At 70.2% G+C, this 54,456-nt stretch carries 48 protein-coding genes and 1 rRNA gene; 26 read left to right on the top strand and 23 right to left on the bottom strand.

The features are described from left to right. Positions 1-107, top strand: a 5S ribosomal RNA gene (gene rrf / locus ACTWQA_RS48430); the annotation flags it as partial. 145 nt (positions 108-252) lie between these two features. Here the strand turns inward: rrf and iscB are convergent. Continuing rightward, a complete protein-coding gene (gene iscB, locus ACTWQA_RS48425) occupies positions 253-1,602 on the bottom strand; it encodes an RNA-guided endonuclease IscB (protein ID WP_443165606.1) in 1,350 nt (449 codons plus the stop codon). 306 nt (positions 1,603-1,908) lie between these two features. Between iscB and ACTWQA_RS48420 the strand changes: the two genes are divergently transcribed. Continuing rightward, complete coding sequence (locus tag ACTWQA_RS48420; protein WP_443165609.1) at positions 1,909-2,130, top strand: Lrp/AsnC ligand binding domain-containing protein; 222 nt, start codon at positions 1,909-1,911, stop codon at positions 2,128-2,130. Positions 2,131-2,254: 124 nt separating this feature from the next. Here the strand turns inward: ACTWQA_RS48420 and ACTWQA_RS48415 are convergent, their stop codons facing one another. Beyond that, positions 2,255-3,733, bottom strand: a complete 1,479-nt coding sequence (locus ACTWQA_RS48415) for a phosphodiester glycosidase family protein (protein WP_443165605.1) — start codon at positions 3,731-3,733, stop codon at positions 2,255-2,257. A gap of 263 nt (positions 3,734-3,996) precedes the next feature. Here ACTWQA_RS48415 and trpS point away from each other — a divergent pair, with 263 nt between their 5' ends. After that, a complete protein-coding gene (trpS, locus tag ACTWQA_RS48410) occupies positions 3,997-4,959 on the top strand; it encodes a tryptophan--tRNA ligase (protein ID WP_443165604.1) in 963 nt (320 codons plus the stop codon). Between the two features lie 65 nt (positions 4,960-5,024). Here the strand turns inward: trpS and ACTWQA_RS48405 are convergent, their stop codons facing one another. The 4 genes from ACTWQA_RS48405 to ACTWQA_RS48390 are packed head-to-tail and all read right to left on the bottom strand — an operon-like array spanning position 5,025 to position 9,444. Continuing rightward, positions 5,025-5,399 (bottom strand): cupin domain-containing protein, encoded by a 375-nt coding sequence (locus ACTWQA_RS48405; RefSeq protein WP_327584715.1) that lies wholly within the window; start codon positions 5,397-5,399, stop codon positions 5,025-5,027. A 27-nt stretch (positions 5,400-5,426) separates the two neighbouring features. Further along, the gene (locus tag ACTWQA_RS48400) at positions 5,427-7,043 is read right to left on the bottom strand and encodes a PucR family transcriptional regulator (protein WP_443165603.1); all 1,617 of its coding nucleotides are present in this window, start codon (positions 7,041-7,043) and stop codon (positions 5,427-5,429) included. 57 nt (positions 7,044-7,100) lie between these two features. Further along, positions 7,101-8,729: an AMP-binding protein gene (locus tag ACTWQA_RS48395; protein ID WP_443165602.1), complete on the bottom strand. Its 1,629-nt coding sequence runs from the start codon at positions 8,727-8,729 to the stop codon at positions 7,101-7,103. 13 nt (positions 8,730-8,742) lie between these two features. Next, positions 8,743-9,444 carry a TetR/AcrR family transcriptional regulator gene (locus ACTWQA_RS48390; protein ID WP_443165601.1) on the bottom strand — a complete coding sequence of 234 codons (702 nt, stop codon included), beginning with the start codon at positions 9,442-9,444 and terminating at the stop codon, positions 8,743-8,745. A gap of 55 nt (positions 9,445-9,499) precedes the next feature. Between ACTWQA_RS48390 and ACTWQA_RS48385 the strand changes: the two genes are divergently transcribed. Beyond that, complete coding sequence (locus tag ACTWQA_RS48385) at positions 9,500-10,948, top strand: MFS transporter (protein ID WP_443165600.1); 1,449 nt, start codon at positions 9,500-9,502, stop codon at positions 10,946-10,948. Here the strand turns inward: ACTWQA_RS48385 and ACTWQA_RS48380 are convergent. Beyond that, positions 10,945-11,643 carry an alternative oxidase gene (locus ACTWQA_RS48380; protein WP_443165599.1) on the bottom strand — a complete coding sequence of 233 codons (699 nt, stop codon included), beginning with the start codon at positions 11,641-11,643 and terminating at the stop codon, positions 10,945-10,947. The two genes, ACTWQA_RS48385 and ACTWQA_RS48380, sit on opposite strands and share 4 nt — an antisense overlap. Positions 11,644-11,879: 236 nt before the next feature. On the opposite strand from ACTWQA_RS48380, the gene ACTWQA_RS48375 reads away from it, so the two are divergent. The 3 genes from ACTWQA_RS48375 to ACTWQA_RS48365 all read left to right on the top strand — a co-directional run bounded on the left by ACTWQA_RS48375 (position 11,880) and on the right by ACTWQA_RS48365 (position 15,896). Beyond that, on the top strand, positions 11,880-13,160 hold the full coding sequence (locus ACTWQA_RS48375) for an aspartate aminotransferase family protein (RefSeq protein ID WP_327584709.1): 1,281 nt from the start codon (positions 11,880-11,882) through the stop codon (positions 13,158-13,160). Then, entirely contained in the window at positions 13,157-14,665 is a 1,509-nt protein-coding gene (locus ACTWQA_RS48370; RefSeq protein ID WP_443165598.1) for a CoA-acylating methylmalonate-semialdehyde dehydrogenase, read from the top strand. Before ACTWQA_RS48375 ends, ACTWQA_RS48370 begins: the two co-directional genes overlap by 4 nt. Positions 14,666-14,738: 73 nt before the next feature. Next, positions 14,739-15,896 carry an extracellular solute-binding protein gene (locus tag ACTWQA_RS48365; protein ID WP_443165597.1) on the top strand — a complete coding sequence of 386 codons (1,158 nt, stop codon included), beginning with the start codon at positions 14,739-14,741 and terminating at the stop codon, positions 15,894-15,896. 118 nt (positions 15,897-16,014) lie between these two features. Here ACTWQA_RS48365 and ACTWQA_RS48360 read toward each other — a convergent pair whose 3' ends face one another. After that, entirely contained in the window at positions 16,015-16,215 is a 201-nt protein-coding gene (locus tag ACTWQA_RS48360) for a hypothetical protein (RefSeq protein ID WP_305925133.1), read from the bottom strand. A gap of 208 nt (positions 16,216-16,423) precedes the next feature. Continuing rightward, complete coding sequence (gabT, locus tag ACTWQA_RS48355; RefSeq protein ID WP_443165596.1) at positions 16,424-17,752, bottom strand: 4-aminobutyrate--2-oxoglutarate transaminase; 1,329 nt, start codon at positions 17,750-17,752, stop codon at positions 16,424-16,426. A gap of 113 nt (positions 17,753-17,865) precedes the next feature. Here gabT and ACTWQA_RS48350 point away from each other — a divergent pair, with 113 nt between their 5' ends. Continuing rightward, positions 17,866-19,500: a PucR family transcriptional regulator gene (locus ACTWQA_RS48350; RefSeq protein WP_443165595.1), complete on the top strand. Its 1,635-nt coding sequence runs from the start codon at positions 17,866-17,868 to the stop codon at positions 19,498-19,500. On the opposite strand, the gene ACTWQA_RS48345 is transcribed toward ACTWQA_RS48350, so the two are convergent. Then, entirely contained in the window at positions 19,457-20,080 is a 624-nt protein-coding gene (locus ACTWQA_RS48345; protein WP_327584704.1) for a TetR/AcrR family transcriptional regulator, read from the bottom strand. The genes ACTWQA_RS48350 and ACTWQA_RS48345 overlap by 44 nt on opposite strands. 291 nt (positions 20,081-20,371) lie before the next feature. Between ACTWQA_RS48345 and ACTWQA_RS48340 the strand changes: the two genes are divergently transcribed. Beyond that, the gene (locus ACTWQA_RS48340) at positions 20,372-21,799 is read left to right on the top strand and encodes an aldehyde dehydrogenase family protein (protein WP_443165594.1); all 1,428 of its coding nucleotides are present in this window, start codon (positions 20,372-20,374) and stop codon (positions 21,797-21,799) included. Between the two features lie 19 nt (positions 21,800-21,818). On the opposite strand, the gene ACTWQA_RS48335 is transcribed toward ACTWQA_RS48340, so the two are convergent. After that, positions 21,819-22,943, bottom strand: a complete 1,125-nt coding sequence (locus tag ACTWQA_RS48335; RefSeq protein WP_443165593.1) for a trypsin-like serine peptidase — start codon at positions 22,941-22,943, stop codon at positions 21,819-21,821. 55 nt (positions 22,944-22,998) lie between these two features. After that, a complete protein-coding gene (locus ACTWQA_RS48330) occupies positions 22,999-23,994 on the bottom strand; it encodes a trypsin-like serine peptidase (RefSeq protein ID WP_443165592.1) in 996 nt (331 codons plus the stop codon). A gap of 271 nt (positions 23,995-24,265) precedes the next feature. Between ACTWQA_RS48330 and dxr the strand changes: the two genes are divergently transcribed. The 4 genes from dxr (at position 24,266) to ACTWQA_RS48310 (ending at position 29,257) form a co-directional block, all read left to right on the top strand. Then, positions 24,266-25,381 carry a 1-deoxy-D-xylulose-5-phosphate reductoisomerase gene (gene dxr, locus ACTWQA_RS48325; protein ID WP_443165608.1) on the top strand — a complete coding sequence of 372 codons (1,116 nt, stop codon included), beginning with the start codon at positions 24,266-24,268 and terminating at the stop codon, positions 25,379-25,381. A 39-nt stretch (positions 25,382-25,420) separates the two neighbouring features. Further along, complete coding sequence (gene ispG, locus ACTWQA_RS48320) at positions 25,421-26,584, top strand: flavodoxin-dependent (E)-4-hydroxy-3-methylbut-2-enyl-diphosphate synthase (protein ID WP_443165591.1); 1,164 nt, start codon at positions 25,421-25,423, stop codon at positions 26,582-26,584. 195 nt (positions 26,585-26,779) lie between these two features. Further along, positions 26,780-28,342 carry an alpha/beta hydrolase gene (locus ACTWQA_RS48315; RefSeq protein WP_443165590.1) on the top strand — a complete coding sequence of 521 codons (1,563 nt, stop codon included), beginning with the start codon at positions 26,780-26,782 and terminating at the stop codon, positions 28,340-28,342. Positions 28,343-28,414: 72 nt separating this feature from the next. Beyond that, positions 28,415-29,257: a GNAT family N-acetyltransferase gene (locus ACTWQA_RS48310; protein WP_443165607.1), complete on the top strand. Its 843-nt coding sequence runs from the start codon at positions 28,415-28,417 to the stop codon at positions 29,255-29,257. On the opposite strand, the gene ACTWQA_RS48305 is transcribed toward ACTWQA_RS48310, so the two are convergent. From ACTWQA_RS48305 to ACTWQA_RS48295, 3 genes are read right to left on the bottom strand one after another with little or no spacing between them, the layout of a single operon-like run. Beyond that, positions 29,254-29,631 (bottom strand): DUF3037 domain-containing protein, encoded by a 378-nt coding sequence (locus ACTWQA_RS48305; RefSeq protein WP_327584697.1) that lies wholly within the window; start codon positions 29,629-29,631, stop codon positions 29,254-29,256. The genes ACTWQA_RS48310 and ACTWQA_RS48305 overlap by 4 nt on opposite strands. Further along, positions 29,628-30,440, bottom strand: coding sequence for a HipA family kinase (locus ACTWQA_RS48300; RefSeq protein ID WP_443165589.1), 813 nt, complete (start codon positions 30,438-30,440; stop codon positions 29,628-29,630). Before ACTWQA_RS48300 ends, ACTWQA_RS48305 begins: the two co-directional genes overlap by 4 nt. A gap of 21 nt (positions 30,441-30,461) precedes the next feature. Next, positions 30,462-31,127, bottom strand: a complete 666-nt coding sequence (locus ACTWQA_RS48295; RefSeq protein WP_443165588.1) for a hypothetical protein — start codon at positions 31,125-31,127, stop codon at positions 30,462-30,464. 97 nt (positions 31,128-31,224) lie between these two features. Here ACTWQA_RS48295 and ACTWQA_RS48290 point away from each other — a divergent pair, with 97 nt between their 5' ends. Beyond that, complete coding sequence (locus ACTWQA_RS48290; RefSeq protein ID WP_443165587.1) at positions 31,225-31,359, top strand: hypothetical protein; 135 nt, start codon at positions 31,225-31,227, stop codon at positions 31,357-31,359. Here ACTWQA_RS48290 and ACTWQA_RS48285 read toward each other — a convergent pair. Continuing rightward, a complete protein-coding gene (locus tag ACTWQA_RS48285) occupies positions 31,356-31,913 on the bottom strand; it encodes a hypothetical protein (RefSeq protein WP_443165586.1) in 558 nt (185 codons plus the stop codon). The genes ACTWQA_RS48290 and ACTWQA_RS48285 overlap by 4 nt on opposite strands. Positions 31,914-31,963: 50 nt before the next feature. Between ACTWQA_RS48285 and ACTWQA_RS48280 the strand changes: the two genes are divergently transcribed. Then, entirely contained in the window at positions 31,964-32,509 is a 546-nt protein-coding gene (locus ACTWQA_RS48280) for a TetR/AcrR family transcriptional regulator (RefSeq protein WP_443165585.1), read from the top strand. 10 nt (positions 32,510-32,519) lie between these two features. Here ACTWQA_RS48280 and ACTWQA_RS48275 read toward each other — a convergent pair whose 3' ends face one another. Both ACTWQA_RS48275 and ACTWQA_RS48270 read right to left on the bottom strand, forming a co-directional pair. Beyond that, the gene (locus tag ACTWQA_RS48275) at positions 32,520-33,389 is read right to left on the bottom strand and encodes a TIGR03619 family F420-dependent LLM class oxidoreductase (protein WP_443165584.1); all 870 of its coding nucleotides are present in this window, start codon (positions 33,387-33,389) and stop codon (positions 32,520-32,522) included. After that, the gene (locus tag ACTWQA_RS48270; protein WP_443165583.1) at positions 33,386-34,633 is read right to left on the bottom strand and encodes an LLM class flavin-dependent oxidoreductase; all 1,248 of its coding nucleotides are present in this window, start codon (positions 34,631-34,633) and stop codon (positions 33,386-33,388) included. The genes ACTWQA_RS48275 and ACTWQA_RS48270 overlap by 4 nt, the downstream gene beginning before the upstream one ends. An 88-nt stretch (positions 34,634-34,721) precedes the next feature. On the opposite strand from ACTWQA_RS48270, the gene ACTWQA_RS48265 reads away from it, so the two are divergent. The 3 genes from ACTWQA_RS48265 to ACTWQA_RS48255 all read left to right on the top strand — a co-directional run bounded on the left by ACTWQA_RS48265 (position 34,722) and on the right by ACTWQA_RS48255 (position 39,186). Beyond that, the gene (locus tag ACTWQA_RS48265; RefSeq protein WP_443165582.1) at positions 34,722-35,531 is read left to right on the top strand and encodes an LLM class F420-dependent oxidoreductase; all 810 of its coding nucleotides are present in this window, start codon (positions 34,722-34,724) and stop codon (positions 35,529-35,531) included. Between the two features lie 21 nt (positions 35,532-35,552). Next, on the top strand, positions 35,553-37,127 hold the full coding sequence (locus ACTWQA_RS48260) for a protein kinase domain-containing protein (protein ID WP_443165581.1): 1,575 nt from the start codon (positions 35,553-35,555) through the stop codon (positions 37,125-37,127). A 109-nt stretch (positions 37,128-37,236) separates the two neighbouring features. Then, the gene (locus tag ACTWQA_RS48255; RefSeq protein WP_443165580.1) at positions 37,237-39,186 is read left to right on the top strand and encodes a protein kinase domain-containing protein; all 1,950 of its coding nucleotides are present in this window, start codon (positions 37,237-37,239) and stop codon (positions 39,184-39,186) included. Positions 39,187-39,219: 33 nt separating this feature from the next. Here the strand turns inward: ACTWQA_RS48255 and ACTWQA_RS48250 are convergent, their stop codons facing one another. Beyond that, complete coding sequence (locus ACTWQA_RS48250; RefSeq protein WP_443165579.1) at positions 39,220-40,449, bottom strand: Gfo/Idh/MocA family protein; 1,230 nt, start codon at positions 40,447-40,449, stop codon at positions 39,220-39,222. Between the two features lie 109 nt (positions 40,450-40,558). Here ACTWQA_RS48250 and ACTWQA_RS48245 point away from each other — a divergent pair, with 109 nt between their 5' ends. Beyond that, positions 40,559-41,656 (top strand): ROK family transcriptional regulator, encoded by a 1,098-nt coding sequence (locus ACTWQA_RS48245; protein ID WP_443165578.1) that lies wholly within the window; start codon positions 40,559-40,561, stop codon positions 41,654-41,656. On the opposite strand, the gene ACTWQA_RS48240 is transcribed toward ACTWQA_RS48245, so the two are convergent. After that, positions 41,653-42,174 carry a TetR/AcrR family transcriptional regulator gene (locus ACTWQA_RS48240; protein WP_443165577.1) on the bottom strand — a complete coding sequence of 174 codons (522 nt, stop codon included), beginning with the start codon at positions 42,172-42,174 and terminating at the stop codon, positions 41,653-41,655. The genes ACTWQA_RS48245 and ACTWQA_RS48240 overlap by 4 nt on opposite strands. A 98-nt stretch (positions 42,175-42,272) precedes the next feature. Here ACTWQA_RS48240 and ACTWQA_RS48235 point away from each other — a divergent pair, with 98 nt between their 5' ends. Beyond that, on the top strand, positions 42,273-44,489 hold the full coding sequence (locus tag ACTWQA_RS48235; RefSeq protein ID WP_443165576.1) for an MMPL family transporter: 2,217 nt from the start codon (positions 42,273-42,275) through the stop codon (positions 44,487-44,489). 374 nt (positions 44,490-44,863) lie between these two features. Continuing rightward, entirely contained in the window at positions 44,864-45,466 is a 603-nt protein-coding gene (locus ACTWQA_RS48230) for a TetR/AcrR family transcriptional regulator (RefSeq protein WP_443165575.1), read from the top strand. Positions 45,467-45,782: 316 nt separating this feature from the next. Here ACTWQA_RS48230 and ACTWQA_RS48225 read toward each other — a convergent pair whose 3' ends face one another. Next, positions 45,783-46,274, bottom strand: a complete 492-nt coding sequence (locus ACTWQA_RS48225; RefSeq protein ID WP_443165574.1) for a cupin domain-containing protein — start codon at positions 46,272-46,274, stop codon at positions 45,783-45,785. Positions 46,275-46,289: 15 nt separating this feature from the next. Beyond that, positions 46,290-47,378, bottom strand: a complete 1,089-nt coding sequence (locus ACTWQA_RS48220) for an alcohol dehydrogenase catalytic domain-containing protein (protein WP_443165573.1) — start codon at positions 47,376-47,378, stop codon at positions 46,290-46,292. A 129-nt stretch (positions 47,379-47,507) separates the two neighbouring features. Between ACTWQA_RS48220 and ACTWQA_RS48215 the strand changes: the two genes are divergently transcribed. From ACTWQA_RS48215 to ACTWQA_RS48205, 3 genes are read left to right on the top strand one after another with little or no spacing between them, the layout of a single operon-like run. Next, positions 47,508-48,758, top strand: a complete 1,251-nt coding sequence (locus tag ACTWQA_RS48215; RefSeq protein WP_443165572.1) for an ABC transporter substrate-binding protein — start codon at positions 47,508-47,510, stop codon at positions 48,756-48,758. Then, on the top strand, positions 48,755-51,505 hold the full coding sequence (locus ACTWQA_RS48210; RefSeq protein ID WP_443165571.1) for an ABC transporter permease subunit: 2,751 nt from the start codon (positions 48,755-48,757) through the stop codon (positions 51,503-51,505). The genes ACTWQA_RS48215 and ACTWQA_RS48210 overlap by 4 nt, the downstream gene beginning before the upstream one ends. Before the next feature lie 2 nt (positions 51,506-51,507). Then, a complete protein-coding gene (locus ACTWQA_RS48205; protein ID WP_443165570.1) occupies positions 51,508-52,248 on the top strand; it encodes an ABC transporter ATP-binding protein in 741 nt (246 codons plus the stop codon). Here ACTWQA_RS48205 and ACTWQA_RS48200 read toward each other — a convergent pair. Next, a complete protein-coding gene (locus tag ACTWQA_RS48200) occupies positions 52,236-52,976 on the bottom strand; it encodes a dienelactone hydrolase family protein (protein WP_443165569.1) in 741 nt (246 codons plus the stop codon). The two genes, ACTWQA_RS48205 and ACTWQA_RS48200, sit on opposite strands and share 13 nt — an antisense overlap. 229 nt (positions 52,977-53,205) lie before the next feature. Here ACTWQA_RS48200 and ACTWQA_RS48195 point away from each other — a divergent pair, with 229 nt between their 5' ends. Together ACTWQA_RS48195 and ACTWQA_RS48190 are read left to right on the top strand one after the other, a co-directional pair. Next, on the top strand, positions 53,206-53,367 hold the full coding sequence (locus tag ACTWQA_RS48195) for a hypothetical protein (RefSeq protein ID WP_443165568.1): 162 nt from the start codon (positions 53,206-53,208) through the stop codon (positions 53,365-53,367). A gap of 88 nt (positions 53,368-53,455) precedes the next feature. Next, complete coding sequence (locus tag ACTWQA_RS48190) at positions 53,456-54,205, top strand: helix-turn-helix domain-containing protein (RefSeq protein WP_443165567.1); 750 nt, start codon at positions 53,456-53,458, stop codon at positions 54,203-54,205. The last annotated feature ends 251 nt before the right edge of the window (positions 54,206-54,456 follow it).

Raw genomic sequence — 54,456 nt, 5'->3', positions numbered from 1 at the left:
ATGGCGGGAAGGAAACACCCGGTTACATTCCGAACCCGGAAGTTAAGCTTCCCCGCGCCGATGGTACTGCACTCGGGAGGGTGTGGGAGAGTAGGTCACCGCCGGACAATCTTTATAGGAAGGGCCCCGACACGTCAGGTGTCGGGGCCCTTCGTCGTTCACTCATGAGCGTAGATATTTCGGTCTTCCAGGTGGAGATGGAGCGGGCTTCCGCAGGGCCAAGGCAGGAGGAGCGATTCGCTGTCAGGGTGCTCACCGGTATTCTTCGTTCTTGGTCGTGTAAGCGTAGCCGTCGGCTCGCTGGAGCAAATGCAGATGCTTGTGTGAGGTCTTCACGAGACCACCGGCTGTCTGCACAGTGTGGCTGCCGGAGGTTCGAACGGCGACCCGGCCGGTATGCGATCCAGCGTGCTTGCCCTTCGGCACGGTCGCGCGCACGAGATCCCCGGTCTGGAACCCGTGGATCAGCTTGGTGCGGGGTAGACGCAGCCGGGGAAAGCCGAAGGCGTCGGTGCGGGTCCGACGATACGAGCCGCGCCCCGTGGCCGCAACGATGAGGACCTGGCTTGGCCACGAGACCACGTGATCGAGTTCACCCACGTGGAGGGCGTCCAGAGTGTGGGATTTGGGAGCTCCAGTACGATCGCGGTTCCATTTGGTGCGGCCACCGCTCCCATGGTGCACGGGCAGGCCGGTCGCCGCCAACGCGGTGTGGAGTGCCCAGCGTGTGGCGTTGACGGCGGCGGCGTCCCGCAGCGACGCTTTGGCTTGGGCCAATAGCCGAGCCAGCACTGCTGGGCGGTCGGCGAGGAAGTCGGTGACGGGCCTGCTGTTCTTGGCCTGGTTGCACGGCACACATGCCAGGCACAGGTTGCTGATCCGATCCGAGCCGCCCTTGGAGCGGGGCTGGATGTGGTCGATGTTCAACGGGGTGTTGCTCGCCGCGCAGTAGGCGCAGGCTCGCCCCCATTTCTCGAGCAGATACTCGCGAACCTCATAGCTGTACAGGGTCCCATGCTGGTACTCAGTACCCTGCAGCATCTTTCCCGCGGCCAGGGCGTGGGTGTCGAAGCGTACGGTCTCCACGTGGATTGCCCGCACGGGGGCAAGGTGGCGCAGCCGCTGCACCCAGCTCATCACGGTGTGCACGCGATGCCGCAAGCTCGGCGGCACCCACCCCTGCGGGCGGGTGCGGTTGGCGAACCGGGGAGCGCGGTAGCGCAGGTTGCGCGACCGCCTGCCGCGCCGGTAGGCGGCCCGAGCCGTGAGCCTGTCGCGGATCTTGCCGCCGCGGTGGTCGAGTTGGATGCCGAACAGTCCATGGCGGGTGCCGTCGTGGGTGCGAAACAGGCTGATGCCGGTGTGCCTACTGCCCTGATCGACGGCGACCTCCACGCCCTCGACCTCGGACTGTTCGGCGGTGCGGTCTTTCAGACGGATGACGAAGGGGGTGTGGCGGGCAACCACCGCGCGCCCCGACTCCAGGAGCTTGCGGGCGCGGGCGGGGTGGCACGGATCCAGCGGCGTGCCGTCCGTTGCCAGGACGAACACGCGGGGTGCGGTCTCACGACCGGCTTCTCCCCTTGTGGGGGTGACGCCCACGCCGCCAGGTGAGGCGGAGCGGGTCTCCCCTCGACCATGTTGGGCACTCCGCTGCCCGAAGGCGTCCGCGCCCCGTTTCGTCCCTGCTCCAGGGTTGTCTGCCGACGCGGATTCCAGGGTCCGCCGCTGAGGAAGCACGGCGGAGTGGATCTGCTGACGTGTGCCCAACGTAGCCACCAAGGTCACCTCCTTGTGCGTGGTGGCTGGGTCTGGTCACTCCGGCCCGTCCCCAATCAGGGGGACAGGGCCCCGGCCTTCAGACTGGGGAGCGAGTGACGAGGTACGAGGATCACTTGACAACTATGCCTGAGTTTCGAGCGTCAGGTGGCCGGCATGCCGGAGGTAGTGGAGGCGCATCGGCTGTTCGGCGACCCCGACTTCCTGCTGCGCGTGGCCGTGGCTGACCTGGCCGCCTATGAGCGGTTCTACTCCGAGACCCTCTCCGGGCTGCCGGGCGTGGCGCAGGTGACCTCACATGTGGCGATGAAGGCGATAAAGCCGGACATAGGGCTGCCGGTAGCCCCGTGAGCGAGGCCGCAAGGGGTGCGCTCCGCACGTGGGACTGCCGATAACTCCGTGAGCGGGGTACGGGGCCCGCGGACGTTCACACGGGCCCCGTACCAACGTGCTCCGGCGAGCTAGTGGATCAGGATTATTGCGGCAGGACCAGCAGCGCGTCGCCCACGGCGCGCTCCGCCCCGTCCGACGGCCGGTTGACCAGCTTGTTGCCGACGACCATCGCCGTCGACCCGCCGCCGTCCAGGTTGATGGCCTGCCGCGCGCCCAGCCACCGCATGAACTGAGCCGCCTCGTGGAAGTTCGCCCCCACGGTGACCCCAGGCTGCCGGCCGTCGATGGTGGCCAGGATCAGGCTGCCGTTCCTGGTGACCCCGAGCAGGGTACGCGGGTGGCGGCGCAGGATCATGTTCATGGAGTCGTGGCCGTCGAGCTTGGCGGTGATCTTCACCTGGCCGTTCCTGACGAGGCCGACGCCGCCCGCGACCACGTGCAGGTCCGGGGTCAGCTCGAGGGCCTTCTTGGTACGCAGGTCCACGACCTTGGTGTCGACCTTGACCGTCCAGTCCTGCCAGGCGTGCTGGTTGAGCCATTCGCCGGCCACGCCGTTGCCGTGCAGCACCCGTGTGCCCTTGGCCACCGCCGCGCCCGAGACCCGCACGCCGATGACCTTGCCGTTGGCGTCCATGACGACGTCGGTGCCGCCGGCGGGCGTGTTGGCTCCGTACTCCTCCGTGTACAGCACCAGCTCGTCCACCGCGGCGGCCCGGTTGATGCCGCCGATGACCGACCGCTCGCCGTCCTGCGAGATCGCCGTGACCCTCGTCTCCAGCTCAGTGATCTTGGCGGTGCGGCCCTTGAGCACCACGGCCGAACGACCGGGCACGGCCTCGCTCAGCAGCCGGCCGCCCACCACAGAGGCACCGAGGGGCTCGCCGCGCAGTTCCTTGGCGGTGTGGATGTTGAAGAAGCCGCCGTTGACCCCGACCACGGCCTTGGCGGCCTTGGTCATGGACGAGACGGTCTCCCGCTTGGCGACGCTGGTGCCGAGCGAGGCGGCGTACGAGCCGCGGAAGGTCGCGGCGTCGATCATGACGACCTTGACGTTCCACGGGCCGGTGGTCTTGAACCCGTCGTCGCCGAGGTAGTCGACCTTGACCTTCAGCCCCGCGTCCGCGAACTTCTTGGCCGCCTTATCGGCCTTCTTCTTGTCCTTGAGCGGCCAGAGGCCGACCCGGACCATGTACTCGGTCTTGGCGGGCGAGTCGGCCACGGCGGGCCGGACGATCTCCTGCAGGCTGGGGGTCTCCCCGATGGCCTCCACCTCGGCGACCTTGGTCTCGGCGTTCGGGAGCGTGCCCGAGTCGCGGCCGTTCGGCATCAGCACGGTCAGGGTGTAGCCGTCGGTCGAGGTGCCCGCCTTCACGTCGTAGAGGTCGATCCCCTGTGTCACGGCGGTCATGGTCTTGGTCGGCACGGGCCTTGCGCCCAGCGGGAACCTGGCCGACGGGAACTTCACCGACACCTGCTCCGCCGCGACCGAGGCGGCGGGCAGGGTGGTGACAGTGATCGCCGCGGCTATGGCCAGGCCGCCGGCGATGGTGCGTCGAGACATGAACTCTCCAGAGGGCAGTAAAGGGACCGCACCATAGTGGCGAGATCATGGTCGCCGGGGCAGGCGAACACGCTAAACAAATGCAGGGGTTACGGAATTGACATCACTTGTGGATACAATTTGTGTATGACACGCATCTGCATGTGGTGGCGGCCGACAGACGGCCGCTGATTTCGCATGCGTGGGCCGTCTCCGGGACGGCCCTTCGGATATGTGTGCGGGTCCTCTCCGAGACGGCATCGACCTCAAAGGAGAAGACCCTCATGAATGACGTGGTGCTCACGGGCGATCGCCCGACCGGCCGGCTGCATCTGGGCCACTACTTCGGCTCGCTGGCCAACCGCGTGAAACTGCAGCACGCCTACCCGATGTACGTCCTGGTCGCCGACTACCAGGTGATCACCGATCGTGACCTGCCCGGCCAGATCCAGCGCAACATCACCGATCTACTGCTCGACTACCTGGCCGTCGGGCTGGACCCGGCCAAGGTGACGGTCTTCCAGCACAGCGCGATCCCGGAGCTCAACCAGCTGCTGCTGCCGTTCCTGAGCCTGGTGTCGGTGGCCGAGTTGCGCCGCAACCCGACGGTGAAGGACGAGATCGCGCACAGCTCGCAACAGGCGGTCAGCGGCCTGATGTTCACCTATCCGGTGCATCAGGCGGCCGACATTCTGTTCTGCAAGGGCACGCTCGTGCCCGTCGGCAAGGACCAGCTGCCGCACGTCGAGGTGACGCGGCTGGTGGCGCGCCGCTTCAACGAGCGCTACGCCGAGGTGTTCCCGCTACCGGAGGCGATGCTGGGCGAGCGGCCGCTGCTCAAAGGGCTCGACGGGGGCAAGATGAGCAAGAGCCGCGGCAACGCGATCGACCTGGCGGCCACCGAGGACGAGACGGCCGCGCTGATCCGTAAGGCGCGCACCGACTCCGACCGGCTGATCACCTACGACGAGACGCACCGCCCCGAGGTGGCGAACCTGCTCACGCTGGCGGGCCTCTGCCTGGACCGTCCGCCGCAGGACATCGCCGACGATATCGGGTACGGCGGCGCCGCCGCGCTCAAGCGCCTTGTCACCGAGGCGGTCAACGAGTTCCTGCGGCCGATCAGGCGACGCCGCGGCGAGCACACTGAGGCCGACGTCAGGCAGATCCTGGCCGTGGGCAACGAGCGTGCTCGCGAACGCGCGGTCCGTAGCCTCGACGAGGTCAGGGAGGCTATGGGCTTTTGACGGCGGCGGCACCCTGCCGCCGGCCGCGACCCGGTAGTTGAGGTCCAGGAGGTCGAGCACGGAGCCTAACGGGTCTGATAGACCTTGCGCAGCGTCTCGTGCACGATCCACGTGGTCCTGGCGCCCTCGGCCAGCAAGCACACGTCTCCAGGGCTGACCTCGATCGTGGTGCCGCCTTCGACGGCGATCGTGGCACGGCCCGACAGCACCACGAAGATCTCGTCCCGCTCCACGTCCGTGACGACGCCCGGGGTGATCTCCCAGATGCCCCGGCCGCCACCGAGCTCCAGAGACGACGTGGCGGGATCGCCCGCGACGATCTGCTCGGGATCGAGCTCATCCGGGGTCAGCCGCACGTCATGGACAGGCACGGAGAACGCACCCGCGGTGGCGAGCATGCGGCCGAGGTCGGCCAGGTCCGGCATCAACACGTCAGACATATCGCCCATTCCAACACATCTGCGCGGTCAACGGCTCTCCCGGCGGAAGGACTCGAGCGCCAGCAGGGCCACATGGAGCGACAGGCACGACTCGACGTCGTCGAGGTCGGTGTCGAGAATGCGCTCGAGGCGGCGCAGGCGATCGTAGAAGGCGGGCCTGGACAAATGAGCCTTCTGCGCGGCCACGGCCTTGTTGCGGCCCGCGTCCAGATAGGTGCGGAGGATCCGGGTGAGGTCGCCGCCCCGCTGCGCGTCGTGGGCCAGCAGCGGTCCCAGCTCCCGCTCGGCGAACGTCTGCAGCCGCGCGTCGTCGCGCAGCAGGTGCAGCAGGCCGCGCAGGCGCAGGTCGGGCAGCCGGTAGAAGGCGCGGCCGTCCGGCTGGCGGACCGCCACGTCGGCCACCTGCTCGGCCTCGAGGAAGCTGCGGCGCACGTCCCTGATCGACTCCACCACCGAGCCGGCCGCGAGCACGAACGCCGATCCTGGCCGCCACAACATGCGCAGCCGCTCGGCCAGCGCCGTCAGGGCGGCCTCGGCCTGCGTTCGCGGCGGCAGCGGCAGTAATACGCCCACACGTTCCTGGTCGAGCGCCCCCACCAGGGCGGGCAGGCGGGCGTCACGACAGGCGCCGGCGGTGGCCTCGGCCAGCTCGCCCAGCTGTGCCTGGCCGTCCAGGGCCTGGTCGGCGAGGTCGGTCGGCCTGATGACCACGCTGACCAGCTTGCGTCCCGTCAGTGGCACGCCGACCGCGCGGGCGCGCGCGGCGGCCTCGTCGGGGTCGGAGTAGGCGTGGGTCAGGATGCCGGTGATGATCGTGCCGTGGGCCTGGCGCTCCAGCGACTCCTGATGGCGTTCCAGCAGCCGGCCCAGGGCGAGCGTAGTGGCGGCCCGCTCGGCCAGCACCAGGTCGCGCGGTGACGGCGCCGCGTCGCAGATCAGGATCAGCCTGCCCCAGTCCTGCCCCCGGGCCCCGACCGTGGTGACCAGCCAGCCGGAGGCCGGGTCGTACGCGGTGCGCTCGACCGGGGCCACCGCCCGCGACCTGGTCTCCCACCCGGCCAGCAGCGTGCCCGTGTCGCGCCCCGCGGACTCGCAGGCCAGCACCTGGTGCGCGAGGTTCTCCAGCAGCACCGGACGGTTCGACAGCCGGGCCACCTGGGCGAGCACCTCGGTCGGCGAGGCGCCCTCGACCGACAGCTCGGTGAAGACCTCGTGGAGCTGCTCGGAGGCTCGCAGCTCCTCCAGCTGGATGTCGATGATCCGGGCGTGCACGGACTCGGTGATCTGCACGAACGGGGTTTCCCTGGTCAGCACGATGACGGGCAGCCCGTGTTCCTCGGCCGACTTGACCACCGCGCGCGGCAGCTCCCGTACGAACCTGCGGCCCAGCTCCACGACCAGGCCCGACGCGCCCACCGCGGACAGCGCGCCGATGTAGTCGGCGAGCTTCTCCGGGTCCTCGGGAAGCGCGACACCCGTGGTGAGCACCAGCTCGCCGCCGCGCAGCAGGCTGGCGATGTCGGCGATCTCGCCGACGTGCACCCATCGCACCTTCGTGTCCAGCCGGTCCCCGCCCGCGACCACTCGCGGGCCGCCCCGGCGAACGGTCTCCAGGGCAAGGACGTCGGCAATGGTGGGCAGCACGGGCCAGAGCCTAGCCGATCAATCTGTAAGAACGGCTATACAGACATTTACGCTGTGTCAGGAATTAAGATCTTCTTCGCGGTACTCCAGCCGGGGCTCCCGCACCCGAAGCTCGACCCGGCGGATCTTGCCGGAGATCGTCTTGGGCAGCTCGCCGAACTCCAGCCGCCGCACCCGTTTGTACGGCGCCAGCTCCCGCCGGCAGTGCTCGAAGATCGACCGGGCGGTCTCCTCGTCGGCCTCGAACCCCGGTGCGAGCGTCACGTACGCCTTCGGCACCGCCAGCCGCACCGGGTCGGGGGCGGGCACCACGGCCGCCTCCGCGACGGCGGCATGCTCCAGCAGCACGCTCTCCAGCTCGAACGGCGAGATGCGGTAGTCGGAGGCCTTGAAGACGTCGTCGGTCCGGCCGACGTAGGTGATGTAGCCGTCCTCGTCCCGGGTGGCGACGTCACCAGTGTGGTAGTAGCCGCCCCGCGTGGCTTCAGCCGATCCACCGACATATCCCGCCATGAGCCCCAGGGGGCGGCGCTCGTCCAGCGGCAGGCAGATCTCGCCGTCGTTCCCCGGCTCACCGCCGACCGGGTCGAGGAGCACGACGTCATAGCCGGGCAGTGGGCGTCCCATCGATCCGGATTTGACCGGCTCGTCGGGCGCGTTGCCGATTTGCGCGGTGGTCTCGGTCTGGCCGTAGCCGTCCCTGATCGTGATGCCCCACGCTTTGGCCACCTGGTCGATGATCTCCGGGTTGAGCGGCTCGCCGGCGGCCACGGCCGTCCGCAACGGCACCTTCCACGCCGCCAGGTCCTCCTGAATGAGCATCCGCCACACCGTCGGCGGCGCGCAGAACGTGGTGACCCGCTCGTCCCGCAACACCTCCAGCAGCGCCGGCGCGGAGAAACGCTGGTAGTCGTGGACCAGCACGGTCGCCCCGGCGTTCCACGGCGCGAACACGTTGCTCCACGCGTGTTTGGCCCACCCCGGCGAGGACACGTTGAGATGCACGTCGCCGGGCCGCACCCCGATCCAGAACATGGTCGACAGGTGCCCGGCCGGATAGGACGCGTGCGTGTGCTCGACCAGCTTGGGCTGGGACGTGGTGCCGGAGGTGAAGTAGAGCAGCAACGTGTCGCCCGCCGACGTCGGCGCGTCGGGGGTGAAGTCCTCCTGCGCCTCGTACGCCTCGTGGTACGGCAGCCAGTTGTAGGCGTCCCCCACAGCGATCTTCGTGAACTCCCCGGGGCCGAACTTGCCCGCGTCGGCGGCGTTCGCGATCACATGTGAGACGCCGCCGCGCTCGATGCGCTCGAGGAGGTCCTTGGCCGTCAGCAACGTCGTGGCCGGGATGATGACCGCGCCGAGCTTCATCGCGGCCAGCAGCGCCTCCCACAGCTCGGCCTGGTTGCCCAGCATGAGCAGGATCCGGTCGCCCCGGCGCACCCCCTGCTCGTGCAGCCAATTGGCGACCTGGTTGGAGCGGGCCGACAGTTCGGCGAAGGTGTAGGCGGCCTGGCTCGACCCCACGATCTTCAGCGCGACGGCGTCGGGCGTCTCGGCGGCCAGGACCCCGTCGAACCAGTCGAGCGCCCAGTTGAACCGGGCGAGCTCCGGCCAGCGGAAGTCGCGGCGCGCGGTAGCGGGGTCGGTGTGGAGGAGGAAGTCGCGGGCGGCACGGAAATCGTCCATGTCCCGGATCCTGCTACGTTGCCAGCCGCCGCTCAAGGCCGTCGAGCACCGACACCAGCCCGAAATCGAAGGCCACCGCGCGGACGGTGTTCGGGTCGTCGTACATTTCCAAGTTGGTGCGCTCGAGAATGTCGGGAAAGTCCTTGGCGGCCTTCCTGAGCGTCGCGCGCATCTCGTCCGGGTCGTATTCGTGACCGGCCATCGCGTTGTTCCAGGCGATCTCGGGGAGCGTCGTCCCGTAGACGTAGGCGGTGACCGTGGCGGCGGCGTAGTCGACGTCCATGCCCTGGAATCCGGCCGCCGCGAATATCTTGCGCATCCGGTCGGCCACCTGGATCGCTTGGGGGCCGAGGGCGGGCATCCGGCCAAGCAGGTCGGCCGACCACGGGTGGCGCAGCATCGCCGCGCGCATGCTGTAAGCCAGGACCGAGGTGGCCTCGCGCCAGCCCACGTCCTTGGGGTCGGGCACCTTCAGCTCGCCCCACATCTCGTCGTAGGCCAACTCGAGCAACTCGTCCTTGTTGGCGACGTACCAGTAGAGGCTGGTGGCGCCGGCGCTCAGTTTCGCGCCGAGCTTACGCATGCTCAGGCCGTCCAGGCCCTCCTCGTCCAGCAGCTCGATCGCCGCTCTGACGATCTCCTCGCGGCTGCGGCCCGGGCTCGTGGTCTTACGTGGATCGCGGGTCCAGACGGAGGTGAACTGCTTGGCGTTCATAACCTCAGGATAAAGGTACTCGCACACTGTGCGAGAGTTGTCGTACAGTGTGCGAGTGAACTCGAACGCTGTACGAGACCCCCGTCGCTGGTGGATCCTCGTCGTCCTGTGCTTGGCGCTGCTGGTCCTGGTGGTCGACAACACCGTGCTCAACCTCGCCATCCCCTCGCTGAACGAGGAAATGGGCGCGACCCCGTCGGACATCCAGTGGATCATCGATGCGTACGTGCTGGCCTACGCCGGGCTCCTGCTGACCTCGGGCAGCCTGTCCGACAAGTACGGCCGCCGCCGCTTCCTCATCATCGGCTTGGTGTTCTTCGGCGGCGCGTCCCTGCTGGCCGTGCTCGTCACCGAGCCCTGGCAGCTGATCGCCGCGCGGGGCCTGATGGGCATCGGCGGCTCGCTCGTCATGCCGTCCACCTTGTCGATCCTGATGACCGTGTTCGACGAGGGCGAGCGGCGCAAGGCGATGGCCGCCTGGAGCGCCGTGGCCCTGGTCGGCATGGTGTCGGGTCCGACCTTGGGCGGATTCATGCTGGAGCACTACTGGTGGGGCTCGGTCTTCCTGCTGAACGTCCCGATCGCAGCCGTCGCCATCGTGGCCGCGGTCGTCCTCATGCCCGAGAGCCGCAGCACCGGGCGGAAGATCGACCCGGTCGGCGTGGTGCTGTCGATCGTCGGCCTCACCGCCGCTGTCTACGTGATCATCGAGCGCGAGTGGAACATCCCCGTCATCGCGGTGGCCGTCATCGCTCTGGCCGCCTTCGTGGTCTGGGAGCGCACGCGGGAGCAGCCGATGCTGCCGCTTCACCTGTTCGCCAACCGCAACTTCAGCGGCGCGTCGTTCTCGATCCTGCTGATGGCCTTCGGCGCGGGCGCCGTGATGCTGATGCTCACCCAGTATCTCCAGTTCGTGCTGGGCTACGGGGAGATGCAGGCGGGCCTGGCCATGCTGCCCTACGCCGTGGCCGCCGCGATCTTCAACGGCGTGGGCGCCGGGCTCGGGCAGAAGGTGAGCAACCGGGTGCTGATCGGCGCCGGGTTGCTGCTGATGGCCGGGGGCTTCGTCGTCATGGCGATGACCACCGGATACCTGCCGCTGCTCACCGGGCTGGTGTTCATGGGGATCGGCGGCGGCCTGGCGGGCCCGTCCGCCTACGCCTCGCTCATGGGCGCCATCCCGATGGAGCACGCCGGCGTCGGCTCGGCGCTCAACGACACCGTCCAGCAGGTCGGCATGGCGCTGAGCATCGCCATCCTCGGCAGCGTGCTGGCCGGGCAGTACACCTCGCAGATGCCGGCCGAGCTGCCCGCCGAGGCCAGGGAGTCGATCGGGGCCGCCCACCTCCTGGGCTTCCCCGAGGCCGCCAACGAGGCCTTCACCTCCGCCATGCACCTCGGCTCATGGGTGGGCGCCGCGTTCTGCGTGGCCGCCGCGCTGCTCGCGATGACCGTGCTGCGCCCAGCTCAGCCCGTCGCGGTCCTCGAACCCGAGAAGGTCTAGCGGACACGGGGCTCCCGCATGCTCTCCAGGCTGTCGAGCTTGTGCGTGCGCTCGTCGTGGCCGATCTGCCTGAGCAGGTCGGCCACCGAGCGGTAGCGGCCGTACTCGGCGGCGTACGTGCCGGGGTCCGGGACGAAGTCCAGGTCGGGGTTCTCCGCCACGAACGTCATGTACTCGTGCTCGGCGTGGTCCTCGAACTCCGCGTTCAGCCGGTAGCTCCAGTCGGGCCTGACCAGGAACAACACCCAGGACACGTGGTAGTAGAAGAACGCGATCAGCCACGGCGCGGCCTTGTGCAGCAGCCAGGTCTGCCGCTGCCCGGCGCGCTGCACCAGGTCCTGCATGATCAGCAGATGCCACTGCTCGTTGTCCTGGTCGGCGCGGGCCTCCACGATCCGCTCGAAAACCCTCTTGGCCAGCGCCGAGCGGCCGGCGTGCCGGTGCACGGCCCAGTAGCCCATCCGCTCCCACGCCTGGTACGGCACCCGGGCGATGATCTCCAGCATGGCGAACTTCGTGTACGAGCCCTTCTTGCCGTACATGAGGTCCACGGGCTTGAACATCATCCTGGCCAGCAGGCTGTAGTTCATCCGCGGGGTGTCGAGGGTGTCCTGCTGGGCGCGGCGCAGCTGCTCGCGGTCGAGCTTGGGCGGTCCGGACGGGGCCTCGGGCCGGTGGTCCACGGTGATGGTCATCTCGATCTCTCCTTCTGTTCGGATGACCTGATCGTCGCCTAGAGACCTGCTCCGGGTCGTCGCCCGCCAGTGGTCATCTTCGATGCCTCCGGCGGCGTAGCCAAGCGGCCCGGCGTACATCGCCAGGCGCACGGGAAATCCCCTAAGGGGAGGATTTACAGGTTGTAACCCGATTTCGCCGCAAGCCGACAGTTTGCGGATAGGAGGACGAGGAACGGGACGGGATACTCGATAACATGTCGGAGCTTCTCGCGCGCCACCGGGCAGTGATGCCCAACTGGTTGGCACTCAACTACACCGAGCCCATCGAGATCGTCAGCGGCAAGGGCAACCGGGTCATCGACGCCGACGGCAAGAGCTACCTGGACTTCTTCGCCGGCATCCTGACCAACATGATCGGCTACGACGTGCCCGAGGTGCGCGAGGCCGTCGAGCGCCAGCTCGCCACCGGCGTGGTGCACACGAGCACCGTTTACCTACTGCGCGGCCAGATCGAGCTGGCCGAGAAGATCGCGCGGCTGTCCGGCATCCCCGACGCCAAGGTCTTCTTCACCAACTCCGGCACCGAGGCCAACGAGACGGCGCTGCTGCTGGCCACGTACGCGCGCAAGAGCGACCAGGTGCTCGCCATGCGGCAGAGCTACCACGGGCGCAGCTTCGGCGCGATCAGCGTCACCTCCAACCGGTCGTGGAAGAACAACTCGCTGTCCCCGCTCAACGTGCACTTCCTGCACGGCGCCGACCGCCACCTGACGCAGTTCAAGGGGCTGTCGGACGCGGACTACATCGCCGCCTGCGTGGACGACCTGCGGCACGTGCTGGCCACCGCGGTCTCCAACGACGTGGCCGCGCTGATCGCCGAGCCGATCCAGGGCGTGGGCGGGTTCACGATGGCGCCCGACGGGCTGTTCGCCGCGTACAAGGAGGTCCTCGACGAGCAGGGCATCCTGTTCATCTCCGACGAGGTGCAGACCGGCTGGGGGCGCACCGGCAGCGCGTTCTTCGGCATCGAGAACCACGGCGTCACCCCCGACATGATCACGTTCGCCAAGGGGCTGGGCAACGGCTTCGCCGTGGGCGGCATCGTGGCCCGGGGCGACCTGATGGACGGCCCGCACGCGGTGGGCCTGTCCACGTTCGGCGGCAACCCGATCTCCATGGCCGCCGCCAACGCCACCCTCGACTACGTGCTCGACCACGACCTGCAGGCCAACGCCGCGCGGACCGGTGAGATCATCATCCGCGGGCTGCGCGAGGCCGCCCATCGGCTGCCCATCGTCAAGGGCGTGCGCGGCAAGGGCCTCATGTTCGCCGTCGAGCTGGAGAGCCCCGCCCAGGCGGCCAGGTTCATGGAGGAGACCAAGAGGGCCGGGCTGCTGGCCGGCAAGGGCGGCCTCTACGGCACCGCCATCCGCATGGCCCCGCCCCTCACCCTCACGGTGGACGAGGCCGTCGAGGGCCTCGGCATCATCGTCACCGCCCTCGAGACCATCAACGCGGAGGCGGCAGCACAGTGAAGACCGTCAACCACTGGATCAACGGGGCGCTGCTAGGGGAGGGCTCCGGCCGTACCGCCGAGCTGTTCAACCCCGCCACGGGCGAGGTCTCCGGGCACGTCGCGCTCGCCTCGGCGGCCGACGTCGACGCGGCCGTGGCGGCCGCCGTCGCCGCCTTCCCCGCCTGGCGGGACGCGTCGCTGGTCAAGCGGTCCCAGGTGCTCTTCCGCTTCCGCGAGCTCATGTACGCCCACCGCGACGAGCTGGCCGCCCTGATCTCCTCCGAGCACGGCAAGGTGCACTCCGACGCGCTCGGCGAGGTCGCCCGCGGCCTGGAGGTCGTGGAGTTTGCCTGCGGCATCCCGCACCTGCTCAAGGGCGGCTACTCCGAAGGCGTCTCGACCCGGGTCGACTCCTACTCGATCCGCCAGCCGCTCGGGGTCGTGGCCGGCATCACGCCGTTCAACTTCCCCGCCATGGTGCCGATGTGGATGTACCCGATCGCGATCGCCTGCGGGAACACCTTCATCCTCAAGCCGTCGGAGAAAGACCCCTCCGCGTCGCTGCTCATGGCGCGCCTCTGGCAGGAGGCCGGGCTGCCCGACGGCGTGTTCAACGTCGTGCAGGGAGACAAGGTCGCCGTCGACCGGCTGCTCGAGCACCCCGACGTGCGGGGCGTGTCGTTCGTCGGCTCCACCCCGATCGCCAGATACGTCTACGAGACCGGCACCGCGCACGGCAAGCGCGTGCAGGCCCTCGGCGGCGCCAAGAACCACATGCTCGTGCTCCCGGACGCCGACCTCGACCTGGTGGCGGACTCGGCGGTGTCCGCAGGGTTCGGCTCGGCGGGGGAGCGGTGCATGGCGATCTCCGTCGTGCTGGCCGTGGACCCGATCGGCGACGAGCTCGTCCAGAAGATCGTGGAGCGGGTCGACAAGCTCGTGATCGGACCTGGCGACGACCCGAAGTCCGAGATGGGGCCGCTGGTCACCGCGGCGCACCGCGACAAAGTCGCCTCCTATCTGGACCTCGGCGTCGAAGAGGGCGCCAAGCTGGTCGTGGACGGCCGCGAGACGCCCGTGCTCGGCGGTGGCAAGGCGGCCGGCGCGCCCGGCTTCTGGCTCGGCCCGACGGTGCTCGACCACGTGCCCGCCGGCTCGCGCACGCACACGGACGAGATCTTCGGCCCGGTCCTGTCGATCGTGCGCGTCAGTTCGTACGAGGAGGGGCTGGAGGTCATCAACGGCGGCGTCTACGGCAACGGCACCGCGATCTTCACCAACGACGGCGGCGCGGCCCGGCGGTTCCAGAACGAGGTCGAGGTCGGCATGGTCGGCATCAACGTGCCCATCCCGGTGCCGATGGCCTTCTATAGCTTCGGCGGCTGGAAGTCCTCGCTCTTCGGCGACACGCACGTGCACGGCACCGAGGGCGTGCACTTCTACACCCGCGGCAAGGTCATCACCTCCCGCTGGCTCGACCCCTCCCACGGAGGGGTGAGCCTGGGGTTCCCCACGAACAGCTGAACGGCCGGGAGGCGCACGCCCTTCCGGCCTCAGTCCCCGGTAAGCTCCCAGGCACCGGACAGAGGGGGACATCGTGCATCGCCGCCGTACGTATGCCTTGGCGCTCGCCGCATCGGCGCTGGTCGCCGGCATGGGCGCGGCGGCCCCCAAGCCCACACCTACCCCCACCCCCACGGCAACGCCCACGCCCACGGCCACGCAGAGCGACGGCACGCTGCAGATCCTCACCTACCGCGGCTACGCCGAGTACGGCGGCGTCAGCCCCCAGGTCAACTGGGTGGGCTCGTTCGAGAAGGAGACCGGCTGCCGGATCGCCAAGCTCGACACCGTGCAGACCGCCGACGACATGGCCCGCATGATGAACGAGCGGCCCTACGACCTCGTCTCCGCCGGGCCCGCGCTGGCGGGCGACCTCATCGCGGCCAAGAAGGTGCAGCCCATCGACCCGGCCAAGGTCAGCGGCTACGAGGACATCGACGAGCGCTTCCGCGACATGATGACGGTGCCGGGCACGTCGGGCTCGGGCACGTCGGGCTCGGGCACCTCGGACAAGGTCTACGGGGTGCCCTACCTTTGGGGATACCACGAGTTCATCTACGATCCGGCCAAGGTCAAGGGCGAGCTGAAGGAGGCCTTCTCCTCCGAGCGGACGGCACTGAAGGACAGCCCGCTGACCATCGCCGACGCCGCCCTGGCCACCGGGGACGGCGAGAAGCCGTTCGAGCTGAGCAAGGACCAGCTCGAACGGGCGACGGCGCTGCTGGAGGGGGTGAAGGAGCGGACCTACTGGGCGAGCCCCATCGATCTGGTCAAGGGGTTCGCCACCGGTTCGCTGGATTACGCGCAGGCCACTCCTTACTATCGCCTGCTCCTGCAGAAGGCCGGGCTGCCGGTCAAGGCCCTCGACACGCGTGAGACCACCGGATGGGTCGACTCCTGGATGCTCGGCGCTGGCGTGCCCGACACCACCTGCGCCTATCGGTGGCTCACCTGGATGACCGCGCCCAACGCGCAGCGCGACGCCGCCGCGTGGGCGGGGCTGGCGCCGGCCAATGACAAGGCGTGCAAGGGGCGGGCCAAGTCCGTGTGCGAGCTGTACGGGGTCGGCAAGCCCAAGCGCATCGACCGCGTGGCGTTCGCCGTGCGGCCGCCCGGGGATTGCCGCGCGGAAGACGGGGAATGCCCTGACTATGCCGCCTGGTCCAAATGGTGGCAGGAACTCGTCAAGTGAGCCAAGGGCGTGGGGGTCGCTGACCTCCACGTGATCCGGCCACGGGTCCGCCCTCGTCCCCCGCTGGGCGCGGCCCGAAGAGGCGCCCCGGGCCTTCCCCCTGTCCCGGGGCGCCTCGCTATCGGGTCGGGAACGCCACCACCGTGGCCATCGGCGCAGGCAGCAGGGCCTCGGCGCAGTCGCCACAGGCCAGCACCGCCGAGTCGTCGGGCAGCCGCCCCACGCGTACGCGCGGTCGCGGCCACCTCTTGTGGCAGACAACACAAGCATCGCCGTCGCGCTGGGCCCAGGTCAGGCCCTCAGGGTCGAACGTCAACATATCCCGCGCCGTTCTTGTCGGACCCCAGTTCATCACGGTTCCAGAAGCCCTCGCCCATCCGTATTCCGGATCCGTTATAACCCTGACCGGGGGCGTGATCGTCCAGCTGAGCGTCAAGTCAGGGTGAATTCTCTACCCGGCTGACCGGCGTTACGCCAACAAAATCGGGCATCCAGCCGCAAGCCGGATGCCCGATAGATGGGGGTTTCTAGAGTTCGGCGATGGCCTTCTCCAGGATGCCGAGGCCTTCCTCGAGGAGGTGCTCGGGGATCACCAGAGGGGGCAGGAACCGCAGCACGTTGCCGTACGTTCCGGCGGTCAGCACCAGCAGGCCCTCGGCGTGGCAACGCTTGACGATCTCCTGTACGGCGGTCGGATTCGGCTCCTTGGTGCCGGGCTCGACCAGCTCGATCGCGATCATGGCGCCCCGGCCGCGTACGTCGCCGATGACGTCGAAGCGCTCCTGCAGCGCCTTGAGCCGGGGAAGCATGATCTCGCCGATGCGGCGGGCCTTGGCGACCAGGTCCTCCTCCTCGATGGTCTCCAGCACGCCGAGCGCGGCCTCACAGGCGAGCGGATTGCCGCCGTACGTGCCGCCGAGCCCGCCGACGTGCACCTTGTCCATGATCTCCGCCCGGCCGGTCACCGCGGCCAGCGGCAGGCCGCCCGCGATGCCCTTGGCGGTGGTGATGATGTCGGGGACCACGCCCTCGTCCTCGCAGGCGAAGAACGTGCCGGTTCTGGCGAAGCCCGTCTGGACCTCGTCGGCCACGAACACGATCCCGTTCTGCGCGCAGAAGTCCGCGATGCGCGGCAGGAAGCCCTTGGCCGGCACGATGAAGCCGCCCTCGCCGGCGATGGGCTCGATCACCACGGCGGCCACGTTCTCCGCGCCGATCTGCTTGTTGATCATATCGATGGCCTGCGCGGCGGCCTCTTCCGCGCAGTTCTCCGGCCCGCTCGGCCAGCGGAACGGGTACGCCAGCGGCACCCGGTAGACCTCCGGCGCGAACGGCCCGAAACGGTGCTTGTACGGCATGTTTTTGGCCGTCAGCGTCATCGTGAGCAGCGTGCGGCCGTGGTAACCGTGGTCGAACACCACGACGGCCGGCCTGCCGGTGGCGTGGCGGGCGATCTTGACCGCGTTCTCCACGGCCTCGGCGCCGGAGTTCACCAGGAATGTGCGCTTGTCGTGGTCGCCCGGCGTCAGCTCGTTCAGCTTCTCGCACACCTGGACGTACGACTCGTACGGAGTGACCATGAAACAGGTGTGGGTGAAGTCGGCGACCTGCCGCTGGACCCGCTCGACGACCTTGGGAGCGGCGTTGCCCACGTTCGTCACGGCGATGCCCGAGCCGAAGTCGATCAGCGAGTTCCCGTCGGCGTCCTCCACCACGCCGCCGCCGGCGCGGGTGACGAAGACCGGGAGGGTGGTGCCGATACCGGGTGGGATGGCGGCCTGCTTGCGGGCCAGCAACTCCTGGGACTTGGGGCCGGGGATGGCGGTCACGACGCGCCGCTCCTGGGGAATGCTCATGCCTTCGACGCTACGGCGGCCACCTACCTGCGCCGATACGTCGATATGTCACACTAGAGGTGGTCACCTTTGCCGGAATGGACAAACCCGTAATGCCGCCTACGCTCCAGACCGTGGTCCGTCGCATGGGCCTGCGGCTGCTGGCTGGTCCCACGTCGTTGACCGCGGTGGTGCGCTGGGTGGCGGTCAGCGAGCTCGCCGACCCGACGCCGTACCTGGAGGGCGATGAGCTGCTGCTCACGACGGGGATGCGCCTGGAAGCTGACGTATCCGGATATGTCGCCCGGCTGGTGGCGCGCGGGGTCGCCGGGCTCGGCTTCGGGGTGGGAGTCTCGCACGAAGAGGTGCCGCCCGCGCTCGTCGAGGCCGCCGACCAGGCCGGGCTGCCGCTGCTGGAAGTGCCGCGCGAGACGCCGTTCATCGCGATCGGCAAGGCGGTGAGTGAGCTGCTGGCCGCCGAGCAGTACGAGGAGATCACCCGCGCCTTCGCCGCCCAGGGCCGTCTGACGCGGGCGGCGCTCCGGCCGGAAGGCATGCACGCGGTCATCGACCGGCTGGCCAAGGAAGTCGGCGGCTGGGCGGCGCTGCTCGACGAGACCGGCGAGGTGCGCCACGCCACCCACGGCGCCCCCACGCACGCCGTCACCGCCGAGCTGACCCGCCTCCGCACGGGCCGCTCGCCGGCCCCCGAGCGCGCCGAGCCGCCGAGCGGGCGTTCCGCCGCGCCTGCCGGGACCGGCCGTCGGCTCGAGTCCGGCGAGCCTGCCGCGATGGGCCCTCGCTCCGGACCCGCTCGAACTGCCGAGCCAGGGCACGAGGTGCGATGGCCCGCCGGAGAGGGCCGGGTGCCGGCGAGTCTGGCGTTGTCGGGGCCGGGTGAGCACATTGTGGTGCAGCCGCTGGGCGGTGGGGTGCGGCCGCGCGGGTTTTTCGCCGTCGGGGCCGAGCAGCCGTTCTCGCCCGTCACCCACACGGTGATCAACGCCGCGGGATCCCTGCTCACCCTCGCGGTGGAGCAGGGCAGAACCCACCTGGCCGCCGAGCGGCGCACCCGCTCGGCGGTGCTCGCGCTGCTGCTGGCCGGCGCGGCCGACCAGGCGCACGCCGTGCTGACGGCACTCGGGGGCCGGCTGCCCGAGGCGCCGCTGCTGGTGCTCGCGGCGGACGCCGGCGCGCTCGACACGCTGGAAGCGCATGCCTTCACGGCGATCCTCGACGACGCCGCGGGCACCGGCGTCGCCACCGAGCCGATGGCCGTCGCCCTCGTGCCCGAGGCCGCGGCGGACCTGGTGGCGCTGGAGGGGCCGGTAGGCATCAGCCTGCGCTCAGGCTACGACCCCGCGTCCCTGCGAGGCGCCCTCGACCAGGCCAGACGCGCCTTGGACGCGGCCAGAAGCCGCCCGGCACCGGCGGTGCGCTTCGGCGAGCTGGCCGGTCAGGGTCTGCTCGGGCTGCTCGACCCATCGGCAGCCCAGGCGTTCTCGGCCGCGCTCCTGGCCCCCCTCACCGAGTACGGCTCCCGAGCCGATCTGGTCGAGTCGCTGCGCGCGTACCTGGACTGCAACGGCCACTGGGACGCGGCCGCCCAGCGCCTCGGCGTGCATCGGCACACGCTGCGCTACCGCATGAAACGGGTCACGGAGCTGCTCGGACGCGACCTCGACGACCCGGGCGTGCGCGCCGAGCTGTGGCTGGCGCTCCAAGCTACGGCTTCTGCACCAGGTAGCAGCAGATGGTCGCCGTGGTGACCGCCTCATAGGTGCGCCCGTCGCGCAGGTGACCGGCGCGTTCCAAACTGATCGCCCCGTGCGCCGCCGCCCACAGTGCGTCGGCGATCTTGCGGGGCTGGGTCGGCACCAGGTATCCCGCCGAGATGCAGTCGGCGATCACCCGATCGAGGATGTTCAGCGCCGCCCGCGCCAGGGTCCTGGCACGCTCGCTGGGCTCGAAGCCGGGGATGGCCCGCTCGAACATCAGGCTGTAGTAACCGGGCTCGGCCAGGCAGGCCTGCCGGTACGCCGGCCCGAGCGCGTGGAGGTGCTCCAGCGGGTTCCGCCGCTGCGGCACGGCTTCCAGGAGGCGGCGGAAGCGCTCGAACCCCTCCAGATAGAGCGCTTCCGCCAAGCCCTCCCGGTTGCCGAACATGGTGTAGATAACGGTCGTCGTGCAGCCCGCCTCGGCGGCGATCCTGCGCATGGTCAGACTGTCGGGACCGTCGGTCTCGAGGAGGTTCACCGCCACGTCGAGGAGGCGGGAACGAAGTTCGTCGTGGCTGGCGCGCTCACCCAGAAGGTAAGCGCCTTGCAGCCCCAAAGGCGCCGAGGTCATGAGACCCCCCCTGTGCCCAAGGACTTTTGTGTCCTTGTGACCTCACGCTGTTCGGTCACGGGGCCCACGCCTTTCTCAGTCGGGGGCCCACCGCGCTGGAGACCCGCACCCGATGACTTAGCCATGCCGGAGATCCCTCAAACCACTCCGCATGGTAAACATCCCGAATTAGGTCTACTTCTGTTACATCATGGGTATACCCAGGAGCTTGTACTTAACGGTGAGCGCTCATGAGGCTCTTGTGCATCGTGGTGTAATTCCCCGATCCTAGGCTTGGCATAACGTCGAGGTATGGACGTGCGTACCTTCTGGCTGGCCGGCCGCCCCGCGACCGGGGACACCGAGCTCACTGTGACCAACTCCCACGACGGCCGGGTGGTCGGGAGGCATTCCGTGCCAACTGACGCCCAGGTGGAGGAGGCCGTCGCGGCCGCCCACGCGGTGGCGCGGCAGGCCGCCGCCCTGCCCGTGCACGTACGCGCCGAGGCCCTGGCCCACGTCTCCCGCAGGATCGCGGAGCGGGCCGAGGAGATCGCCCAGCTCATCACGGCCGAGAACGGCAAACCGATCTTGTGGGCGCGCGGCGAGACCAGCCGTGCGGTCGCCACGTTCCGCTTCGCCGCCGAGGAGGCTCGCCGCTGGTCGGGCGGCGTGCAGCGGCTCGACACCGAGCCGGCCGCGACCGGCCGCCTGGCGTACGTGTCGCGGGTGCCGTACGGGCCCGTGCTGGCAATCACCCCGTTCAACTTCCCGCTGAACCTGGTCGCTCACAAGGTCGCCCCGGCCATCGCCGTCGGCGCGCCGGTCGTCATCAAGCCCGCCCCCGCCACGCCGCTGTCGGCGCTGCTGCTCGGCGAGATCCTGGCCGAGACCGACCTGCCCCCCGGGATGTTCTCGGTGCTGCCCATCGAGAACGAGCGTGCCTCCGCGCTGGTCCAGGATCCCCGCCTCCCCGTGGTGTCGTTCACCGGCTCCGCGCCCGTCGGCTACGCCATCGCCGATCAGATCCCGCGCAAGCACGTGACCCTGGAACTGGGCGGCAACGCGGCCGCCGTCGTCCTGGCCGACGCCGACCTGGACTGGGCGGCCCAGCGCATCGCTCTTTACTCCAACTACCAGGCGGGCCAGAGCTGCATCGCCGTGCAGCGCGTGATCGTCGAACAGCCGGTCTACGACGCCTTCGTCGACCGCCTCATCCCCGCCGTGACCGGCCTCGTCACCGGCGATCCCGCGGACGAGAAGACCCAGGTGGGCCCGCTGGTCTCGGAGCACGCCGCGGAGCGGGTCGAGCAGTGGGTCCAGGAGGCCGTCGCGGCCGGGGCCAAGGTCCTGGCGGGCGGCACCCGGGAAGGCGCCGTGATCGCGCCAACGGTCCTGACCGACGTGCCGGACGACGCGAAGGTGGTCTGCGAGGAGGTCTTCGGCCCCGTCATGATCCTCCAGCCCGCCGCCTCGGTCGACGAGGCGTACGCGATGGTCAACGACTCCAAGTACGGCCTGCAGGCCGGGGTGTTCACCCGGTCGCTGGACGCCGCGTTCCAGGCGAACCGGGAACTGGAGGTGGGCGGCGTCATCATCGGCGACGTGCCGTCGTACCGGGCCGACCAGATGCCGTACGGCGGGGTGAAGGACTCGGGCATCGGCCGCGAGGGGTTGCACTCGGCCATGGAGGACCTGACGTACGAGAAGGTCATGGTCCTGACCGGCCTGACGCTGTGACCTCCTCGGCCAGGGCGGGTTATGCGCGTTGTGCCGTGTCGAAGAGGGTCTTGGCGGCCTCGCCCAGGTAAGGCCCGTACATGGTGCGCGGGTCGTCGCTGTACTTGAAGCTGCTCAGCGACGTGATCGTGCCCTTGCCGGTGCCGGTGTCGAATCCGGTCATCCAGGGCCCGCCGCTCGAGCCCGCCGTCATGTCGCAGCCGAGGCCCTGGTCGCGGGTCTGGCCATGCGGGTCGTCCCGCAGTCGGCCGGCGCAGTAGACCAGATGGCCGCCGTTGTACGGAGGGTCGGCGGGGTAGCCGAAGCCGAACGCCTGGCCGCCGCGCGGCGCGTTGAACGCGATCTCCTGCGTGCCCACCGCGTCGGCCACGTGCGTGCCGCCGGACGTGGCCAGCGCCACCATGGCGACGTCGTAGTTGTCGTCCGCCGCGTGCGACCACCGCTCGGCGACGAACATGCGGCGGGCGGCGTATCGGCCGTACGGGTGCTCGCCACCGGTCCCGTAGCCGGGGACGAACGTCCAGTTCGCGGCCCACTGGCCGACGCCGTCCTTGACGCAGTGGCCGGCGGTGATCACGACGTCCCTGTTGGCGCTCGTGACCGTGCTGGCCGAGCAGACGAAGTCGGCGCCGCCCACCGTCATGAACACCCGCCCCGTGGTCCTGGTCACGGCGCCGCCGGTGATCCAGCGTGCGCCGATCGTGTTCGCCTCCGGCCTGGCCGCCGGTTGACGGCTCAGCTGACGGCCCAGGTGATGGCCCAGTTGATGGCTCGGCATGGGCAGCTTTGAGGCGACCGCCCGCGGGAAGGCCGGGGCGCCGATCAGGTGCCGCGTGGTCCTGCTCAGGGCCGCCCCGCCGGGCAGCCCGCGCAGCAGGCGCCGGCCGTCCGTCACGAGGCCGAGCAGGTCGATCGGCAGCGCTTGGGCCATGCGCTGCGGCGTCCAGTAGGCGAGCACGCGCTGCTGCTCGGCGGCGGTGCGGGCGGCGACGTGCTCGACTACCCGGGTGCGCTCAAGGGTGGGGACGGGCGAGGTCACAAGGCCGTCGTCCTGCCGTGGGCCGGGAGCCGCGCCGAGGAGCGCGGGTCCCATCAGCCCCGCCAGGAGCGGGGCGGCCACCAGCAGGGGGGTGCTCAGGGTCATGCCCCCCGAGTGTGCACCACAACGTGTGTTCTTGTGACTACTTTCGGTGAATCGATCAAAGTGCGCCAGTGGTTTGCGCCGCTTGGTAGACCGCCTGGGCCTCATTCCCGAAATAGGGGCCGAACATCCAGTTGGTGGCGAAGTTGTATTTGAAGCTGTTGACCGAATTGACGGTGCCGAGCCCGGTGGACTCGTTGAAACTCTGCATCCATGGACCGCCGCTCGAACCGCCCGTCATGTTACAGGTCAGGCCGAGATCGTCGGACATCAGGAAGTCGTCGAAAGTGCGGCCGCTGCAGTAGACGAGCTTCGAACCGTCGTACGGGGCCGCAGCCGGGTAGCCGAAGGCGTACATCTGCTGCCGTCTTTGCTGGTTGAAGGCCACCCCCTGGCCGCCCACGACGTCGACCAGCGTCTTGCCGTCGAGCGGTGCCACCACGGCGGCGGCCAGGTCGAAGTTGATGTCCTCCCTGGCGTTCCATTGCTGCGTGGTCAGCAACTTGGTGGCGGCCCAGGTGCCGAAGGGGCGGTTGCCCTTGTCGTAGCCCGGCACGAACACCCAGTTCGTGTGGAAGGCGCCGTTCAGCTTCACGCAGTGGCCCGCGGTGATGACCACGCTCTTGTTCGCGCTGGTCACCGCCGACCCCGAGCACGAGGCGTTGCGACCTTGCGTGGTGAAGAAGATCCGCCCGGTGGTCTTCACCACCGCGCCGCCACTGGTCCACGGCTCACCGCCGCTCCTGGCCACCTGCAACACCTGGCCACTCCCGGACGCGTTGGTGGGCGCCGCCGACCACGGTGCGCCCTCGGCCGCCGTGGCGAGCTTCATGCCCTTCTTGGGACCCGGGGCGGCCAGCGGCTCGGCCGACTCCATTTTCTGCTCGGTCCAGTACCCGAGGACCTGCCGCTGCTCGGACGCCGAGTCCGCGGCCGCGTGCTGGGCGGGCTTGGGCCGCAGGTGGACGTTGGCCTGGGCCGCTGTCGCGGGGAGCAAAACGGCGCTTCCCGTGGCGAGGGCGAGGGTGGAAAGCAGGGCGACTCTGCGGTGCATTACGTACCTCCCGAAACCGGACTTGGGGTTGGAAGGTAGCGGCCTCAATATCCAGATTTCTCAAGATTCGCGCATACCGATATAGCGATATTCCGGCGTAAATCGACTCCGTTATCTCGCGTCACATACGTAAGCGGATTTCGGTACGTCCGCCACCCGGTGCTCGGCCGCCCTCCGCAGCGGGGACAATGGACGCGTGCATGCACACACCCTCCGCTCCGTCGTCCTGCTCGGCTCCACCGGTTCGATCGGCACTCAGGCCCTCGATGTCATGGCCGCCAACCCCGGCGGCTTCAAGGTCGCGGCGCTGGCGGCCGGAGGTGGCCGGGTCGAGCTGCTGGCCCGGCAGGCCGCCGAGTTCGGCGTCGAGGCGGTGGCGGTGGCGGACGAGGCGGCCGTGCCCGCGCTGAAGGAGGCGCTGGCCGCGCACGGCGCCAGGCCTGAGGTGTTCGGCGGCCACGACGGGGTCGCGCGGGTGGCGGCGTGGCCGTGCGACACGGTGCTCAACGGCATCACCGGCGCGCTCGGGCTGACCTCCACGCTCGTCGCACTCGAAGCGGGCAGGACGCTGGCCCTGGCCAACAAGGAGTCCCTGATCATCGGTGGGCCGCTGGTGAAGCGGCTGGCCAAGCCCGGTCAGTTGCTGCCGGTCGACTCCGAGCACTCGGCGCTGCAGCAGTGCCTGTGGGCCTCGGGGCCCGGCGCGTACGACCCGGACAGTGTCCGCCGGCTCGTGGTGACCGCCAGCGGCGGGCCGTTCCGGGGCATGAGGCGCGAGGAGATGGCCGACGTCACCCCCGAGATGGCGCTGGCCCACCCCACCTGGTCCATGGGGCCGGTGATCACCATCAACTCCGCGACGCTGGTCAACAAGGGGCTCGAGGTGATCGAGGCGCATCTGCTGTTCGACCTGGACTTCGACCGGATCGAGGTGGTGGTGCACCCGCAGTCGATCATCCACTCCATGGTCGAATACGTGGACGGCTCGACCATGGCGCAGGCCAGCCCGCCCGACATGCGCCTGCCGATCGCGCTCGCGCTCGGACACCCGCACCGCGTGCCCGGCGCGGCCCTGGCCATCGACTGGAGCAAGGCGCACACGTGGACGTTCGAGCCGCTGGACGACGTGGCCTTCCCGGCGGTGGCGCTGGCCCGGCACGTCGGCACCGAAGGCGGCACCGCGCCCGCCGTCTACAACGCGGCCAACGAGGCGTGTGTGGAGGCGTTCACGCGTGGCGGGTTGCCGTTCCCGGCGATCGTCGACACCGTGGCCAAGGTCGTCGAGGAGCATTCCGTGACCCCGGCGGACTCGGTGGACGAGGTGCTGGCCGCCGACTCGTGGGCCCGTGCCCGTGCGGCCGAACTCACAGCCGGGCAGTCCCGCTAGCTACATAAACTTGAAACCGTCGTCACAGTAAGGGTTGATATGTCTTCCGTAGCTCTCGGCATCCCGACCGTCCGCCCCAAGCCGCTCGCCGATCGCCGCCACTCCCGCCAGATCATGGTCGGCACCGTGCCCGTGGGCGGCGACGCGCCCGTCTCGGTGCAGTCGATGACGACCACGGTGACCGCCGACGTCAACGCCACGTTGCAGCAGATCGCGGAGCTGACGGCGTCGGGCTGCCAGATCGTCCGCGTGGCCGTGCCGTCCCAGGATGACGCGGACGCGCTGCCGATCATCGCGAAGAAGTCCCAGATCCCCGTCATCGCGGACATCCATTTCCAGCCGAAGTACGTCTTCGCCGCCATCGAAGCGGGCTGCGCGGCTGTCCGGGTCAACCCCGGAAATATCAAGAAATTCGACGACAAGGTGGGCGAGATCGCCCGCGCTGCCGCCGACCACGGCGTCCCCATCCGGATCGGCGTCAACGCCGGTTCCCTTGACCCCCGCCTGCTCCAGAAGTACGGCAAGGCCACGCCCGAGGCGCTGGTGGAGTCGGCGCTGTGGGAGTGCTCGCTGTTCGAGGAGCACGACTTCCGCGACATCAAGATCTCGGTCAAGCACAACGACCCCGTTGTTATGATCAACGCCTACCGCCTGCTGGCCGCCAAGTGCGACTACCCGCTGCACCTGGGCGTCACCGAGGCGGGGCCGGCCTTCCAGGGCACGATCAAGTCCGCCGTGGCCTTCGGCGCCTTGCTGGCCGAGGGCATCGGCGACACGATCCGCGTCTCGCTCTCCGCGCCCCCGGTCGAGGAGGTCAAGGTCGGCGCCCAGATCCTGGAGTCGCTCGGACTGCGCGAACGCGGCCTGGAGATCGTCTCCTGCCCGTCGTGCGGCCGCGCCCAGGTGGACGTCTACACGCTGGCCGAGCAGGTCCAGGCCGGCCTGGAGGGCATGAAGGTCCCGCTCCGGGTGGCCGTGATGGGCTGCGTGGTCAACGGCCCCGGCGAGGCCCGCGAGGCGGACCTCGGGGTGGCTTCGGGCAACGGCAAGGGGCAGATCTTCGTCAAGGGCGAGGTCATCAAGACCGTGCCCGAGTCGCAGATCGTGGAGACCCTGATCGAGGAAGCGCTGCGGCTGGCCGAAGAGATGGGCGTCGAGGTCGACCTCGACGACGACTCCGGTCCCGTGGTTTCGGTCAGCTGATCAGGTCGGGATGAGCCGGACCCTGCGGCCTGCGTCGCCGGTGTCGTCGTAGCGCTACTCTTTGCCACGAGCCGATTACAGATTGGCAAGTATTTCCCCATACCCAGCGTCACGGCCCAGTCGCTCAGAGAGCATCGCAAGGCCTATGACGTGTGAGGGGGCCGGGTGAAGCGGGTAGTTAGGGTTGTCGCCGGTATGGCGGTGCTCATCGCAGGGGTCGCGATCTCCGGCGGCGGGGCGCCGGCCATCGCCGCCAGACAGGCGCCGGTGGCCTGGGGGGCCTGTCCGGCGGTGGCGGGGAAGCCGGTGAACGCGAGCATCGAGTGCGCCACGGTCCGGGTGCCGCTCGACTACGGCGAGCCCATGGGGCAGTCGATCAAGGTGGCGATCAACAGGATCAAGGCCAAGGTGTCGCGTGACGCCAACCACCTCGGCACGCTGCTGATCAACCCCGGCGGTCCCGGGGCGTCGGGGCGGAGCATGACCGCGTACGTGGCCGCGACGCTGCCCGCCAAGGTGAGCGAACGCTACGACATCGTGGGGTTCGATCCGCGCGGCGTCGGCGGCAGTGAGCCTTCGCTGCACTGCATGGACCCGGAGGTCCACTACAAGGCCCCGAGACCGGACGCGGTCCCGCGCACGCTGAGCGAGGAGCGTGCGCTGCTGGGCAGAGCCTCCGACTACGCCACCCGCTGCGGTCACTTCTGGTCCTGGCTGCTGCCGCACCTGACCACGGAGAACTCGGCCAGGGACATGGACACGATCCGCGCCGCCCTCGGCGAGGAGAAGATCAGCTACTTGGGCTACTCGTACGGCACCTACCTGGGCGCCGTCTACGCCACGCTCTTCCCGCACCGGGTCAAGCGCCTGGTCATGGACAGCATCGTGGACCCGACCGGTGTCTGGTACAAGGCGAACCTGGCCCAGGACGAGGCCTTCGAACGCCGGCACCGCCAGTTCCTCGCCTGGACGGCCAAGCACCACTCCACCTACAAGCTGGGCGCCACGCCCACGCAGACGTCGTTCGCCTACTACGCGATGCGCACGCGGCTGCGGGAACGTCCGGCGGGCGGGGTCGTGGGCCCGAGCGAGCTCGACGACACCTTCACCGTCGCCGGGTACAGCGACCGGGTATGGCCCCTCTTCGCCCAGGCGTGGTCGTCCTACGTGCGCCAGGGCGACGTGAAGGGCCTGGTCGACATCTACACCAAGCACGGCAAGAACGACTCCACCAAGGAGAACGGCTACGCCGTCTACCTCGGCGTCCAGTGCCGCGATGCCACCTGGCCGCGCCAATGGGAGACGTGGCGGACCGACATGACGGCGATGCATCGCCAGGCGCCGTTCATGACCTGGCCGAACGCCTGGTTCAACGCCCCCTGCGCCTTCTGGCCGGTCCCCGGCGGGAAGCCGGTCCGGGTGCAGGGCTCGTCGCAGCTGCCGCCCATTCTCATGCTCCAGACCCGTGGCGACGCCGCGACCCCGTATACGGGGGCTCTGCGGATGCGCACGCTCTTCCCCAGCGCGCGCATGGTGGTCGACAAGGGCGGCAACCATGGGGCGTCGCTGGCGGGTAACCAGTGTGTGGACCGGCATCTGGCGGCGTACCTGCGGGACGGGTCCGTGCCGCCGCGTGACGCGGTCTGCGACCCGCTGCCCCCGCCCCGTGCGGCGGCGGCCGCCCGCATGGCGGCGCAGGCGCCGGCTCAGCACCACGAGCTCCTGGGGGTGCTCACGGGGGTGCTTGGAGCACGATGACGTCAAGAAAGGGTTACCGTGAGGAGCGCGTGATGAGCTAATCGGTAACCCTTCGCGTAGTCTGACCGTGTGATGCTGCGTACATCGGCGTCGCGTGTGCTTGACGACAGCGACCGGGACGAGGTTCTCGCCCTTTTGGACACCGATCCGGTCGCCAACGTCTTCGTCTCCTCCAGAGTGCGCGCCGTCGGACTCAATCCGGCGCGGCTCGGCGGGCAGATGTGGGGATTCGGGCCGCGCGGTGGCCTCGTGTCACTCTGCTACGCGGGGGCCAACATGGTGCCGGTCAGCGCCGGTCCCGAGGCGGTGCACGCGTTCGCCGACCGTGCCCGGAAACAGGGGCGTCGCTGCTCGTCCATCGTGGGTCCGGTGGATGCGGTCTCCCTGCTGTGGGAGCGGCTCGAGCCCTACTGGGGCCGGGCCAGGGCGATCCGCTGGGCGCAGCCGGTCATGGCCACCTCGCGCAAACCGCCGGTGCCCGCCGACCCGCTCGTCCGGCGGGTGCGGCCGGAGGAGTTCGACATCCTGCTGCCGGCGTGCGTGGCCATGTTCACCGAGGAAGTCGGCGTCTCGCCCAACCTCGGCGACGGCGGCGCGCTCTACCGCACCAGGGTCGCCGAGCTGATCAGGATCGGCCGGTCCTACGCGCGCATCGACAACGGGAAGGTCGTGTTCAAGGCGGAAGTGGGGGCAGTCACGCCGCAGGCCTGCCAGATCCAGGGCGTGTGGGTGGACCCGGAGCTGCGCGGCAGGGGGCACGCGGTGGCGGGCATGGCCGCCGTGGTCGAGGCCGCCTTGCAGTGCTTCGCCCCGGTGGTGACCCTCTACGTCAACGACTACAACCACTCGGCGCGAGCGGTCTACCGCAAGGTCGGCTTCGTCGAAGTGGACACCTTCATGTCCGTGCTCTTTTAGAGACGTACGAGCTTGTCGAACAGCCGGGCCAGCTCCGTGTCCGGATCCGCGGTGAGGCCCGCGTGCACCGGACCCGCCTGCACGATCGTGCTGCGAGGCGCCGTCAGCCAGCGGAACCTGCCCCCCAGCGACTCCGACTCCAGCGGTCCGGCCTCCTCGCCGCAGGCCCGTTCGTACGCGCCGAGCGCCCGGCGTACCGCGTCCACGTCGGCCGTCGGGTCGAGCGCGCGCAACCGGGCCGGATCCAGCTCCACCCGCGCGCACAGGTAGCCGCGCGGCTGGCAGTAGAGCAGCACGCCCGCGTTGATCTGCTCACCCCGCTCCACCTTGGGGATCACGCGGATGACCGCGTACTCGTACACGTCCCTGGTCACCGGGCGCCTCCCCGCCAGAACTCGCCGACGGACCCCGGCCCGGACTGCCGCGTGGCCTGCTCTCCGCCGCGCACCAGCCACTCGCGCGGCCCGTGCGCCCGCCGCACCAGATGATCGACGTACGCCTCCCGCACCGCCTGCGGGTCGTCGAATCCCGGCTCTTCGTCGAGCCATTCGTCCGGCACCAGAGCCGTCACGGTCTCCAGCAGCTCGCGCGTGATCTTCCCCGCCAGGTCGGCGCCCGCGGCCGCCACGTCGCCGGCGAACGGGGCGAGCACGTGGTCACCGGCGTCGAACGGGCGCTGCGGATCGGCCGTGGGCCAGTTGTGATGGAACCAGAGCGACGCGCCGTGGTCGATCAGCCAGGTCTCGCGGTGCCAGACCAGCAGGTTGGGGTTGCGCCAGCTCCGGTCGATATTGTGAATGAGGCCGTCGAACCACACCACCCGCGCCGCGAACACCGGGTCCGCCGTCCACGCCAGCGGATCGAACCCCAGCGCGCCCGGCAGGAAATCCACCGCCAGGTTGAGCCCGGTGCTGGCCTTGAGCAGGTCCTGGACCTCCTCGTCCGGCTCCCGGATGCCGAGCTGCGGGTCGAGGTCGATGAGCTTGAGCTCGGGGGTCTTGAGCCCGAGCCGGCGGGCGAGCTCGCCGGCGATGATCTCGGCGACCAGCACCCTGCGGCCCTGACCCGCCTCACGGAACTTCACGACGTAGGTGCCCAGGTCGTCGGCCTCGACGACGCCGGGCAGCGACCCGCCCTCCCGCAGCGGGGTCACATAACGGGTGGCTGCGATCTTATCCAGCACGACACGAGGTTATCGCCCACCTCAGGGGGTGGGCCGCGGGGGCCGGGATTGGGCGAAGGGGTGGAGCCCCACGTTGGCCCCTTCACCCCGTCCCGGGCTCATACTGTGGACGGCGTCCCCGACCAGCGTGACGGCCGGCTCCTCCTCCCAAGGCTCCACCCGGTGCGCCGAGTAGACCTGCAGGACGAACGTCGCCTCGACCTCCGCCTCCCGCACGATGCGCTGGACCCCTTCGTGCCACCCCCGCGCCGTGTCCCTGGCCAGCCGGTGCAGCTCTGCGGGCGGCATGCCGTCGGGCCGGGGGCCGGGCACGCTCGCCGTCCAGGAGAAATACCCGGGGAGGTCCGTGATCTGCGCACCGGGAGCGTGCCGGGCGACGGCCTCGGGCACGGGGGTGAGTGTCCGGCAAGTGGCGATGGAGACGGCCCGGCCGTCCGGGGCGATGACCCGGTTGAAGGAGTCGACCAGCTCCGAGGGCGTATCGGCCAGTAGCTCGGGCGTGATCCAGGTCCTGCCGTAAAGCACCCAGTTGAGCTCGTCCACCACGGCCTCGGGCAGAAGCTGGGCCCGCACCCGCGAGCGGGCACCCTCGGCCCCCACGAGCAGATCCCCGTCCACACTCTGCCCACCGCCGAAGTGAGCGCGGACCCAGCCGTCATCGAGCCGCTCGTACCTCTGATAGTCCATCCGAAACGCACACAATCCTCCAGCCCGGTCATGAGGATCTCCCTCCGCGGACCGGCGTTCGATCGTCATCGAGCTGACGGACGACGGGCACGCGCTGGTGCCCCGGCTGCCGCCGGTCTTCGGGAAGATCAGTCGCCAGGTCTTCGCGGGGTTCTCGCCGGAGGAGGTCGCGCAGGTGACGGACATGCTGCGGCGCATCATGAAGAATCTCGCCGATGGGCCGGACGCCTAGGGTGCTTGGGTGGCGCGGGCGCGGACGGCGGACAGGATGATGTGGCGGACCAGGCCGCTGCCGAGACGGATCACCGCCCAATATCGCAGGAACGCCCGTCGTGCGGCCGGGCTCGTGGCCAGGACGCGGGTCTCGGTCACCAGCCGCACTCGCCCGGAGCCCGCCTCCTCCAGCACGAAGCTGAACGTCCCCTTCGCGTAGCCCGGGCGGTCGAAGGCGTCGAAGTCACCGGCGGTCGTGATGGACGGCGTGTCCTCGGCGCGGCCCAGGCGCCACCACTGGCCGACCGTGCCCAGGACCACCTCGCGGCCCGGGTCCTCGGCCAGGAGCGTGAAGGCGGACATGCCGGGATGGGGCCGGCCGCCGCGTGACCGCGAGACCAGCGCGCGGGCGGCGAAGAGCGGCTTGGCGAGGCGGACGTCCGACGGTCGCAGGTGGGTGAGGGCGTCCCAGACGCGCTCGCGCGGGGCATTGATCACGATGGAGTGACGTTCGGCGGCGTCGGGGCGGGGGATGAGCCGGTCGGCGAGCTGGGACATGGCCACCTCTTCCATACGGATGCGTATGGTGCTGACTATACGGTGCCGTATGGCAGGCTGGGCGGGTGGGCCGGTTGAACGCGGATGACTGGGCGCGGGCCGCGCTGGACGCGCTGGCGGAAGGCGGGCTCGCCGCCGTCGCCGTCGAGCCGGTGGCCGTGCGGCTGGGTGTGTCGAAAGGCAGCTTCTACTGGCACTTCGCCAACCGGCATGCGCTGGTGGAGGCGGCGCTGTGGCGCTGGGAGGCCGAGACCGAGGAGATCATCGCCGGGCTGGAGGCGGTGCGTGATCCGGTGGCGCGCATGCGGATGCTGCTCGAAGGCGCCCTGGGGAGCGGGCGGGACGCGGCCGTCTCGTTCCGGCTGATCAGCGAGGCCGACGATCCAGTGGTGGGGGCGGTGGTGCGGCGGGTGAGCGAGCGGCGGCTGGCGTATATGCAGGCCACGTTGGAGGAAGCCGGGCAGCCGCCGGGGGAGGCCCGCCGGCGGGTGCTGGCCGGGTACGGCGGCTACCTGGGGCTCGCGGCGCTGGCCCGCGTCGGGGTGGTGGCGGAGCCGCCTCTCGACCTGGTTGACACGCTCATGGCCGAGCTCGGCCTCCCGCCGGCCTGACCCCGCAGCGTCAGAGCTTGGCGATGACCTCCTCGGCGAAGCGTTCCATGGTGGCGATCTTGAGCTCGAGTGTGCCCTCGCCGTACCGTGCCTTCTCCTCCGGGGTGGCCAGCCACCACGGGGCGGCCAGCGTGCCGGTCACGCCTTTGGCGGCGAAATGACGGTAGGTTTCCGCGTCCGGCAGCACGGCGAGCGGCGCGATGATGTCGAACGGCCCCGTCCTGCCGTTCTCGTCGAGGTGCCGGCGCAGCGTGTCGAGCACGGGGTCGAGCTGCTCCTCCGTGTAGATGCGGTTGCCGATCCAGCCGTCGCCGGCGCGGGCCGCCCGCCGCAGGGCCGCCTCGCTGTCGCCGCCCACGTACACCGGGATGCGTTGAGAAGGAGTCGGCGAGATCGACAGGGGCGGGAGGCCGTCCAGGCTGACCGTCTCGCCGGCCCAGAGCGAGCGCAGCACGGGGAGCATGGCGTCCAGCCGCCGCCCCCGCGTGTGGAAGTCCTGTCCTGTGGCGACGAACTCCTCCTTGCACCACCCCACGCCCACTCCGAACGTCACCCGGTCGCGGGACAACACCGCCGCCGTGGACACTTGCTTCGCCACGGTGAGCAGGTCGCGGACGGGGGCGATGTAGACGTTCGGCGAGAAACGCAGGGACGTGGTGACCGCCGCCATCGCCCCGATCGTCACCCACACGTCCGGCCAGTGCGTCGTGGCGTCCCAGCGCGGCCGTCCCGACCGCGAGTAGGGGTACGGTGTGGCGAAGTCGGCGTAGAAGAGGTGGTCCGACAGCGTCAACGTGTCGAACCCGCACCGCTCGGCCGCCCGGGCCAGCTCCACGAACTGGCCGGCGTCGACGAACGAGGCCCCCAGCCAGATCTTCATCGAAACTCCGGGGCGACCTTGGTGGCGAACAGCTCAAGGTTGCGCTTGACCGTGTCGAGCGGCAGCACGCCCTGCTGCCCCTGCATGTAGAGCCCGAACCACTCCAGGTCCGGCATCCGGTCGAGCATGCGCTGGATGCCGCGCTTGATGTCGTCGGGCGTGCCGAACAGGGCCATCTCGACGTCGTTCATGCGCTTGGCGTCGCCCTTCTCCGGGGAGATCGGCTTGTGCTTCTCGTCCTCCTTCTTCCGCAGCACCTCCAGATATCCGAAGGGGCCGAAGAAGGCGGCGAAGTCCTTGGGGATGCTGCGGCCGAAGGTGTTGATCGCCTGCTCGGTGGTGTCCGCGATCCCGACGATCTTCAGGATGCCGGTGTGCTCGCCCAGCTTGTAGTGGCGGCCCTGCTTGGCGGACTCCTCCTGGTAGAGCTTGGCCTTGGCGGCGTGGTCGTCCGGGTTGGGGGTGAACATCCACGGCAGGATGTTCTCCTGCGCGGCCCTGATGACCGACCGGTCGGAGATCGTGAAGGGCTGCCACAGCTCGGGGTGCGGGTTCTGGTACGGCCGCGGGCAGACCGACACGGCCACGACCTTGCCCTCCTCGTCGAGCTCGGCAGGCGCGCCGAAGGTCCGGGTCCACTCCTGGGCGGGCCAGCCCTCGATGCCCTCGTACGGGTAGGGCACCTGATAGTCGAGCACGTCGGACTTGTACCGCAGGGTCTCCTCGGTCCACGCCAGCTTCATGATCTTCAGCACTTCGCCGAAGACGTCGAAGTTACGGGTGTCGGACGCCGAGCCGTCCGAGCGGGCGGCGGCGGCGTGCCAGCGCTGGCCCAGGACGTTCATCCAGCGGTTCTGGTAACCACGTGCCACGCCCAGCCGCAGCCGTCCCTTGCTGAACTGGTCGAGCAGCGCGACGTCCTCGGCCGCCCTGATCGGGTCCCACGCGGGCAGCACCAGGCCGAGCGGCGCGAGCAGGATCCGCTCCGTACGCGCGGCGAGGTCGGTGAGGAACATCAGTGGATTGACGGAGAACTCCATGCCCTCGGAGTGGAAGTGGTGCTCGGTCATCATCAGCGCGTCGAACCCGATCTGGTCGGCGTGGACGGCGATCTCCCGGACCTCGTGCAGCAGCCTCTGGTACGACTCCGTGTCCCGCCCGATCGGGCGCTTGGCCTTGGCGTTCTCCTCGGCTGCATATCCAGAGCCTGGAATCTGCGGATTCAGGAAGATGGAAAACTTCACCGGGGACCTCTTTCCGCGGACGGTTCCTCTGCAAGCTACTCTGGAAATCTTAGCCGAGCAATCGCTTGGTTAACTACGAGGAGGGCGCATGAGACTGGGCGTCACGATGTTCGCCACGGATCTGGCCATGCCGATCTACGAGCTCGCCAGGGCGGCCGAGGAACGCGGTTTCGACTCCCTCTGGCTGCCCGAGCACACCCACATCCCGGTCTCGCGCCGCACGCCGCCCGCCGCCGGGCAGGACGAGCTGCCCGAGGAGTACAAGCGCACGCTCGACCCCCTGGTCGCACTCTCGTTCGCCGCCGCCGCGACCCGCCGGCTGCGCGTCGGCACCGGCATCCTGCTGGCCGCCCAGCGCGATCCCATCGTGACCGCCAAGGCCATCGCCACGCTGGACCACCTGTCGGGCGGGCGGGTCGCGGTCGGCGTCGGCTTCGGCTGGAACGTGGAGGAGATCGAGAACCACGGCGTCCCGTACGCCCGCCGCCGCGAAGTGGCCAGGCGCAACGTGCTGGCGATGCGGGCACTCTGGCGCGACGAGGTGGCCTCCTTCGACGGCTTCGAGCCGTCCTGGTGCTGGCCGAAGCCGATCAGCGGCCCGCCGGTCTACGTGGGCGGCGCCGCGGGGCCGAAGCTGTTCGCCCACGTCGCCGAGTACGCCGACGGCTGGATGCCGATCGGCGGCGCCGGCATCAAGGCCGCGCTGCCGGCGTTGCGCGAGGCGTGCGAGAAGGCGGAGCGGCCGATGGCCGAGGTGATCCCGTTCGGCACGCGGCCGACCAGGGAGAAGCTCGACTACTTCGCCGGGCTCGGGATCCAGGAGGCGGTTGCCACGTTGCCCAGTGGCCAGGCCGACACCGTGCTGCCTCTGCTGGATGATTACGCGCAACTGATCTAAGGGACGGCATAATGCCGAAATATGTCCGAGCTACGAACCGATGACCCACGTCAGCTTGGGGCGTACCGGTTGTCGCGCAGGCTCGGTCAGGGCGGCCAGGGCGTCGTCTACCTCGGCCATTCGCCGCAGGGGGCGCAGGTCGCGATCAAGCTGCTGCACGCCAGCCTGTCCGGTGACCCCGACATGCGCCGCCGATTCCTGGGAGAGGTGGAGGCGGTGCGGCGGGTGGCCGCGTTCTGCACGGCCCAGCTGCTCGACGCCGACCTCGAAGGAGACCGGCCCTATCTGGTCAGCGAGTACGTCGAGGGGCCGTCGCTCCAGCAACACGTGCTCGCCAAGGGGCCGCGGCAGGGCGGATCCCTGGAACGCCTGGCCATCGGCACCGCCACCGCGCTCGGCGCCATCCACCGGGCCGGCGTCGTGCACCGGGACTTCAAGCCGGGCAACGTGCTGCTCGGGCTCGACGGGCCGCGGGTGATCGATTTCGGGGTGTCCCGGCTGGTCACCACCACTACCGCGACCACCAGCCAGATCCCCGTCGGGACGCCGGCGTACCTGCCGCCCGAGCGCATCAAGGGCGAGCCCGCCGGGCCGGCCGCCGACCTGTGGGCGTGGGGGCTGACCGTCGCGTACACCGCGACCGGGCGGCACTCGTACACGGCGGACACCTATCAGGAGGTCCTGGCCAGGATCCTGTACGGGAAGCCGCACCTGGGGCCGCTGAGCGGGCGGCTGCGCGAGATCGTGGAGGCGTGCCTGGCGCCCGAGCCGGGGGACCGGCCGGACGCCGAGGAAGTGCTGCGGTGGTTGCTGGGGCAGGACGCGGCAGGCGAGGACGTGCTGTCGTCGGGCGCGATGGCCGCCCTCCCGCGCTCCACCCCCACGCTCCCGGCCTCCGGCCCCACCCCCACGCTCCCGGCCTCCGGCCCCACCCCCACGCTCCCGGCCTCCGGCCCCGCGCCCGCGGCCTCCGGACCCGCGCCCGCAGCCTCCGGCACCGGACCCGCGCCCGCAGCCTCCGGCACCGGACCCGTGTCCACAGCCTCCGGCAGCGGGCTGTCCGCGGCCGTCGGCTCGGTGACGGGTGGGCTGGGCGCGGGGGTCACCACCACAGGGGGATCGGTCACGGACCCCGATCCGACCACCAGCTTCCCCACGGTCGCCCGCACCTCGCCGCAGCCGGAGCGCCCCCGCCGGCGGCCCCGGGCCTGGCAGATGGGGGTGGCGGCGGCTGGGCTGGCCATGGGGGTGGCCGGCTTCGTGTTCTGGCAGCGCGGTGCGCAGGGGCCCGGGCTGGAGGGGACGTGGACGGGCTCGGCCGAGCATTTCACCGCCCAGCGGGTCTTCCCCGTCGAGCTGCGCCTGGGCGACGACGGCGGGAACATGCGGTGGGGGGCCGACCTGCACTGCTCGGGGCGGCTGGGGCGAACGGGGACCGGGATGGTGTTCGCGCTCGATCAGGTCGTGGGCGAGGAATGTTATCCGGGCACGTTGCGCATGTTCCCGACGTCGTACGCCGACCAGATGGCCATCAAGGTGACGCGCCAAGGTAAGGACGAAGTGACGTATTCGGGCACGGTCACCCGTACCTCTTGACCCGCTGTATCACGGTCAGGCCGCGATTGCCCTGAGCACCGTTGACTGGTGGCAATCCGTTGCTTTCAGTAGAGAGCGGAAGTGGGGTGGCGGCGAGGGGAGGCGCCCCGTGCCAACGGCACAGCCGCTCAGAACGGGGGACCCGCAGCGACTCGGAGAGTACGCGCTTTCCGGGCGTCTGGGCGAGGGTGGTCAAGGCGCGGTGTTCCTCGGTTCGCGGGGCGGGGAGACGTACGCGGTCAAGCTGCTGCACGGACCGGTGGGCGACGAGCGGGCGGCGTTCTTACGGGAAGTCGAGCTGGCCAAGTATGTGGCGAGGTTCTGCACGGCCCAGGTGATCGACGCTGGGTTCGACGAGGGCCGGCCGTACATCGTGAGCGAATACGTCGATGGGCCGTCGCTGGCCAGGGAGGTCGCGCTGACCGGGCCGCGACGCGGCGGAGCGCTGGAGCGGCTGGCGGTCAGTACCGCGACCGCGATCACGGCCATCCACCGCGCGGGCATCGTCCATCGGGACTTCAAGCCCCAGAACGTGTTGCTCGGGCCGGACGGGCCGCGGGTGATCGACTTCGGCCTGGCCAGGGCGCTGGACGCGGCGGCCACGGTGAGCGGCAGGGGCGTGGGGACGCCTGCCTACATGGCGCCGGAGCAGATCACGGCGTCGGCCGTCACGGGCCAGGCGGATGTGTTCTCGTGGGGTGCGACGATGTGCTTCGCGGCCAACGCGACGGCGCCGTTCGGGCAGGACTCGGTGGCGCCGGTGCTGCACCGCATCCTGACGGCGCCGCCCGAGCTGGGGCTGCTGGAGGGGCGGCTGCGGCGGCTGGTGGAGTCCTGCCTGGACAAGGACGCCAGGAACCGGCCGACCAGCAGGGAGTTGCTGTTCGAGCTGCTGGGGGAGTCGGAGGAGTTGCCGGCCGAGGTGCTCGGCACGCCGCCGCCGCACATCCTGCGGCTCACCCCGCCCCTGGTCCCCGAGCCCCGGACTCCCGTCGCCGAACCGGAGGCCACCGGGCTGCCGGGAGGCTACTTGTTGCCGGGCCGGACCATGGGCGCTCAGTCCTCGGACCCGGCGACGGCATCCGGGCCCGGCCCCGCGTCCGCTTCCGGGGCGGGCGACGACGGCGTGCGGACCGTTGACACGGAGGGCCATGACAGGAGGAGGTGGCCCCGGGCCGCCGTCGCCGTCTGCGCTGCCCTCCTGGTGACCGCGGCCGTGCTGTTCGCCCTGGTCGTCCCCAACCTGAACAAGAACGAGCCCGCCGCACAGGTGGCGAGACCGGCCCCGCCCGCGCAATCGGAACCCGCGCCGTCCACGCCCTCCGCCGAGAAGTCCTCCCCCGCCAAACCCAAGGAAACGCAGGAGGCCCGCAAGCCGCCTGTCGACTCCTCAGTGGCGCCGCCGGTGACCGTCCCCGTCCCGCCCCTGGCCGGGCTGGATCGTGCCAAGGCGATCAAAGCCATCAAACAGGCGGGACTGGTGGCCGGGACGGTGACCCAGGCCGACTCGCCGCAGAAGATCGGCCAGGTGCTGAGCAGTAAACCCGCCTCCGGCTCGGCCGTGCCCAAGGGCAGCACTGTCACGCTCCAGGTGTCGGCGGGGCTGGCCGTGCCCTCCGTCGCCGGCCTTCAGCGCAGGGCCGCCGAATCCGCCCTGACCGGCGCCGGCCTCGCCGTCGGCACCGTCACCCGTGCCTGCTCCGACCAGCCGAACGGGCAGGTGCTCAGCACGCAACCCCAGGCCGGGAAGCGGGTGGCAGGCGGCACCCCGGTCGCGCTCACGGTGGCTCGCAGGGGCGCCGCCGTACCGTCCGTCGTGGGCAAGAGCCGGGAGGAAGGGCAGGGTGCGCTGGCGGCGGCCGGGTTCCGGGCGCGGTTCCAGGGCCGGGTCGTGGAGGACGAGTCACGTGTGGGGATGGTCCTCAGCCAGAGCGTCCCGCCGGGCACCTGCGCGGCGCCGGGAACCTCGGTGCTGATCGTCGTCGGGCTCCAGGGCCAGTCGGGCCCCGACCCCACGGAGCCGTCGGAAGGCCCGACCGGCGCCATCTCCGGCCAGTGACGGCCCTGCCGCGCAGCATGTGCGGGCGTGCCTTCATCGGGGGGTTCCTTCCAGGGATACGGTTTCGCCGTGCAGCCGCGACCTCTCGGCGGCCCAGGCGATGAGGTGGCTGTGCAGGCTCTCGGCCGGTGAGGAGAGGATCGGCGCGCGGTCTCTCGTGGCGACCGCGGTCAGGAACGCCTCCACCAGCGCCTCATCACCGCCCCCATGGCCGCCCCTGGCCGTCGCGTCCCCTGTGGGGCGGGTCTCGACGATCTCGGACCGGCCGGTGACGAAGTCGAAGACATTCAGGCGGTCGCCGTCGCCCTCGATCCACCCTCGGGTGCCGAAGATCCGCGTCTGCCGGTGCAGCGCAGGGGTGAAGGCCGTCATGGTGAACGACGCGGTCGCGCCGCCCTCGAACTCCATGTTCACCACCTGGTGGTCGACCACGTCGTTGTCGCAGGCGTACACGCACCTGCCGTACGGGCCGGTCCTGAGCGCCGCCAGCACTCCCTCTTCCGTGACGTCGTCGGTGAGCACCGATAGCGGCCACACCGCGCGCCCGGTCAGCGGCAGGTAGATGCGCTTGGCGGAGTACGGGCAGCCGGGCTCGACCACGCAGTCCAGGCAGCGGTCGGCCGCGCCGGCGGGCCGGTTCTCCGGGCGGAAGTGCTGGAGCCCGCCGAACGAGGAGACGCGGGTGACCTGCTTGCCGGTCAGGTGGACCAGCCAGTCGAGGTCGTGGCAGGACTTGGCGAGCAGCATGAACGTGGATTCGTCCGTACGCCGCCAGTTGCCCCGCACGTACGAGTGCGCCTGGTGCCACCACCCGACCGGCTCCAGGTGCTGGATGCTGACGATCTCGCCGATCCGGCCGGCGTCGAGCAGCGCCTTCAACGCCCGTGTGTACGGCGTGTAGCGCAGCACGTGGCAGACCGCGAAGACCGCGCCGGAGCGCTCGGCGGCCGCGACGATCGCCCGGCAGTCGTCCTCGGAGACCGCCATCGGCTTCTCCAGCAGGATGTCGTAGCCGAGCTCGGCGAGGCGGACCGCGGGCTCGACGTGGTCGCGGTCCTGGGTGGCGATGATCACCGCGTCCGCCTGGCGGGGCAGCGCGGCCAGCTCGCGCCAGTCCGCGTACTGCACGGCCTCGGGGAACCGTTCGCGCCGGCTGTCCAGCGGATCGGCCACGGCGACCACGCGGGCCCGGCCGGTGTCTACGGCGTGGCGGGCGTAGCCGGTCCCCCGAAAGCCCGCGCCGACCACGGCGAGAGTCACCATTGCGCCTCCACTTATGTAACCAATTCACGTATGTCGGTCGATGCTAGGATCCTGGCTGATAGACGTCAATGGACAGCTATGAGGCAGTTATGAGAAAGGGTCTCATAAGTTGACCGAGCTCCGGCCGGGTGACGCGTCGCTGCTGCGCAAGGTGAACACCCAGGTCACGCTCAGGGCCCTGCGGCGCGAGGGCGTGGCCACGCTGACGCAGCTCGGCCGCGTCACCGGGCTGTCCAGGCAGACGGTGGAGGCGGTGCTCGACGAGCTGAGCGAGCGCGGCTTCGTCAAGGAGGTGCCGCCCGACGAGGGCGTGATGGGGCGGCCCGCGCGGCGGTTCGGGTTCCGGGCGGACGCCGGCTACGTGGTGGGCGTGGATGTCGGCGGCGACGGCATCGTCGCGGCGCTGGCCGATCTCAGCGGCGAGGTGATCGCCTGGCAGCGGGCGGGCGTCTCCGGCGACGCCGCCGCGCACGAGCGGCTGGAGGCGGCCCGGCGCACGGCGCTGACGTGCGTGGACAGCGCGGGCGTGGCACGCAAGCACGTGTGGGCGGTGGCGGCGGGGACTTCGGGCATCGTGGACCGCACCGGCCGGGTGTCACTGTCGATCACGTTGCCCGGCTGGACCGGGGTGGACCTGGCGGGGCTGGCCGGGCGCTGGTTCGGCGGCACCGCGCTGGCCGCCAACGACGCCAACCTCGCGGCCCTGGCCGAGCACTGGCGCGGCAGCGCGCAGCATGCCTCCGACGTCGTGTACGTGCTGATCGGCCACCGGGCGGGCGCCGGCATCCTGATCGGCGGCCGCCTGCATCCCGGGCGCAGCGGGGCGGCGGGCGAGATCGGCACGCTGCGCCAGGTCGGGTGGGAGGACGCCGCCCGCGAGCTGGTCAAGGACGCCTCGGCGGCGGAGGTGTTCGAGGCGGCGCTGCGGGGTGAGCGGGACGCCGTGTGCCGGGTGGACCGCTACGCGGAGAATCTCGCGATCGGCGCCTCGGCGCTCGTCCTGGCCATCGACCCGGACCTGCTGGTGCTCGGCGGCGGCTACTCGCGCGCCGGCGACGTGCTGCTCGAACCGCTCCGCCGGCACCTGGCCGAGCTGTGCGTGAGCGCGCCCGAGGTGGTCGCGTCCACCTTCGGGGACGAAGGGGTGGCCTTGGGTGCGGTACGCCTCGCACTCGACCACGTCGAGCGGGAGATCCTCGGCCTTTAGAAGGCGTGGCAGGACTCGAGGAGCACGGCGCGCACCTGGTCCTCGGGCAGGTCCATGGTCTTGACCACGCCCCACAGCAGCGCGCCGAGCAGCGCCCAGCTCTTGAGCCGGACGTCCGGGCCGGGATCGTCGCCCACGAGCTTGGCGTGGATCTCGTCCCTGAACGTCCTGACCGTATCCCGCTTCGAGCCCGGCGAGACGGAGTCGTCGGCGGACAGGTCCTCCATGAACAGGCGGATCACCGAGCGGTAGCGCACCGCGAACGAGACCAGGGCCTCGACGAAGTCGTCCCGGGTCGCGTGGTCGGCGCCGAGGAGCTGGAGCATGTCGTCCGCCGCCGGCGAGAGCAGCTCGGCGGCCAGGCGGTCCTTCGGGTGGAAGTGGTAGGCGACGGCGGTCTTGGTCAGGCCGACGGCGGCGGCGATGTCGGCCAGGGACGTGGCCGCGTAGCCGCGCTCGGCGAACAGCTCTCTGGCCGCGGCCAGGATGCGGCTGCGGGTGTCGTCGGCTGTGGTCATCGTCTCATTTTCCCGCCGGGTACGCGTTCTGTAACATCCGCGGCTTATCGTATGTCCTGTACGACCGTACAGGACGGCCGTCGAGTGGGGGCTGAGCGATGACGCGGTTGCTGGGACGGCTGGGCGGCTGGTGCGCGCGGCACGGCAAGATCGTGCTGGCGTTATGGGTGATCGCGGCCGCCGCGCTGATGGGCGCCAACCTCGCCTTCAGCAGCCCCACCAGCAACGACGCGAGCATCCCCGGCACGGACGCGCAGCGCGCGCACGACCTCATGAAGGAGGGCTTCGGCCCCGGTTACGCGCAGGGTGGCACGGTCCAGCTGCTGGTGTACTCCGCCGACGGCCCCCTCACCGAGGAAAAGCGTAAGCAGGCGATGGAGCGCTCCAGCGACCGCCTGCGGACGATGGACCACGTCGTGCAGGTGGACACGCCGTTCCGCAGGGGCGGCATCGCCTCCAACCTGCAGATCGGCCTCATCACCATCCGTATGGAGGGCCACGACCCGGACAAGCTCTCCGAGACCACGCAGGCGCTGTCGAAGGCCGCCGATCCGGCCAGGGCCGCCGGGATGGAGGTGGTGCCCGCCGACGCCTCGAGCCCTGCGGACAAGGAGATCAAGACCGGGCCCAGCGAGATCATTGGCGTGGTCTGCGCGCTGCTGGTGCTGGTGTTCGCCTTCGGGACGCTGGTGGCCGCGATGATCCCAATCTTCGCCGCGCTGCTCAGCGTGGCGTCGGGGCTCGGCGTGATCGGGCTGCTCGGCTGGGTCGTGGACATGCCCAAGCAGGCCGGGATCATGGCCACCATGATCGGGCTCGGCGTCGGCATCGACTACGCGTTGTTCCTGCTGTCGCGCCATCGCCGCCTGCTGGCCCAAGGGGTGCCGGTCGTGGAGTCGGTACGGCGTACCGTGGCGAGCTCGGGCGGCGCCGTCGTCTTCGCCGGCGGCACCGTGATCATCGCGTTGAGCGCGCTCATGCTGGCCGGTTTCCCGCTGCTGGCCACGCTCGGCTGGGTGACCGGCATCTCCGTCGTCGCCGCCGTGCTGACCTCGATCACGCTCGTCCCGGCCCTGCTCGGGCTGCTCGGCCACCGCGTCAACGCGCTCAAGGTGCCGCTCCTGCGCGGCGGCGGCTCCTCCGGCACCGGCTGGGCCGGGCTGGGGTCGTGGGTGGCGCGCCGCCCGTGGGGGACGCTGCTGGCCAGCGTCGCCGTGCTGGGCGCGCTGGCGGCCCCGGCGCTCGGGCTCAAGCTGGGCCCGCTCGACGAGGGGTATGCCGCCCAGGGCTCGGACTCCCGGCGCGCGTACGAGCTCATGGCCACCGGCTTCGGCCCCGGCGCCAACGGCGGGCTGATCGTGGTCGCCGAGCTGCCGTCGACGGTCGAGAGCGCGAAGGACCCGCTCGTGGCGAAGATCGCCCGCGAGGTGAAGGCCGTCGACGGGGTCGCGCACGTGGCCGACCCCAAGGTCAACACCTCCGGCCGCGCGGTCCTGCTGCAGACCGTCACGGACTACGCCCCCAGCGACAGCCGGGCCGCGGGCGTCGTCAGGGACATCAGGGACATCACGCTGCCCGGCGTCGACGTGCACGTCGGCGGGAAGGTCGCCGGGCTCACCGACGCGGGCGATCGCATGGCCGAGCGCACCCCGCTGGTCATCGGCGTGGTGGTGCTGCTCAGCGCCCTGCTCCTGCTGCTGGCCTTCCGCGCGCCGGTCGTCGCGATCAAGTCCGCGGTGATGAACCTGGTCTCACTCGGGGCCGCGTTCGGTTCGCTGGCGCTGGTGTTCTCCTTCGGGCTCGGCAGCGGGCTGGTGGGCATGGATACGCCGGCGGACTCCTCTTACCTGCAGACGATCTTCTTCTCGGTGCCGGTCGAGAGTTATGTGCCGCTGCTGCTGTTCGCGGTGTTGTTCGGGCTGTCGATGGACTACGAGGTGTTCCTGCTGACGGCGGTGCGGCAGGCGTACGCGCGGCATGGGGACAACGCGCGGGCGGTGGCGGAAGGGCTCGGCTCGACGGGCAGGGTGATCACCTCCGCCGCGCTGATCATGGTGGCCGTGTTCGTGGCGTTCATCGCCTACCCGGACGCCATGGTGAAGACGTTCGGGGTGGGGCTGGCGGTGGCGATCGCGGTGGACGCCACGATCATCCGCGGTTTCCTGGTGCCCGCCACGATGGTGATCCTCGGGCGCTGGAACTGGTGGTGCCCGCGCTGGCTGGACCGGCTCCTGCCGAACCTCTCCGTGGAGGGGCACGAGGAGGAGGACGAGCCGGTCGCCGAGCGCCGGGAGCCCGTCGGGGCGGGCGTCTAGGGCCGGTACGGACTGCCCGTACGAAACCGCCACATCACCGAGTTGAACTGCCGCCGGAGATTCGGTCCAGCAGGGCCACAGCCCGTCTTTGTGGATGTGGTCGCCGAGGGACCAACCGTGGTTGACCGCGACCGTTCCGTCCCGCACCGACACTATCTGGCTGGTGAGCGGACAGGTCGCCCCGGCCAGGTAGGCGGTCGAGGGCGAGATGCAGTTGACCTGAACGCCGTACCGGCCGAGTTCAAGGGCGGACACGATTGATGAAGACGACGCGTCCGCCCAGACTTCCCAAATGTGATCATCCTTCAGTTGCTACAGTCTATGTAGCGATTCATGATATGTATTAATTCGGAAGATGAACTAGACTGCCCTGCGTGGTGGAGAAACAGGGATTGCGGGAGCGTAAGAAGCAGCGCACCCGGCAGGCACTGATCGAGGCGGCGGTTCGCCTGTTCGAGGACAAGGGCTACGACCACGTGACCGTGGCTGAGATCGCCGACGCCGCGGAGGTGTCGCCCCGCACCTTCTTCCTCCATTTCCAGGCCAAGGAGGACGCGCTCCTGGCCAACGCCGACCTGCGCGTCGACCTGGCGCTGCAGGCGATCGCCGAGCGCCGCCCCGAGGAACGGCTGCCCGACGTGCTGGTGCGGGCGATGGACCTGATGATCGCCAACACCTGGGTCAGCGACCTCCCCAGCGGACTCGCGGCACTTCGGGCACGGCTGACGGCCTCAGTGCCGGCGCTGCAGGCCCGGCTGCTGCAGCGATACCTCGCCGCACAGACCGAACTGGCCCAGGCGCTGCAACGGGCATTCCCCGACAGGCTCGACACGATCACCGCCTCCGCCCTGCTCGGCGCGATGGTGGGCGCGATCAGCGCATCTGCACTGACCGCGCTGCAGCGCGGCGACGGACCCGACGAGGTACGGAACGCCATGCGGCAGGCCATGGCCTTGGTGGCGCAATCCGTCACCTGACCGCGTCCATTCCAGCCCGATTGGCTCGGTCAGTCCTCCTCCTCCCCGTCGTCGTGGCCGCGGGCGGGTGAGCGCCTTTGCGTCAACACTGGTCACATTTCGGGACAACCGTCTTCTTGGAGTGCCATGTTGTACGGGCGTCAGGCGGAGCAGGCGGTCATCGGCGGGCTGCTGGAGGGCCGGTCCGGTGCTCTGGTGGTGCGTGCTGCTGCGCCCGGTCGTCGATCACATGGAGGCGTTGCCGCCGCAGCAGGCGGAGGCGTTGCGGCGATAATGCCTGGCGGGCCCATCCGGGAGGAACCTTATGCGCGGGCGATCACACCATGTACTGGTCGTGACGCAGGTACACGTCGGTCCACTCTTCAGGGGTGAGCTGGCGGCCGGTGGCCACGATGTCGGCGAGCTCCTCGAAATAGGCCTCACGGGGCGCGCCCGGGGTGAAGAGGATCAGCATCGACGCGGGCTCCCCGGATTCGTTGCGGAAGGCGTGCACGCCGCCCTCCGGCACGAAAAGGAAGTCACCCGGCTTGCCATCGGCCCACGTGTCGCCGTTGAAGAGGCGGATGGTGCCGGACAGCACGTAGAACGACTCGGTCATCGTCCGGTGGAAGTGCGCACCGGGGCCGGACGGGGCCGGGCCCATCTCCCACCGGTACAGGCCGAACGCGCCGTTGGTCGAGCCGCCTGTGCCGAGGTAGTGCACCTGCGTCCCAGTGCCAATTTTCAGGTCAGGCGGCCTGCTGGCCGTATGGAAGACGCCGCTGTGCTCGCCGGTTTCAGCCAGGTATCGGGGCTCGGGATAGGACATGTCGGCAGGATAGCGTCAGAACGTGATCACGGTGCGGGCGACGGTCCCCTGACGGACGTGGGCGACGGCCTCGTTGATCTGGTCGAGCGGGAGGCGTTCGGAGATGAGGCCGTCGAGGTCCAGGCGGCCCCTCAGGTATTGACCGGCCAGCATGGGCAGGTCGCGGTGCGGCGCGGCGTCGCCGCCCTGGGTGCCCATGAGGCGGCGGGAGGCGAACAGCAGGCCCGGGTCCAGCTCCAGCGGCTGTCCCGCCGGCGGGCTGCCGACCATGACCGTGGTGCCGCCCGGCTGGGTCGCCGCGAACGCCTGCGCCAGCACGCCGGGCACTCCCGTCGCGTCGAAGGCGTAGTCGACGCCGCCCGTCACCAGCTCGGCCACCTGCTTGGGCAGGTCCCCGGCGAGCAGGGTCGCGGTGGCGCCGAACTGCAGCGCCAGCTTGAGTTTGTGCTCGGCCACGTCGGCCGCGATGATCGTGGTCGCGCCCGCGAGCACCGCGCCCTGGATGACGTTGAGCCCCACCCCGCCGCAGCCGACGACGAGGACCGAGGCGCCGGGAGGGACCTGGGCGACGTTCAAGACGGCGCCGACGCCTGTCACGACGCCGCAGGCCAGCAGGCATCCGGCGGCAAACGGCACACTCTTGCGCAGCCGCACGCACATGGCCTCGCTCACGACCGCGTACTCGGCGAACGAGCCGATGCCGATGAAGCGCCGCGTCTCCTGGCCGTCGAGGGTGATCCTGGGCAGGCCGCCCATGATGGTGGGCAGGCGGGCGGGACCCGAGCAGAGGTGGAAGCGGCCGGCGCCGCACGGGCGGCAGCGGCCGCAGGGACCGTTCATCGAGATGATGACGTGGTCGCCGGGCGTGACGGAGGTGACGCCCGCGCCGACGCTCTCCACCACGCCCGAGCTCTCGTGTCCGAGGATGAATGGCAGCCTGCTGACCACCGGGCTCTTGCCGTCGATGGCCTTGAGATCGGAGCCGCACACACCGGACGCCTTGATCTGCACGCGGACCTCGCCGGGTCCAGGATCGGCGATCTCCAGCTCGCGGATCTCCATGGGGGAGTGGAACCCGGTCAGCACCGCCGCGCGCATCAGCATGCGCCACACGGTAACCCCGGTGCCGAATTGTAAGCAAGCGATTGCTAGGTAGCCCGTTGACGCCCTTTCTGGGCGAATTTACGCTTGGCGGAAAACCAAGCGAGCGCTAGGCCAAATCGCGAGGCAATCATGATCGTACGGCGGGGTGGGGCGGCGGCGCTCACGGTGGCGCTGCTCGTCACCGGGTGCGCGGCCCAGCAGAAGGCCGCGACTCAGCAGGAGGGTGCGGCCGTGCCAGGCGTGACCGGCACGACGATCAAGGTCGGCGGCGTGCTGACCAAGACCAGTGCCAGCGGATACTCGACCAAGGACGCCGAGATCGGCGCCAAGGCCAGGTTCGAGCGGGCCAACGCCGAGGGCGGTGTGCACGGACGGAAGATCGAGTTCCTCGGCGCCGAGGACGATGGGCAGGACGCGGCCAAGGGCGACGCGGCGGCCAAGAAGCTCGTGCAGAAGGACCAGGTGTTCGCCCTGGTCCCGGTGCACGCGCCCAACTTCGGCGGCGCCGCCTTCCTGGAGCAGCAGGGTGTGCCGTGGTTCGGCTGGGCGACGGGGCCGCAGTGGTGCGGCACCAAGACCGGCTTCGGCTACAACGGCTGCCTGGCGCCCAAGCAGGGTGCCGGATCGCAGACCTGGTGGGGCCGCCAGATGGCCGACCTGCTCGGCGGCGCCGAAGGAAAGAGCGTCTACGTGCAGACCAGCGACTCCAGCGGCAGCAAGTACGGCGGCACGACGATCTCCCAGTCGTTCACCGCGGCCGGCTTCAAACTGGTCGGCGTGAACTCCGGCCTCCCGGCCGCCGCCCCGCCACCCGACTGGCTTCCATACGTCAACAAGATCATGACCTCCAACGGCGGCAAGGCGCCTGACGTCGTGGTCTCCGTGATCGCCGGCACCAAGTTCAACGTCGGCCTGTACTCGGCGCTCAAACGCGCCGGCTACAAGGGCGTGCTCACGGACGCCACCAGCTACGACGCCGCCATCCTCAAGGACCCGGCGAGCGCGCAGGCCCTGGAGGGCGTGATCGCGGCGCCGATGTTCGAGCCCTTCGAGTCGAGCGCGCCGGAGATCGCGCAGCTCAAGCAGGACGTCGAGAAGGTCGCCCCCGGCACGGTGCTCACCCAGCACCTGGCGATCGGCTACTGGGCCGCCGACATCTTCCTCGACATGCTCGACAAGACCGGCAAGGACCTGACCAGGGAGAAGTTCCTGGCCACCGGCAACGGCTCGTACGCCTACGAGAACGCCGGCTTCGGCAGGATCCAGTATCCCAAGGATCACAGCGAGCCGAACGGCTGCGGCGCCCTGGTCAAGCTGGAGAACGGCGCCTTCCAGGTGGCCAAGAGCATGAAGTGCTTCGACAACGTGCCGCTCAAATGATCCTTGGCTATGTGCTCAGCGGCCTGGTCACCGGCGCCATCTTCGCGATCATGGGGTCGGGCCTGACGCTCTCGTACGCCGCGACCGGGGTGTTCAACTTCGCCCACGGCGCGCTCGGTTTCCTGTCCGCCCTGCTGTTCTACGAGCTCACCACGGCCGCCGGGCTGCCCGCCTGGTTGTCGGCTCTGATAGCGGTGGTGCTGTTCGCACCCGCGCTCGGGTACGTGCTGCACAAGTCCATGTTCCGCGGGCTCGCCCAGGCGGGGGAGACGGCGCAGATCGTCGCCACGATCGGGCTGACGATCGCGCTGCCCGCGCTGGGCCTGCTGGTCGTGGACCTGACCGGGCTGCCGCCCGCGGACGCGACCTCGCTGCCACGCGGCGTCGGGCCGCACCCGGCCGTGGCGTTCGACGTGCCCTTCGGCATACAGAGCGTGCGCCTGGACACCGATCAGCTCATCACGTTCGCCTTCTCGGCGGTGGCCGCGGCCGGGTTGTGGGCGTTCATGCGGCACACCCCGTACGGGCTGCGCATGCGGGCCTCGGTCGACCGCCGCCGCCTGGCCACGCTGCGGGGCATCGACGCCGACGCCACCTCGGCGCTGGCCTGGATGCTGGGCTCAGGGCTCGCGGGGTTGGCCGGGGTGCTGGCGGTGTCGGTGCTGGGGCTGGACGCGACGGCGTACACGGTGTTGTTGTTCGCCTCGGCCACGGCCGCGGTGTTCGGGCGGCTGCGGTCGATCCCCTGGACGTTCGCCGCCGGGCTGGCGCTCGGCGTGGTCCAGAACCTGGTCGCCGGCTACACCGACTTCCTGGAGGAGGTCACTGGGCTGCGTACCGCTGTGCCGGTGATCCTGCTGTTCGCCGGGCTCGTGCTGCTGAACAGGTCACGCGAGCGGGTCGCGGGCAGCGCGGCCGAGGACGCCCCGCCGCCCGACCACCTGGCCGGGCTGCCGCCGTGGCGGCGGCGCCTGCCCTGGGCGGTGAGCCTGGTCATCCTGGTGGGCTTCACCTTCCTGGCGCCGGAGTACTACGTGGGGATCGCCGCGCAGGGGCTCGTGCTGGCGCTGATCTTCTGCTCGTTCGTGGTGGTGACCGGGATCGGCGGCATGGTCAACCTGGCGCAGGCGGCCTTCGCCTCGATGGCGGCGCTGACCTGCGGATGGGCGTTCTCCTCCGGGCTGCCGTTCTTCGTGGCGATCCTGCTGGGCGTGCTGGCGGCGGCCGCCGTCGGCATGCTGGTGGCGCTGCCCGCGCTGCGGCTGGGCGGGCGGGTGCTGACGCTCGCCACGCTGGCCCTGGCGCTGCTGGCCGACCAGGTGTTGTTCCAGGTGGACGCGTTCAGCAACGGGACCATCGGGTGGCCGCTGCCCGCGCTCGGCTTCGGCTTCGCCGACACCTCCGACCCGCGGGTGCTGGTGGTGGTGCTGCTCGTGCTGATCGGGTTCGTGGCGCTGCTGGTGCGGAACCTGGAGCGGTCCGCGTCCGGGCGGGCCATCCTGGCCGTGCGGTCGGCCCCGGCCGCCGCGACGACGTCCGGGTTGTCCGCGCCGCGTACCAAGATCATGCTGTTCGTGCTGGCGTCGGCGATCGCCGGTCTCGGCGGGGTGTTGTTCGCGGTCGCGAAGGGCTCGATCACCGCCACCGACCTGCCGGCCTTCGCCGGCTTCGTGTGGCTGGCCGTGGTGGTGCTGCAGGGGGTGCGCCGGATCGGGGGCGCGGTGCTCGGCGGGCTCATCGCGGTCGTCACGCCCGAGCTGCTGTCCACGTGGGGCTTGTCCGCGCACGTCGGGGCCATCCTGTTCGGGCTCGGCGGTATGATCCTCGCCAAGCACCCCGACGGGGTGCTCGCCCAGATGGCCGAGCTCCGCCACCGCCGCCGTACGAAGGCCACCGCAGCCCGCCCTCGCACGGAAGCAGTGGTCTCAGCGGCGGCCGACGGTGCGACGGTGGTCTCAGCGGCGGCCGACGGTGCGACGGTGGTCTCAGCGGCGGCCGATGGCGCGACGGTGGTCTCAGCGGTGGCCGATCGCGCGACGTCAGTCCCGGTGGCGGCCGATGGCGCGCGGTCGTTGCTCGTGCTGGACGGCGTCGTCGCCGGCTACCAGGACTGCACCGTGCTGCGTGGCGTGGATCTGGCCGTACGCCCCGGCGAGGTCGTGGCGCTGCTCGGCGCCAACGGCGCGGGCAAGTCCACCACCTGCGCGGCCGCCGCCGGCGACCTGCCGATCGCCGCCGGCCGGATCCTGCTGGCAGGTGAGGATGTCACCGCCTGGCCCGCCCACCGCAGAGCCCGCGCCGGCATCCTGCTGGCCCCCGAAGGACGCGGCGTGTTCCCGGGACTCACCGTGGAGGAGAACCTCCGGACCTGGCTGCCCGACCCCGAACCGGTCTACGACCGGTTGCCCCAGCTGGCCGAGCGCCGCGGCGTGCTCGCCGGCGCCCTGTCCGGCGGCGAGCAGCAACTGCTCACCCTCGCCCCGGCGCTGGTGCGGCCACCCCGCGTCCTGATCGCGGACGAGCCGTCGCTCGGGCTGGCGCCGCTGGTGGTGCGGCAGATCTTCGAGGTGTTCGCCGAGCTGCGCGAGCGCGGGGTGGCGCTGCTGCTGGTCGAGGAGAAGGCCACGGAGGCCCTCGCCATCGCCGACCGGGTGGCGTTCATGCAGCTGGGCAGGGTCACGTGGGCCGGGCCCCGCTCCGAGGTGGACAGCGAACGGCTGGCCGCCGCTTACCTGGGGGTGCGATGACCATGCTGGCCGTTGACGGTGTGTCGGTGGCGTTCGGTGGGGTCAGGGCGCTCGATCAGGTGTCGTTCGAGGTCGCCGCGGGGCAGGTCTGCGGCGTCATCGGGCCGAACGGGGCGGGCAAGACCACGCTCTTCGACGTGGTGTCCGGGCTGCGCAGGCCGAGCGCGGGGCGGGTCAGCGTGGCGGGCCGGGACGTCACCGGGATGTCGCCGGTCAAGCGGGCCAGAGCCGGGCTGCGCCGCACGTTCCAGCGCACCCAGGTGTTCGGCCGGCTCACCGTCGCCGACAACGTGCTGGCCGCGCTCGACTGGCACGGCGGCGGTGGCGGGCTCGCCGCCGACCTGATCGGCTGGCCGGGCCGGCGGCGGCACGAGCGCGAGCGGCGCGAGCGCGTGAGCGAGGTGCTGCGGCTGTGCGCACTCGACGGGCTGCGCGACGCGTACGCCGCCGCGCTCCCGGTCGGGCAGCGCCGGCTCGTCGAGCTGGCCAGGGCCCTCGCCGACCGGCCCAGGCTGCTCCTGCTCGACGAGCCCACCTCCGGACTCGACGCCGGTCAGACCACCCGCCTGGGCGCGGTCGTCAGGTCGCTGAACACGACCGTGCTGCTGGTCGAGCATGACATGGGCTTCGTCATGGACACCTGCGACCGGATCGTCGTGCTCGACCTCGGCAAAGTGATCGCCACCGGCACGCCGGCCGAGATCAGGGAGAACCCGGTTGTCCGCGCCGCCTACTTGGGCTGAGCGTGGCGCTCGGTGAACGACAGGATCTGGCGCCAGGCGTCCTGGCACGCCTCCGACCACTCGCCGTACGAGCGGTCGAAGAACGAATGCGGAGCGCCATCGTAAATGTGGGTCTCGTGCTCTGTGCCGACCCGGTCCAGCGCGGCCGTGAACGCGTCGAACTCCGCCGGCGTCGACACCGTGTCCGCCCCGCCCCTGAGCAGCAGGATGGGCGCGCCCGGACCGGTCGGAGTCTCCTGGATCGCCCGGAGGGCGCCGTAGAAGCCGATGCCGCCGGCCAGGCCGTTGCCCTCGAAAGCCTGCCGCCACGACTGGGCGCCGCCCATGCAGAAGCCCACCGTGAAGACCGGCCCGTCCAGTTCCTCGGTGGCCGCCCGCACGTCCGCCCTGACCTGGTCGCTGCTCAGCTGCTTGACGTGGGTCATGTAGTCGAAGTCGTCGCCGCGCTCGCCGAGGCCCGCCGTACGGCCGAAGTAGTCGATCGCGATCGTACGGAACCCCGCCTCGGCGAACCGCACCGCCAGGTCCCTGTAGAACGGATGCAATCCGCGTACGTCAGGCATGATCACCACGCTGCGCCCGTTCCACTCGGCGGGCTCGGCCCGGTAGGTGAGGAAACGATTGCCGTCGGCGGCGGTCAGCTCTATCTGCTCATGTGAGGCCACCTCGCCCTGGATCGGCGGTGCTGGCGGCCTGCTGTCGGTGGAATGGCACATGGTGGTCAGCATGCCCACGGCGCTCCCGAATACCCGGGCTCCGGGCTTAAACCTCTGGCCCGCCATCACTTTGGACGGAATGTGAATTCATCAGATGAACGATTCGCGCATTGAGTGGATTGATTTCGCGTTTTACGCCCGGCGGTGAAGGTGCCTTTCTTGGTTTCGGCAGAAAAAAGGGCGAAGAGCCATGGTGTGTCCGGGTGAACAATCCACAGGTTCGTATAGTCAAACAAGGGCCATGGAGAAATCCGACCGGCGCGTCCGAGAGCTCGGACCGGCACTCAACAGCATCATCGACCGGGTGTTCGGCCACCGGCCCTCGCCGTCGAGCCGCGTGGGCTCGCTCGCCTACACCGGCGAGGTCGACGTTGTCACGCGTTCATGGTTCGTCCACCCGTGACACCCGAACCAGGACGCCTTGGCCATAGGAGCAGCAGTACCACCATCACGTCGCCTCTGATGAGCGAAGATGCGGGAGGATGGACGTCATGACGACGACACCCGGGGCCGGGCTGGGTGCGATGATCCGTACGTGGCGGGATCGGCTGCCCCCGTCGGCCGCGGCGCTGCCGGTGGGCCGGGCACGCCGCGCGGCCGGGCTGCGCCGCGAGGAGCTCGCCGAACTCGCCGGCGTGTCGGTCGACTACATCGTGCGCCTGGAGCAGGGGCGGGCCACGACCCCCTCGGCGCAGGTGGTGGCGTCTTTGGCACGCGCCCTGCAGCTGTCGGCCGCCGAGCGGGATCATCTTTACCGGCTGGCCCACCTCATCCCGCCGGCGGACGGCGCGGTCTCCGATCACATCCCACCCGGTGTTCACCGTGTGCTCTCCCGGCTCGGGGACGTCGCGGTCGCCGTGTTCGCGGCGGATTGGCGGCTGATCTGGTGGAACCACAGCTGGGCTGCGCTGCTGGGCGATCCCTCCTCCTCGGCCCCGCAGCTGCGCAATTTCGCCCGCGACAGGTTCCCGGTCGATGCCGGTCCTGCTCGCCTCGCAGGGTGGCCGGTGACCGAAGTGGACAGGGACGCCACCGACGCCGCGGTGGTGTCCGACCTCCGCCGCGCCACCGGCCGCTTCCCCCATGACGCACGCCTGGCAGGTCTGGTCCGCGTGCTCAGCGCGGGCAACCAACGATTCGCCGAGCTGTGGGCGAGCGGTACGGTGGCCGCGCACCGCGAGGACCACAAAACGATCGAGCATCCCTCGGTGGGGCCCGTCACAGTGGATTGTGAGTGCTGACCGACGGTGACTCCGAGCTCAAGATTGTGATCATGACTGCCGTGCCCGGCAGCGAGGACGAGACCAAGCTGCGGCTCGCCGCGATCGCCGGTCCGCCGGTCACCACGAACAGCTCGCACACGCACTAACGGGGCTTCGCCCCAGCCCGACGAGGCATCGGGGTTGTGGCTGAGGTGGGGGCTCCGGCTGGCGACGAAACGGTGACACGATGTGCCCGTTCATGTGCCGCATGTAGCGGTGGAGTAGCCCTT

Origin of the sequence: Nonomuraea sp. 10N515B (assembly GCF_052245915.1) — a bacterium.
Classification (GTDB): domain Bacteria; phylum Actinomycetota; class Actinomycetes; order Streptosporangiales; family Streptosporangiaceae; genus Nonomuraea.
This window is presented reverse-complemented; position numbering and strand designations above follow the sequence as displayed.

Coding starts and splice junctions, on each gene's coding strand:
- ACTWQA_RS48240 (WP_443165577.1), bottom strand. CDS start 42,174: ATGACCACAGCCGACGACACCCGCAGCCGCATCCTGGCCGCGGCCAGA.
- ACTWQA_RS48275 (WP_443165584.1), bottom strand. CDS start 33,389: ATGAAGATCTGGCTGGGGGCCTCGTTCGTCGACGCCGGCCAGTTCGTG.
- ACTWQA_RS48335 (WP_443165593.1), bottom strand. CDS start 22,943: ATGACCCTGAGCACCCCCCTGCTGGTGGCCGCCCCGCTCCTGGCGGGG.
- ACTWQA_RS48315 (WP_443165590.1), top strand. CDS start 26,780: ATGGCGGTGCTCATCGCAGGGGTCGCGATCTCCGGCGGCGGGGCGCCG.
- ACTWQA_RS48205 (WP_443165570.1), top strand. CDS start 51,508: ATGCTGGCCGTTGACGGTGTGTCGGTGGCGTTCGGTGGGGTCAGGGCG.
- ACTWQA_RS48215 (WP_443165572.1), top strand. CDS start 47,508: ATGATCGTACGGCGGGGTGGGGCGGCGGCGCTCACGGTGGCGCTGCTC.
- ACTWQA_RS48210 (WP_443165571.1), top strand. CDS start 48,755: ATGATCCTTGGCTATGTGCTCAGCGGCCTGGTCACCGGCGCCATCTTC.
- dxr (WP_443165608.1), top strand. CDS start 24,266: ATGGCCGCCAACCCCGGCGGCTTCAAGGTCGCGGCGCTGGCGGCCGGA.
- ACTWQA_RS48375 (WP_327584709.1), top strand. CDS start 11,880: ATGTCGGAGCTTCTCGCGCGCCACCGGGCAGTGATGCCCAACTGGTTG.
- ACTWQA_RS48285 (WP_443165586.1), bottom strand. CDS start 31,913: ATGGAAGAGGTGGCCATGTCCCAGCTCGCCGACCGGCTCATCCCCCGC.
- ACTWQA_RS48310 (WP_443165607.1), top strand. CDS start 28,415: ATGCTGCGTACATCGGCGTCGCGTGTGCTTGACGACAGCGACCGGGAC.
- ACTWQA_RS48225 (WP_443165574.1), bottom strand. CDS start 46,274: ATGTCCTATCCCGAGCCCCGATACCTGGCTGAAACCGGCGAGCACAGC.
- ACTWQA_RS48265 (WP_443165582.1), top strand. CDS start 34,722: ATGAGACTGGGCGTCACGATGTTCGCCACGGATCTGGCCATGCCGATC.
- ACTWQA_RS48195 (WP_443165568.1), top strand. CDS start 53,206: ATGGAGAAATCCGACCGGCGCGTCCGAGAGCTCGGACCGGCACTCAAC.
- ACTWQA_RS48395 (WP_443165602.1), bottom strand. CDS start 8,729: ATGGACGATTTCCGTGCCGCCCGCGACTTCCTCCTCCACACCGACCCC.
- ispG (WP_443165591.1), top strand. CDS start 25,421: ATGTCTTCCGTAGCTCTCGGCATCCCGACCGTCCGCCCCAAGCCGCTC.
- trpS (WP_443165604.1), top strand. CDS start 3,997: ATGAATGACGTGGTGCTCACGGGCGATCGCCCGACCGGCCGGCTGCAT.
- ACTWQA_RS48330 (WP_443165592.1), bottom strand. CDS start 23,994: ATGCACCGCAGAGTCGCCCTGCTTTCCACCCTCGCCCTCGCCACGGGA.
- ACTWQA_RS48250 (WP_443165579.1), bottom strand. CDS start 40,449: ATGGTGACTCTCGCCGTGGTCGGCGCGGGCTTTCGGGGGACCGGCTAC.
- ACTWQA_RS48235 (WP_443165576.1), top strand. CDS start 42,273: ATGACGCGGTTGCTGGGACGGCTGGGCGGCTGGTGCGCGCGGCACGGC.
- gabT (WP_443165596.1), bottom strand. CDS start 17,752: ATGAGCATTCCCCAGGAGCGGCGCGTCGTGACCGCCATCCCCGGCCCC.
- ACTWQA_RS48260 (WP_443165581.1), top strand. CDS start 35,553: ATGTCCGAGCTACGAACCGATGACCCACGTCAGCTTGGGGCGTACCGG.
- ACTWQA_RS48380 (WP_443165599.1), bottom strand. CDS start 11,643: ATGACCATCACCGTGGACCACCGGCCCGAGGCCCCGTCCGGACCGCCC.
- ACTWQA_RS48190 (WP_443165567.1), top strand. CDS start 53,456: ATGACGACGACACCCGGGGCCGGGCTGGGTGCGATGATCCGTACGTGG.
- ACTWQA_RS48295 (WP_443165588.1), bottom strand. CDS start 31,127: ATGGACTATCAGAGGTACGAGCGGCTCGATGACGGCTGGGTCCGCGCT.
- ACTWQA_RS48200 (WP_443165569.1), bottom strand. CDS start 52,976: ATGCTGACCACCATGTGCCATTCCACCGACAGCAGGCCGCCAGCACCG.
- ACTWQA_RS48415 (WP_443165605.1), bottom strand. CDS start 3,733: ATGTCTCGACGCACCATCGCCGGCGGCCTGGCCATAGCCGCGGCGATC.
- ACTWQA_RS48345 (WP_327584704.1), bottom strand. CDS start 20,080: ATGACCTCGGCGCCTTTGGGGCTGCAAGGCGCTTACCTTCTGGGTGAG.
- ACTWQA_RS48360 (WP_305925133.1), bottom strand. CDS start 16,215: ATGTTGACGTTCGACCCTGAGGGCCTGACCTGGGCCCAGCGCGACGGC.
- ACTWQA_RS48405 (WP_327584715.1), bottom strand. CDS start 5,399: ATGTCTGACGTGTTGATGCCGGACCTGGCCGACCTCGGCCGCATGCTC.
- ACTWQA_RS48220 (WP_443165573.1), bottom strand. CDS start 47,378: ATGCTGATGCGCGCGGCGGTGCTGACCGGGTTCCACTCCCCCATGGAG.
- ACTWQA_RS48340 (WP_443165594.1), top strand. CDS start 20,372: ATGGACGTGCGTACCTTCTGGCTGGCCGGCCGCCCCGCGACCGGGGAC.
- ACTWQA_RS48390 (WP_443165601.1), bottom strand. CDS start 9,444: ATGAACGCCAAGCAGTTCACCTCCGTCTGGACCCGCGATCCACGTAAG.